Source organism: Pseudomonas sp. SH10-3B, from assembly GCF_019891415.1.
Taxonomy (GTDB): domain Bacteria; phylum Pseudomonadota; class Gammaproteobacteria; order Pseudomonadales; family Pseudomonadaceae; genus Aquipseudomonas.
The window spans coordinates 1-56,511 of sequence record NZ_JAFLXD010000039.1 but is presented as its reverse complement, the minus strand read 5'-3'; the positions used below and the strand labels follow the sequence as shown (position 1 = coordinate 56,511).

Here is a 56,511-nt window from a genome sequence, read left to right as displayed (position 1 = left end):
GGGTTATGACGCTGAAGCTTTGCGCCGCTATTGTGATCGCTATCGGATGCAGCCAGTGATCCCGCTGCGCGACATGAAACGCAACCCCAAGCCGGGCTTGGCCAGACTGTTTGATCGTTCCAAATACCTACAGCGCAACATCATCGAGCGCATGTTCGGCTGACTGAAGGAAAATCGCCGCATCGTTACCCGCTTCGACATGTTCGTAACAAGTTTTGCGGCAATGGTCTCATTGGCCTGTGCCATGCGGTGTTTGCGACAATACTTTTCGTACAGAACCTAGGTCGAAATTGCGGGGGGCTTTTTTCCGTTGTGTGTCCCGTTTGCTACAAATACCATCGAAATCTTTGGAGCTCTTAAGTTGATATTTATATGGATATTGAGCGTTATATATAGCAAAAAAAGATAAAAACCTGTCAGAACTCACAGGTGATAAAGCATCCTCCACGCACTAGTATAAATTGTGTTGGCGGTAGGTGTGAGACGTTAAGTCTGGCGCACCTGCTTTGGAGAGTGCAAAGAGAATGAGGATTGCATAATGGGTACATTAGTGCTCGGAACTGTATCGGGGACCTATAGTCCTGAAGAAAAATCTGGCGCCTACATGCTATCTTCTTCGGGCAAGCAGAGAATAAATATAGTTCCTGAATATACTGTGTTTTCAGACAGCGCAACGAATGGCGCGGTGTATGATAGTTCAGAAATATATGATCGTTCCGGATCGAGGTGTTTGAGGCCTGAGTCCATATGGATTCCTCCGTGTCAGATTAATACTCAAGTCGCTTCTAGTGATCTTGAAGAATATAAAATATACAGTGTGATGATCGTTATCGATAGAGATAAGGCAGGAGGGATTCTAGGTGTGAATAACGCCTTGACAGCAATCCACACATGCAAGATATTTCGATACTTGGCCTCTCCAGCAATAAAGTTCGAAGAGCTGAGGCGGCTGATTGCTAAATCCTGTGGAGTCAGCACATCAGTGATACAAACTATGCCAGACTTGCAAAAGTCAGTTAATGGATCAGTCCCGGAAGCACCTCCTGCACGATACTATGACAATAACTTTCTGACAATTACGTCGGTCGCCCCAGGGACTGCCTTTAAGCTTACAGGTCAAGAGTTAGTAGATAAAAAGCTACCTTCAGCTCAAACTTCAAACGCACAATACGCAAAAAATCTCTGGAACAGTGAAACTTTAGAAGGTAGCGGTGTAAGTGAAACGGGGCTGATCTGTTGTCAAACATTTAAATATGCTTATTAAACCTGAGGCAACCAAAAATCAAAGCTGAAAAATGCAATTGGCCGCACGCATAGTGGGGCGTTGTGGCGAGTTTTCAGAGCGGTGGAGCACCCGGAAACAGGTATACATTTACGCCTGAGTTTCAGCGGCATAGTACGAACAGCAGATAGATCGCAGCCTTATCCCTGGGCCTTTCGATAAGCGCCGGGTTGTAGGCCCATGACCGTGTGGAAGGCCCGAGCACGTAGGGAAACAATAGATGGCAGAAGCGCTCCAACAGTGCCGAGGACATTGCGTGCTTTTCCGGGCGGACTCAGCGACGGCTTCGCTTGACAGGCGAAAACCCGACGTTGCGGTTTGTGAAGCCTGCCAAATAGACGAGTCGAACACCTGACCAATGCGGGAGCGGGCTTGCTCGCTCCCGCATTTGGATCTCGTTGGGCCTGGAGGCTATTCGTCCGCTGTGGGATCCATGTCGGGAAACATCACTTCAATAAACCCGAACTTGCTGAAATCGGTAATCCGCGATGGGTATAGCCGGCCGATCAGGTGATCGCACTCATGCTGCACCACCCGCGCATGGAAGCCATCGGCGAAACGTACGATCGGCTCGCCCTTGGGATCAAACCCTTCGTAGCGAATCTGCTGGTAGCGGTCCACCGCGCCACGTAGGCCAGGCACGGACAGGCAACCTTCAAAGCCCTCTTCCAGCACCGGGCTCAGGGGGGTGATCAACGGGTTGATGAGGATGGTCTGCGGCACCGGCGGCGCATCCGGGTAGCGTTCGCTGGCTTCGAAACCAAAGATCACCAATTGCAGGTCGACGCCAATCTGCGGCGCGGCCAGGCCGACGCCGCCCACGTGTTCCATGGTCTGGAACATGTCATCGATCAATTGCCACAGCTCGGGGCTGTCGAACATTTCCGGCGGCACCGGCGGGGCGATACGCAGCAGGCGTTCATCGCCCATTTTCAGGATTTCACGGATCATCGATCAGGCTTCGTCGGTAGTGGGTTTGGAATGGTCGCGGCCTAGGCCTGAGACATGTTGTTTTTCCTGCGCGGGCTCGTCGAAATCCTTCGCGCCCGGTGCCTTTCCTTCGGCCGACATATGCTCGATCACGGCATTCATCTCCGCACCCAGCAATAGCACGGCAGCGGAAATATAGAAGTACAGGAGCAGCACGATGATCGCACCGATGCTGCCATACATGGCGTTGTAGTCGGCGAAGGTTTTGACGTAGTAGCCAAAACCGAGGGAGGCGACAATCCACACCACCACGGCAAGCACGGAGCCTGGGGTGATAAAGCGAAACTTCTGCTCAACATCGGGCATCACGTAGTACATGAGGGCCACGGCGAACATCAGCAGGATCACGATCAGCGGCCAGCGCACGATGGTCCACAGGGTGACCACGAACTCCTGCATGCCAATCTGCCCCGCCAGCCATTCCATCACCTGCGGGCCGAGTACCATCAGCGCGGCGGCAGCCAGCAACATGCCGGCGATGCCGACGGTATAGAAAATCGACAGCGGGAAACGTTTCCAGATCGGCCGGCCTTCGACCACGTCGTACGCGGCGTTCATGGCGCTCATCATCAGGCGCACGCCAGCGGAGGCGGTCCACAGGGCAATCACGATACCCACCGAGAGCAAGCCGCCCTTGGATTGCTGCAACTGGTCGATTACCGGGTTGACCTGCTCCAGCGCCTGGGGCGGCAACACCAGTTCCGACTGCAGGCGCAACCAGGTGAAAAAGTCCGGCAGGTGCAGGAAACCGATCAGGGCAATCAGGAACAGCAGGAAGGGAAACAGCGAGAACAGCATCTGGTAGGCCAATGCCGACGCGTAGGTGGGCATCTCGTCATCGACGAACTCCTTGACGGTGCGCACCAGCACCTTGTGCAGCTTGAGACCATCGAGAACCGGAAAAATCATAGCGTCTCCTTTCGCCGCAAAGAGGTTGGGTTCATGGGCGACTCAGGGGCCGTTTTCTACATCAAAGTAGCCCATTTGGCGACTTTGAAACAATTTCCAAACTTTAGTTGCAGCAAAGCACATAAAAACGGCCATCCGTGGATGGCCGCAGGGCTGCGTCGTTACCGTCAGCCAGATCGGGACTATTTGGTCGCTTTCTTGACCGCGTCCTTGGTGTCGCCAACCGCTTTCTGCACTTCACCTTTCTTTTCTTGAATCACGCCTTCAGCGCGCAGTTTGTCGTTGCCAGTCACTTTGCCAACGCCCTGCTTGATATTGCCGACGGCTTCATTCGCCAAGCCTTTTGCCTTATCCGATGTGCTACTCATGGTATCTCTCCTGGGAACAATCAAGGATTTTGGTCACTACGTAGAGATTGACCCGGGGCCGTTCAGCAGAGTTTCAATTATTTTTCGGTGAGCATTTCATCGCCAGCCGCAGGTTTGGCTTTATGTTTTGCAGCCAACCCACGAGAATGCCCGGCAGATTCAGGCTCTAACGCTGAATAACAGATCCCGTAGGAAGGTTATGAAACTCAATAAAGCACAGGCCATCGCCCGCAGAAACCAGGAACTGGGAGGTGCCGTACTCGGCGTCAACAATTGCCACTTCACCGACCTGGACCGCAAACGCAACATCTGGTGGTTCGACCTGCCGGTGGGGCGTATTGCCGTGGGCCAGTACGAGTGGATTCACTTATTGATGCACAACGCCGAGACCGACCAGTTGCTGCACCTGAAGGTGCCGACCGTGTTCCTGCGTGAAAAACTCGAAGGCCTGGTGGTGCGAAATGCGGGCAAGCGCAAGCCGGAGATCACCCTGGAGCTGAGTGCGGATAAGGATTCGTTCTTGAAGGATGTGCGCCCGGCGGGTGCGGGTGTGAGCTTCGCGCAGTTCGCCCTGTAAGCACCGCCCCTCCCACATAGGATTGCATTCCAATCCAGTCATTAAAAAACCCGCATCGGCGGGTTTTTTTATGGGTTCACTTTTTCAGGCCCAGCTTCTTCAACTCTTCATCGCGCAATTCGCGGCGCAGGATCTTGCCCACGTTGGTGGTCGGCAGCGCATCGCGGAACTCCACGGCCTTGGGCACTTTGTAACCGGTGACATTGGCGCGCATATGCTCCATCACCTGCTCCTTCGTCAGGGTGGCACCCGGCTTGACCACGATAAAGAGCTTGATGTGTTCCCCGGACTTTTCATCCGGCACACCGATGGCCGCGCACTGCAGTACGCCCGGCAAGCCTGCCAGCACGTCTTCAAGCTCGTTGGGGTACACGTTGAAGCCGGAGACCAGGATCATGTCCTTCTTGCGGTCGACAATGCGCATGTAACCATCCGGCTGGATGATCGCGATGTCGCCGGTCTTCAGCCAGCCCTCGCTGTCGAGCATCTCGGCGGTGGCGTCTTCACGCTGCCAGTAGCCCTTCATCACCTGCGGACCCTTGACGCACAACTCGCCGACTTCACCCAGGGCCAACTCGACGCCGTCATCGGTGATGACCTTGCACAGGGTCGACGGCACCGGAATGCCGATGGTACCGATCTGGATATGCTGGATCGGGTTCACCGTGGCCACCGGACTGGTTTCGGTCATACCGTAGCCTTCGCAGATGCCACAACCGGTCACGGCTTTCCAACGCTCGGCCGCCGCCAGTTGCAGGGCCATGCCGCCCGACAGGGTGACTTTCAGCGCGGAGAAATCCAGCTTGCGGAAGGCTTCGTTGTTGCACAGCGCGACGAACAGGGTGTTCAGGCCGACAAAGCCGCTGAACTTCCACTTCGACAACTCCTTGACCATCGCCGGCAGGTCGCGCGGGTTGCTGATCAGGATGTTGTGGTTGCCGATGAGCATCATCGCCATGCAATGAAAGGTGAACGCGTAGATGTGGTACAGCGGCAGGGGCGTGATCAGGATCTCGCAACCTTCATTGAGGTTGGAGCCCATCAGCGCCTTGCACTGCAGCATGTTGGCCACCAGGTTGCGGTGGGTCAGCATCGCGCCCTTGGCCACGCCGGTGGTGCCGCCGGTGTATTGCAGCACGGCCACATCGCTGCTGGCCGGGCTGACTTCATTGACCGCCTGACCGTGGCCCTTGGCAAGGACGTCGTTGAACTTGATCGCCTTGGGCAAGTGATAGGCCGGGACCATCTTCTTCACGTACTTGATGACGCTGTTGATCAGCAGACGCTTGAGCGGCGGCAACAGGTCGGCGACTTCGGTGACGATCACATGCTTGACGGCGGTCTTGGGCACGACCTTTTCCGCCAGGTGGGCCATGTTGGCCAGGCAGACCAACGCCTTGGCGCCGGAGTCATTGAATTGATGTTCCATTTCCCGCGCGGTGTACAGCGGGTTGGTGTTGACCACGATCAGGCCGGCACGGATGGCGCCGAACACGGCGACCGGGTATTGCAGGACATTGGGCAGTTGCACGGCGATTCGATCGCCGGGCTTGAGGTCGGTATGCTGTTGCAGGTACGCGGCGAAGGCACCGGACAATTCATACAATTCACCGTAGGTGATTGTCTTGCCCAGGTTGCTGAAAGCCGGTTTGTTGGCGAAGCGCTGGCAGGACTGCTTCAATACCGCCTGAATATTCGGATACTCGTCTGGATTGATTTCTGCAGCAATCCCGGCGGGGTACTTATCCTTCCAAAAGTCTTCGTGCATGGAAGCCCACTCCTCAGCGACGCGAATTCATCATCGCATTTGATGCGATTATTATTGGTGTATGTTTTTTTAAGGTGAATCTGGCGCTTTCAAGCAGGCCGAGACGTCACAAAGCGCGCCGAGAGTAGCAGCTTTGCCAAGGGCCGACTAGAGCCTAAAGGGGGCCCCACAGTCATAATCACGACTGTCCTACAATATTTAGTCACACTTTAAACGAAAGTGAAATTTCTTGATGAAAGGCTCTGGAATAGGCCTTCAGGACGATACACGACAAATGTGGGAGGGGGCTTGCCCCCGATGCAGTGGAACAGTCACCGGACGTATCGACTGGTCCACCGCATCGGGGGCAAGCCCCCTCCCACATTTTGATTGCATTTCAATTCATGGTCAGGCGATGTCGCGTAGCTCCCTGCGCAGGATCTTCCCTACCGGCGTCATCGGCAACGAGTCACGCAACACAATGTGCTTGGGTACCTTGTACCCGGTGAAGTTGGTCTTGCAGTACACCTTCAACTCTTCAAGGCTTACCCCTTCGGCACGCGCTACCACAAACAGCTTCACCGCCTCCCCGGTGCGCTCATCCGGCACGCCGATCACCGCGCAATTGGCCACCGCCGGGTGAGCCATGACGACATCTTCGATTTCGTTGGGGTACACATTGAAGCCCGAAACGATGATCAGGTCTTTCTTGCGATCGACGATGCGCACAAAGCCGTCGTCGTCTATCACTGCAATGTCACCGGTCTTGAGCCAGCCTTCGGCATCCAGGGCCTCGGCGCTGGCGGCCGGTTGCTGCCAGTAGCCCTTCATCACCTGCGGGCCCTTGATGCACAACTCGCCGCGCTCGCCCAAGGGCAGCTCGGCGCCTTCGTCGTCAATCACCTTCATCGCGGTAGCGGGCACCGGGATGCCCACGGTACCCAGGCGTGACTTATTGCCGTAGGGGTTGGTGCTGGCGACCGGCGAGGTTTCTGTCAGGCCGTAGCCCTCACCAATCGCGCAGCCGGTGATTTGCTCCCAGCGCTCGGCCGTGGCCTTGATCAGTGCCGTGCCGCCGGAGTTGGTGAGCTTGAGATGGGAAAAATCCAGGCTCTTGAAATCCGGGTGATCCATCAACGCCACAAACAACGTGTTAAGCCCCAGCAGCCCGGTAAAACGCCACTTTTTCAGCTCTTTGATAAACCCACCGATGTCCCGTGGGTTGGTGATCAGCACGTTGTGATTACCCGAGACCATCATGCACATGCAGTTCGCGGTGAAGGCATAGATGTGGTACAGCGGCAGCGGCGCGATCATCACCTCCTGCCCTTCTTTGATCAGCGGGTGGCCGTCGTCGCCGGTCTGGGACATGCAGGCGCGCACCTGCTGCATGTTCGCCACCAGGTTGCCATGGGTCAGCATCGCGCCCTTGGCCAGGCCGGTGGTGCCGCCGGTGTATTGCAGCACCGCGATGTCGTCCAAGCTCACCGGGTGGCGCGTCACGCCGAGGCCTGCGCCCATGCGCAAGGTGCGCTTGAACGACACCGCACGCGGCAGGTGGTAGGCCGGGACCATCTTTTTCACCTTGTCGACCACGGTATTGACCAGCCAGCCTTTGGCAGCGGGCAGGAAGTCGCCCATCTTGGCTTCGATCAGGTAGTCGATCTCGGTGTCGGTGCAGACCTCCTGCACCCGCGAACCAAACAGGTTGAGGTAGACCAAGGCCCGTACGCCGGCGTCCTTGAACTGGTGACGCATTTCGCGCGGGGTGTACAGCGGGTTGGTGTTGACCACAATCAGCCCGGCACGCAGTGCGCCGAACACGGCAATCGGGTAATGCAGCACGTTGGGCATCTGCACGGCGATGCGCTCGCCAGGCTTGAGGTCGGTGTGCTGTTGCAGGTAGCCGGCGAACGCCGCACTGTGGCGCTCAAGCTCGGCGTAGGTCAGGGTGACCCCCATGTTGCTGAATGCCGGACGGTCGGCAAAGGCCTTGCAGGAACGCTCGAAGACTTCGATCACCGATTTATAGGCCGAAAGGTCGATGTCATTGGGAACGCCCGCCGCGCGTTTGTCATTCCAGAAATCAGGTTGCATTATTCTTGTCCTCTTACCTGAATGTGTCCGGCCGCTTTTGTGCTGCTTATAAAAAGCGGAGCTTCGGGGACGTTAGCAGCTATGGCCAAACAGGCAAATACGGAAAAGAGCGTCATTTATTGCGTGAATCTTCCTACAAGGCCCTGCGCTGATCAGACGCTTCCCGCGGGATGAGCTATACACTGCAACGTCCCTGAGCTGACCTTGAGCAGCCCTTGAGAAAAGGAAACGTCATGAACCACAGCACTTTCTGGCTGACCGCGAATGACCGCAGCCGCCTGTACGTCAATCATTGGATGCCGGACGGCCCGGCCAGGGCCGTGATCATGCTGTCCCACGGCATGGCCGAGCACAGCGGGCGCTACGCGCGCCTGGCCGAAGCCTTGTGCCGCGCAGGCTACGGCGTGTATGCGCCGGACCAGCGAGGCCATGGCCGCACCGCCGACGAAGGCACCCTGGGGCTCTACGCCGAAAAAGATGGCTGGAACAAAGTGGTGGGCGACCTGGCCAGTCTCAACCAGCACATCGGCCAGCAACAACCGGGGCTGCCGATCATTTTGCTGGGGCACAGCATGGGCAGCTACATCGCCCAGGCCTACCTGCTGCACCACAGTGCCAGCCTGAATGGGGCGATTCTCAGCGGCTCGAATTTCCAGCCGGTGGCGCTGTATCGCGCCGCACGCCTGATTGCTCGCCTGGAGCGCACACGCCAGGGCCTGCGTGGGCGCAGTGCACTGATCGAGTTCTTGTCGTTCGGCTCATTCAACAAGGCGTTCAAACCCAATCGCACGGCGTTCGATTGGCTCAGCCGCGACCCGGTTGAAGTCGACAAGTACATCAATGACCCACTCTGTGGTTTCCGCTGTACCAACCAGCTGTGGATCGATCTGCTCGGCGGCTTGCAGCAAATCAGCAAAGCGTCCAATCTCGTGCAGATTGATCCGGGCCTGCCGATTCTGGTGATGGGCGGCGAATGTGATCCGGTGAGTGAAGGCAAGCGTCTCAAAAGCTTGGCCCATGCCCTGCGCGAAGCCGGCTGCCAGAACCTGCAACTGAATATCTACCCGCAGGCGCGTCACGAAGTGTTCAACGAAACCAACCGCGATGAAGTCACGGCAGATGTGCTGACGTGGCTCGACCAGGTCATGACCTTGCACAGGCCGGCCCACTGCGAATAACTTTTCGTTTAAAATCAGACAGTTAAATTACCGATTAGCCACAGGATGCACCCTTAGATGACCCAGGTAACCAACACCCCGTACGAAGCCCTTGAAGTCGGCCAGACCGCCAGCTACAGCAAGACCGTCGAAGAGCGTGATATCCAGCTGTTTGCCGCCATGTCCGGCGACCACAACCCGGTGCACCTGGATGCCGAATACGCCAAGGCGACGATGTTCAAGGAGCGTATCGCCCACGGTATGTTCAGCGGCGCCCTGATCAGCGCGGCCGTTGCCTGCGAACTGCCCGGGCCGGGCACCATCTACATCGGCCAGCAGATGACCTTCCAGAAGCCGGTAAAAATCGGCGATACCCTGACCGTGCGCCTGGAAATTCTCGAAAAGCTGCCGAAGTTTCGCGTGCGCATCGCCACCCGTGTGTTCAACCAGCGCGATGAGCTGGTGGTGGATGGCGAGGCGGAGATCCTCGCGCCACGCAAACAGCAGGTCGTGACGTTGACCGAACTGCCGCCGATCAGCATCGGCTGAGTACGGTTTCAACGCCAACACCATACAAATGTGGGAGGGGGCTTGCTCCCGATTGCGGTGGGTCAGTCATTGAAGTATCGACTGACCCACCGCAATCGGGAGCAAGCCCCCTCCCATATTTGCTACACGACAGGACTTACGACTGAGCGCGAGCCTGGTTACGCAGGGCTTTTACCTGGTCGTGATTGCGTTGTACGCCGTGGTACTGACGCTCAACCAGATCACGAATGCCCAGCAGGTTGTGCTTGTTGATCTTCTCGATGGCTTCTTTGTAAGCCTTCAGTGCGTGGTCTTCACCGCGCTCGGCTTCGTTCAGAACAGCCTCTTCGTCCTTACCGGTCAGCATCGATTTTACGTCGACCCAGCCACGGTGCAGGGCGCCGGCTACGCTGCCGGAATCTTCCGGATCACCGCCCAGGGCACGTACGGCGGTTTTCAGTTCGGCGGCGGCAGTGGCGCAATCGGCCGAACGCTTGGCGAACAGAGCCTTGAGTTCAGGGTGCTTGATGTCTTCAGCGCACTCTTTGAAGCCCTTCTGGCCGTCGATGCTGGTCTCGATCAGGTCGTTCAGTACGGAGATCGATTCTTTATTGATATCAGTCATTTTTCAATTCCTTGTACGGGTTAAGAAGGTTGTCTTAGTTATTGCAGTGCCCGTGCCAAGCTTTCAAAAAGAATATTATTGTTTAAATTCAATAACTTATAAATTATTGAACCATCTGTATCGACGTTATTTGCATGATCTGTCATTTGGCCTTCATGCAGAATGCCTGTATTTTCGAAAATCTCGCCTTACTCCCACGAAGCTCATGAATCCTGAAAAACTTGAACTGCTGATCACCCGCGAAATGCCCTTCGGCAAGTACAAGGGCCGGATCATCGCCGACCTGCCTGGCCCTTACCTGAACTGGTTCGCCCGTGAAGGCTTTCCTCACGGCGAATTGGGCGGCTTGCTGGCATTGATGCAGGAAATCGACCACAACGGCCTGTCCGAACTGCTGGAACCGCTGCGCGTTAAACACGGTAAACCCGCCCCCCGCCATTAAGAGACGCGCCATGCCAAGGAATGCTGATAACGAACTACACTGGCAGGCCATCGCCCAGCGTTATGCGCTGGAGCCCGGCCCGATCAACCTGGAGAACGGCTACTTCGGGCGCATGAGCCGCGAGGTGCAGGCGCAGTACCTGGAGCACGTGGCGTTTATCAACCGCAGCAACTCGCTGTATGTGCGCCAACGCTTCGAGCAAGGTGAAAACGTCAAGATCCGTCGCCAACTGGCCGGGCTGATCGATGTCGACCCCGAGGCCGTCGCCTTCACCCGCAACGCCACCGAAGCCTTGCAATCGCTGATCCGCAACTACAACCGCCTGCAACCCGGCGATCAGGTGCTGATCAGCGACCTGGAGTACGACACCGTCAAAGGTGCGATGCGCTGGTTGGCAGGGGTTCGCGGGGTGGAGGTCGTGGAGTTGTCCCACAAGCACCCGGCCAGTTTCGACAGCCTGCTGCAGACCTATCGCGATGCGTTCGCCCGCTACCCGCGCCTCAAGCTGATGGCACTCACCCATGTAACCCATCGCACCGGCCTGGTGATGCCTGTTGAAGCCATCGCCCAGGCTGCGCGTGAACGTGCCATCGACGTGATCCTCGACGGCGCCCACGCGCTCGGCCAAATCGAGTTCAACCTGGCCGAACTGGGCATTGCCTTCGCCGGATTCAACCTGCACAAATGGATCGGCGCGCCGCTGACCCTGGGGTTTCTCTATATCGCCCCCGAGCGCCTGGCTGACATTGACCCGGACATGGGCGAGTTCCACTACCCCGCCACCGACGTGCGTGCGCGTACGTCGTACAGCACACCCAACTTTCCGGCACTGATGACCTTGCCACTGGTACTGCAGGAACATCGCGCTATGGGCGGCGCGGCGGCCAAGGGCGCGCGGGTGAACCACTTGCGCGACGTGTGGGTAAAACAGGTGCGGGCATTACCGGGGATCGAGGTGCTGACACCGGATGATCCACGGCTGTATTGCGGGATTACGGCGTTCAAGTTCAGCGGGCGGGACCAGCAGGTGATGGTGGATCGCATGCTCAGGGACTACAGCCTATTTACCACCACGCGCACAGGTGCTGCGTTTGGTACCTGTATCCGCGTGACGCCGGGGTTGGTGACGTCAGCGGCGGACATCAATGTCCTGGTCAACGCCATTACCGAACTGGCGCTCAGCGGCCCGGGGGGCGGGGAAGTTTTTTAGGCAAAAAAAAGCGGTACACCGACCAAGTGCACCGCAAAAATGCCGTTAAGCACAGCAACAACGATTCGATAAATCAGATCAATCCAGCAGCGCCAACGCCTGCGCGGTCACTTCCTGGATGCGGGCCCAGTCGCCGTTCTTGATCCACTCAGGGTCGAGCATCCAGCTGCCGCCCACGCACATCACGTTTTTCAACGCCATGTAGCTCTTGATGTTGGCCGGACCGACGCCGCCGGTCGGGCAGAACTTCACTTCGCCGAACGGGCCGCCCAGGGCCTTGATCGCAGCAACGCCACCGCTGACTTCGGCCGGGAACAGCTTGAAGCGGCGGTAGCCCAGGCCATAGCCTTCCATGATGCCGGAGGCGTTGCTGATGCCTGGCAGTAAAGGAATCGGGCTGTGCACCGAGGCTTCCAGCAGGTCGCGGGTAATGCCGGGAGTAACGATAAATTGCGAACCAGCCACTTCCGCCGCTTCAAGCATGTGGCGGTCGAGTACGGTACCGGCGCCGGTGCACAGTTCAGGACGCTGCTCGCGCAGGACCTGAATGGCCTTGAGGCCGAACTCGGAACGCAGGGTCACTTCCAATGCGGTCAGACCACCGGCTGCCAGGGCATCGGCCAGCGGCAGGATGTCCTGTTCGCGGGCGATGGTGATCACCGGCAGGATCCGCGCCTTGGCGCAGAGGCTGTCGATCAGGGCAACTTTATCCGCCATGGACACGGTCGGTTGAGGGCTTTTCATAGCGGCTGATCCTTGGCTCATGGGCACCAGTAAATCTCTAAAGTAGGTTGCAAAAACGCGCGAATCGGCATGGCAGCAACGTCGTCACTGGCCAGCGCGGCGCTCAAGGTAGTCAACTTCGAACTGCCGGAAATCGACAGCACGGTGTAGTGGGCCGTGGCCAGCAACGCGCGACTCATGGTCAGGCGCTGGTGCGGCACGGTCGGCGCCAGCATTGGCCAGCAACGGCGGGTACCGTCGGCCTGCAGGGCTTCGTTGAGGTTCGGGCTGTCGGGAAACAGCGATGCGGTGTGGCCGTCATCGCCCATGCCCAGCACCAGCACATCAATGGCTGGCAACTCCGCCAGCAGGCGATCAGCCTGCTCGGCAGCGTCATCAAGATTGGCCGCAGCGCTGTACAGGCTGAGAAACTTGGCCTTGGCCGCCGGGCCTTGCAACAAGTGCTGCTTTAGCAGGCCGGCATTGCTGTCGGCGTGTTCAACCGGCACCCAGCGCTCATCGGCGAGGGTGATGGTGACTTTTGACCAGTCCAGGCCTTGCTTGGCCAGGTTCTGGAAAAACGCCACGGGGCTGCGGCCACCGGACACCACCAGGGTTGCCTCGCCACGGGCACTGATGGCCGCGCGCAGTTGTTCAGCCACGTCATTGGCCAGGCCGTCCGCCAGCAGCACAGGCGTGCGGTACTCGTGGGCAGTCACGCCCCGAGGCAGTTTCAATTCAGATATCGCCATACCAAGACCTCCCATCCCGCGTGATCAGTGCAATCGAGCTCATCGGCCCCCAGGACCCCGCCGCATACGGCTTGGGCGCATCACCGGATTTTTTCCACCCGGCGATCAACTGGTCACACCACTTCCACGCGGCTTCGATTTCATCTTTGCGAACAAACAGGTTCTGATTGCCGCGCATCACTTCCAGCAACAACCGCTCGTAGGCATCGGGGATGCGTGCGCTGCGATAGGTGTCGGAAAAATTCAGTTGCAGAGGTCCGCTGCGCAGTTGCATGCCCTTGTCCAGGCCCTGCTCCTTGGTCATCACGCGCAAGGAAATACCTTCGTCCGGCTGCAGGCGGATGATCAACTTGTTGCTGATCTGCAAACGCTGCTCGGGGGCGAAGATGTAATGAGACGGTTCCTTGAAGTGGATGACGATCTGCGAAAGCTTCTGCGGCATACGCTTGCCAGTGCGCAGGTAGAACGGCACCCCGGCCCAACGCCAGTTACGGATATCGGCCCGCAGCGCGACGAAGGTTTCGGTGTCGCTCTGGGTGTTGGAATTCTCTTCTTCCAGGTAACCCGGCACCGGCTTGCCAGCGCTGTAGCCGGCGATGTACTGGCCACGCACCACCTGAGTGGTAAGGCCATCCGGGCTGATCGGCGCCAGGGCCTTGAGCACCTTGACCTTCTCGTCACGGATGCTGTCGGCGGACAGGTCGGCCGGCGGGTCCATGGCGATCAGGCACAACAGCTGCAGCAAGTGGTTCTGGATCATGTCGCGCAGCTGGCCGGCCTTGTCGAAATAGCCCCAACGGCCTTCGATACCGACCTGCTCGGCCACGGTAATTTCCACGTGGGAGATGTAGTTCTGGTTCCACTGGGTTTCGAACAGGCTGTTGGCGAAACGCAGGGCGATCAGGTTTTGGACGGTCTCTTTGCCCAGGTAGTGGTCGATGCGGTAAGTGCGGTTTTCCGGGAAAAACTGCGCCACGGCGTCGTTGACCTTGCGCGAGGATTCCAGGTCCGAACCGATGGGTTTCTCCAGCACGACGCGGGTGTTTTCCGCCAGGCCGACCTTGGACAGGTTCTCGCAGATTGCGCCGTACACCGCCGCAGGCGTGGCGAAGTAGGCGATCAGGCGCTGTTCGGTGCCGGCCAGTTCAGCCAGGGCCACGTAGTCGTCGGCTTTCATGAAGTCGACATGGACATAGGTCAGGCGCGCCAGGAAACGCTGGGCGATGCTCTCGTCCAGTTCCTTGTCGACGTATTTACGCAATTCTTTTTCGATATGGGCCAGGTGTTGCTGCTCGGAACCGGCTTCACGGGCCAGGGCCAGGATGCGGGTGTCGTCGTGCAGGAGCCCGGCGCCATCGAGTTGATAGAGGGCAGGAAATAACTTGCGCAGCGCCAGATCACCCAAGGCGCCAAACAGGGCAAAGGTGCAGGGTTCTACGGTTATCGAAGGCATGATGTTTGTTCTTTTATCAAGTTAAGCTACAAATACCTTTTTTCAAGGCATCACTCAAGGAAAAATGTAGTAATAACCACAACATTTTCCCGAAATACGCATTCCGAGTGGTGGTGTTCAGCTACCCTCAGTAGGATAGGCCACCGCAAAGGGCCACTCGTCGATTGGTTGCCGCCCTTTATTTGCATCGTCGCCCGAAGGAAAGACTGAATGGACCGCGTGCGAAATCTTCTGGAACAGATCCGGAACCGCCTCGAAGAATTGAACAAGGCTGAGAAAAAAGTGGCCGAGGTCATCCTGCTCAACCCGCAGCAGGCGACCCGCTTCTCCATCGCAGCCCTCGCCCAAGCCGCCTCGGTCAGTGAACCGACGGTCAACCGTTTCTGCCGTTCGTTCGGCGTCAGCGGTTACCCTGAACTTAAATTGCAGTTGGCGCAAAGCCTGGCCAGTGGCGCAGCGTACGTCAGCCGCGCCGTGGAGGCCGATGATAACCCTGAGGCCTACACCCAGAAGATCTTTGGCAGCGCCATCGCCTCCCTGGACAGCGCCTGCCAGGCCCTGGACCCGGCCCTGATCAGCAAGGCCGTGGACCTGTTGATCCAGGCGCGGCAGATCCACTTCTTCGGCCTCGGTGCTTCGGCGCCGGTGGCCATGGACGCGCTGCACAAGTTTTTCCGCTTCAACCTGGCGGTCACCGCCCACGCCGACGTGCTGATGCAACGCATGATCGCCTCGGTGGCCCACACGGGCGAGCTGTTCGTGATCATTTCCTACACCGGTCGCACCCGCGAACTGGTGGAAGTGGCGCGTATCGCCCGGGAAAACGGTGCGTCAGTGCTGGGCGTAACCGCCGAGAACTCGCCGTTGGCCAAGGCCAGTACCGTAAGCCTGAATATTCCGCTGCCGGAAGACACCGACATCTATATGCCGATGACCTCGCGGATCATCCAATTGACGGTGCTGGATGTGTTGGCGACCGGCATGACTTTGCGCCGTGGGGTAGATTTCCAGCCGCATCTGCGCAAGATCAAAGAGAGTTTGAATGACAGCCGGTATCCGGTTGGGGATGAGTTTAACTAAGCCAGCCTGTGTGTTGGCTTCACTGGCCTCATCGGCGGCAAGCCCCCGATGAGGCCATCAACCACACCGCTAAACCCCAGCCCGCGCCTGCAAACTGAGATGCGCCCTCTCCCCCGGCGCCAGACTCGCCCCGGCCATCGCCGACTCGACACACACAAACCCCGACGCCTCGTTAAAGCTCACCCCCAGCAGCGGCCGGCTGCCGGGATGCCATACCACGGTGTCGGCGCTGTCGCCGGTGTCGATGCACAGTTCGCGCTGCCAGGCATGATCCTTAAGCTGTAGTTCGCCGTCGTGCTGGAACACCCGCTGGCACCCGCCGTCGACGCGCAACTCGCCTTCTTGCTGGCACGCCTGGCGATTGAGCTGGTCGTAACCGTGCGCGCCGTCGAGCCCAGACAGCGCTATCTCATCGACGTGACCAATACGCCAGTAGGCGTGCAAAGCGTGGCTCAATTGGCACGGCAACTCGTCCTGATGCTCGGTGCTCAGGCGCAGCTCCAGGGTATCGCCCAGGTGCGCGTGCAGGTCGACCTGCCAATCGCACAGCTGCAATTGCCAGTGCAGGCGCACGCCGTCGTCGTCGGTGCTGCTGTCGAGCAGTTTCCAGTCGATCAACCGCGCCCAACCATGGGACGGCCACGCGTTTTCGCTCGGATGGCGGCCATACCACGGCCAGCACACCGGCACGCCGCCACGGATGGCGCCGACTTGCGGCCACTTGGCCGCGCACCACAGCCAGGGTTTCTGGCCACGGGGTTGGAAATGCAACAGTTGCGCGCCCTGGCGACTGAACACCGCCTGGCACAGCGGATGGTCGATCACCAACACGTCGCGCATCTGAAAGCGCTCCCAGGCGAACACCGGACGCTCGCGCAGGGATTTGAAAAAGCGTTGCAGCGGTTGCTCATGCATGTGCCACGGTCCTGAATATCGTCACAGTGCCACCCAAAAAAAAGCGGATAGCCATGGCTATCCGCAAAATGCGCACAGAGAGAAGGAGCTTATCGCAACAGCGTTAGAACGTAGACTGAATTTTCAGGCCCGCCACCAGCGCGTTGTCGACTTTATCCACGCCGCCCGGTTGGACAACGTATTGCAGGTTGGGACGCACGGTCAGCCAGTTGGTGACGTGGAAGCCGTAGTTGATTTCGAAGTTGTACTCGGTTTCGCGGATCGGCGAGAACAGCGGGTTGTCGTAGTCGGCCACGCCATTCGCGACGTTAAGCAGTTCGGCGTTTTTCTTCACGTCATCGTTGACGTGCAGACGCGCAGCGCCAATGCCGACGTCATCTTTTGGACGCGCGTCGAATGGGCCCTTGTACACCAGCATGATCGACTGATAGTTGTCGACCAGGTTGGTTTCCTTATCGTGGAAGGTCGCGTTGGCAGCGATGTTCAAGCCACGGGAAGCGTCGCCGTTATGGCTGGTGAGTTGCTGTTGGGCAACGAACCAGTAGCCTTTTTTGCTGCTGTGGGTACGGTAGGCCGCGCCCGTGGTGGCAGCATCGTTGCCATTGACGTCTTCACGAACGTCAGCAGCGTCGGCGGCGCTCTTGTAGTAACCCACACGGTATTCGCCCGGCAGGTTATTAACCTTCGGCGACCAGACCAACTCAACCGGAATCACGGTGCCCTTGGTGCCGCTGCCGCTGAGTTTGAAGCCGTTGCCGTGCTCCAACTGCGATGGATTCTGGTTGTACGCACCGATCTGCGCATACAGCTCAGGCGTGATGTTGTACTTCACGCGGATCGCGGCCTGGCTGACCGGCCAGTTGTACCAGGTGTTTACATAGTTACCGACCTGGGAGCCACAGAACGACAGGTTCTGGAAGTCGCACGGGAAGGTGTTGAAGTCTTCGCCTTCACCGAAGTAGCCGAGCTTCACGTCCAGCTTGTTGTCGAACATCTGGTGCTGAATCCAGAACTGGGTCAGACGGACCATGTGGCCGCGACCGTAGACTTCCATGGACGAACTCAGCGTGCCGGCACGCGGGTCGCCAATGCGGTCGTTGGAGATGTTCTGGCCATTACGGTTAGTCAGTTGGATCTTGGCCTGGGTGTTATCCCAGCCCCACAGCTTTTGCAGGTCCAGCGCTACGCCCAACCCGAACTGGTCGGAGTAACGGCCGGTTCTGTCGTTGTTGTAGCCGCCGCGCAGGTTGGCGCCCATTTCCCCTACGTAGTCAGCCTTGATGTCGATACCTTGCTCGATCAGCTTGGTACGCTCACCGCCCCAATCGCCGGTCATCCACTTGGAATCGGCACTGAATGCATCGGCCGCCATCGCATTGGCGGACAGTACAAGGGCTGCTGCTGCTGACAGTTGGCAGATCAGCCGGGTGTTGTTGTGTTGCTTTTTCATCCCTACATCCTCGTCTTTATTGTTATTAAACTGTTTTTATCTAACGCGGGTTACATTTTTTAATTAAAACAACTACTTATCTCGTTCGCCCTACACCTGTAGGAGCGAGCTTGCTGGCGAAAAACTCAAGGTCAACGCGTTTATCCAGGATGCCCGCGTTATCGTTGACGACCTTCGCGAGCAAGCTCGCTCCTACAGTGTTCAGCGGCCCTTGAACTGAGCCACGTTATCGGCATGCCCTTGCGTTGGCACTGAAGCAGCAGTGCCCAGGCGCTCGCCCGTCTTGGCGTCGAACAGCAACACCTTGGCCGGATCGAATTGCAGCGTCAGGGTCTCGCCCACCTGCGGTGCCACATCGGGCGCCAGGCGGCAGCAGACCTTGGTGTCATTCAGTTGCACGAATACCAGGGTGTCCGGGCCGGTGGGTTCGGTGACCTGGACTTCGGCACGAATACTCGACGAACCATTGCCCTCACCCGCCGCCAGCATGATTTGCTCCGGGCGCAGGCCGAGGATTACATCGCGGTCTTCCAGGCCGGCGTCGTTCATCGCCAGCGGCAGTTCGCAACGGGCCTGACCGCTGTCGAGCAGGGCTACCAGGCGGCCGTCCTTGCGTTGCAGGCGCAGGGGCACGAAGTTCATCGGCGGCGAACCGATGAAGCTCGCCACGAACTGGTTGGCCGGGTTGTTGTAAATCTCTTTCGGCGTGCCGAACTGCTGGATGATGCCGTCCTTCATCACCGCCACCTTGTCGCCCAGGGTCATCGCTTCGATCTGGTCGTGGGTCACGTAGACGGTGGTGGTTTTCAGGCGCTGGTGCATCAGTTTCATTTCGGTACGCATCTCGACGCGCAGCTTGGCGTCGAGGTTAGACAGCGGTTCGTCGAACAGATAGATCTTCGGCCGACGCGCCAGGGCCCGGCCCATGGCCACACGCTGTTGCTGGCCACCGGAGAGCTGGCCTGGCTTGCGGTTGAGCAGGTGTTCGATCTGCAGCAGCTTGGCCACGCGCGCAACTTCGGCGTCGATGTCGGCCTGGGGCATCTTGCGGATCTTGAGGCCGAACTCGATGTTCTCGCGCACGCTCATGGTCGGGTACAGCGCATAGGACTGGAACACCATGGCGATGTCACGGTCCTTGGGGCTCATGCCGCTGACGTCCTGGTCGCCGATCATGATTGCGCCGCCGGTGATGGTCTCCAGGCCCGCGATGCAGTTCATCAGCGTGGACTTACCGCAACCCGAAGGGCCGACCAGGATCAGGAACTCACCTTCCTTGATCGACAGTTCGATGTTCTTCAAGGTGTCGGGCAGGCCGGCGCCATAGGTCTTGTTTACATTGCGAAGTTCAAGCGTAGCCATGATTACCCCTTGACCGCGCCGGCCGTCAGGCCGCGCACGAAATACTTGCCTGCGATCACATAGACCAGCAGGGTCGGCAGCCCGGCGATCATCGCCGCCGCCATATCCACGTTATATTCCTTGGCCCCGGTGCTGGTGTTGACCAGGTTGTTCAGCGCCACCGTGATGGGCTGGGAGTCGCCACTGGAGAACACCACACCGAACAGGAAGTCGTTCCAGATCTGGGTGAACTGCCAGATCAGGCAGACCATGATGATCGGGGTGGACATCGGCAGAATGATCTGACGGAAGATCGTGAAGAAACCGGCACCATCCAGGCGTGCCGCCTTGATCAGCGCATCCGGAATGCTCACGTAGTAGTTACGGAAGAACAGCGTGGTGAACGCCAGGCCGTACACAACGTGCACAAACACCAGGCCAGTGGTGGTGCTCGCCAGGCCCATCTTGCCGAGGGTGAACGACGCCGGCAGCAGCACGGTCTGGAACGGCAGGAAGCAGCCGAACAACAGCAGGCCGAAAAACAACTGCGAACCACGGAAGCGCCAGAACGACAGCACATAGCCGTTCAACGCGCCGATGGCGGTGGAAATCAGCACGGCCGGCACGGTGATCTTGATCGAGTTCCAGAAGTAGCCATCCACCGTGGCCCAGGCCTTGACCCAGCCGATGCCGCTGACCACGGTGGGCCAGCTCAGCAGGTTGCCGGTGCTGATGTCTTCCGGGGTCTTGAAGCTGGTGAGCAGCATCACCACCAGCGGTACCAGGTACAGCAACACAGCCAGGATCAACACCGCGTAGATCGCGATGCGGCTCAGGCTGATGGCAGGTTTGGCAGCGAGACTAGTCATTACGCTTGGTCCTCAGCTCGGAGTAGAGGTAAGGCACGATGATCGCGAGGATCGCACCGAGCATCAGGATTGCACTGGCCGAGCCCATGCCCATCTGGCCACGGCTGAAGGTGAACGAGTACATGAACATCGCGGGCAGGTCGGACGAGTAGCCCGGGCCACCAGCCGTCATGGCCGCCACCAGGTCGAAGCTCTTGATCGCAATGTGCGCCAGGATCATCACCGCACTGAAAAACACCGGACGCAGGCTGGGCAGCACCACGCTCCAGTAGATGCGCGGCAGGCTTGCGCCGTCGATCTGGGCGGCACGGATGATCGACTGATCAACGCCACGCAGGCCGGCGAGGAACATCGCCATGATGAAACCGGAGGCTTGCCACACAGCAGCAATCACCAGGCAATAGACCACGCGGTCCGGGTCGATCAGCCAGTCGAGACGGAAGCCTTCCCAGCCCCAGTCACGCAGGAGTTTGTCCAGGCCCATGCCCGGGTTGAGCAGCCATTTCCAGGCGGTACCGGTGACGATCATCGAGAGCGCCATCGGGTACAGGTAAATGGTGCGGATAAAACCTTCGCGGCGGATTTTCTGGTCGAGGAAAATCGCCAGGGTCACGCCGATCACCAAGGTGATGCCGATAAACATCCCGCCGAAAAGCGCCAGGTTCTTGCTCGCCACCCACCAGCGGTCGTTGTCGAACAACCGTTCGTATTGCGCAAGACCCGCCCATTTGTAGCTCGGCAGGAACGTAGACGTGGTGAACGAGAGCACAAACGTCCACAGGATGTAACCGTAGAAGCCCACCAACACGATGAACATGCTGGGCGCCAGCACCAGTTTGGGTAGCCAGCGCTGCAGTGCATCGAACGGCGAGGCTTTGCTGAACACAGCAACAGAACTCATGGGAAAATCCAATACAGGGAAAAAGGACTACAGAAGCACGCCTTGTGAGGGGTCAGGGGGCCCCCTCACAAGGTCAACCGTTACTTGGCAGACTTGATCGCAGCGCCGAGTTTCTTGGCGGTGTCGGCCGGGTCGGCTTTCGGGTCGTTGATGTAGTTGGTCACGACATCAAAGAACGCGCCTTGCACGGCCAGGGTAGTGGCCATGTTGTGTGCCATGCTTGGCTGCAGGCCGCCGCTCTTGGCGTCAGCCAGGAAGTCCTTGGCCGCAGTCTGGGCGCAGGAGTCGAAGCCGAGCTTGTCCATTTCATTGAGCATGTCGGTACGAACCGGGATCGAGCCCTTGTTGATGCTGAAGACTTTCTGGAAGTTTTCACCCAGCACGACTTTGGCGATGTCCTGCTGGCCAGCGGCAGTGCCTTTGTCTTTCTGCTTGAACACCGCCAGGGAGTCGATGTTGTAGGTGAAGGCTTTGTCGGTGCCCGGGAAGGCTACGCACTCGTAGTCTTTGCCGGCGACTTTCTTGGCGGCGGTCCATTCGGATTTGGCCCAGTCACCCATGATCTGCATGCCGGCCTTGCCGTTGATGACCTTGCCGGCTTCGAGGTTCCAGTCCTGGCCTTTGCCGTCGACGTCCATATAGGTCGCAACTTTCTTCAGCTCGGTCAGGGACTTGACCATTTCAGGGCCGGTCAGCGCAGCGTTATCCAGGTCGACCAGGGCTTTCTTGTAGCCATCGGCGCCCATTACCGACAGGACGACCGCTTCGAAGACGGTGCTGTCCTGCCAAGGCTGGCCACCGTGGGCGAGCGGAATGAAGCCCGCGGCCTTGAGCTTGTCGCCGGCTGCGTAGAATTCTTCGAGGGTGGTTGGGTTCTTGGTGATACCGGCTTTCTTGAAGACTTCCGGGTTGATCCACAGCCAGTTCACGCGGTGGATGTTGACCGGTACGGCGACGTAGTCACCGTCGAACTTCACGGTGTCGGAGACTTTCTTGTCGAGCAGGGAGTCCCATTTTTCTGCCTTGGCCACGTCTTTGAGGACGTCGGTGTCAAGCAGGCCGGTGGACGCCCATTCCTGGATGTCAGGGCCTTTGATCTGGGCAACGCCTGGCGGGTTGCCGGCAACCGCGCGGCTTTTCAGCACGGTCATGGCCGTGGCGCCACCACCACCTGCGACGGCACCGTCTTTCCAGGTAAAGCCGTCTTTCTCTACTTGGGCCTTCAGGACATCTACAGCCGCTTTTTCGCCACCCGAGGTCCACCAATGCACAACTTCAACCGTACCTTTGGAGTCGGCGGCAAATACACTGAGGGGAAACAACGAGGCAACGGAAATAGCTACGGCGAGGCGATTAATCGCGTTCATCTGAATACCTTTTCTTGTTGTTATGCATGCAAGTCTAGAGCTTGCGCTGCACGGAGTTTAAACATGGTTTTTTCGAGCGCAGGTAACAAAGGGATGCACAAATGTCACCACTTGGTGACATAACCCCCAGCACTTAAAGCGCTGGCCATGCTTGGCGCCAAAGGCAGTGCAGGCAGCACTACCGCTTGCCAGGCATGGTACAGGTCCGGTTTGCCGCCCCAGATGTTGCTGCTGGGCTGGTTGTGCGGGCTGAGTTCGTGGTGCCAGCTGCCGTGGATACGGTCGATGAAATGGGTGTCGCAAAACTCCCAGAAACGCCGGTACCAGGTTTCGTAATGCAACTCACCCGTGCGTTTAAGCAAGGCCTGGGCAGCAGCGCTGGCTTCAGCGTGGGTCCAGTGCAGACGCTCACGCACGACCGGGCGCTGGTTCCAGTCCAGGGTGTAGACGATGCCGGGAGCGCCATCCACGGCCCAGGCATATTCGCAGGCGCTGGCGAACAGGCCCTTGGCGTCGCTCACCAGCCAATCCGGCGTGGCCAGCCCGGCCTGCTGGCGTGCCGCTTCCAGGTGCAGCACCAGCCGCGCCCACTCAAAACCGTGGCCGGGGGTGATGCCATAGGGGCGGAAGCCGTCGGCGGGGTTGTCTTCGTTGTAATCGAGCAGGGATTTCCACTGAGCGTCGAAATGCTCGATCACCATGAACTGATTGGCGGCGGCGTGGGTATGAATCACCCGCTCGACGATGCGCAGGGCGCGGTCCAGCCAACGTGTGTCAGCGGTGACATCGGCCAGGGCCAGGAAGGCTTCGGTGGCGTGCATGTTGCTGTTGGCGCCGCGATAGGCTTCAACGCCGCTCCAGTCCCGGGCAAACGATTCGAGCATCACGCCTCCCTCTTCGCTCCAGAAGAACTGGTCGATGATATGGATAGCGTCGTTGAGCAGGTTTTGTGCCCCGGGCGCGCCCGCCACCACCGCTGAGCTGGCCGCCAGGGCGACAAAGGCGTGCAGGTAGGCAGCCTTGCCGGTGTTGCCATCCAGGGCCTGGGGCGTGGCAAACCAGCCGCCGTGTTCGCTGTCGCGCAAAGGCCCGCTCAGGGCCGCAACACCGTGCGCCACCAGGTCGGCATAACCCGGCAACCCCATGGCATGGGCCATGGCGAAGCTGTGGGTCATGCGTGCGGTATTCATGGTTTCGGCGTGGGCATCGGCCGGCAATTGGCCTTTGTCGTCGAGATTGCCAAAACCCTCAGGCAGACAAGAGGCCTTGGCGAATGCCAGCAGGCGCTGGCCTTCGGCGGCGAGCCAAGCGTGATGGGCAGGTGCATTCAGCCAACTGCTGGCAGGCAGTGGTTGCGTGGTCATGGGTGGCCCTTATTATTTTTTGTGGGATGACCCGGAGTCTAAACAAGGGTGAGGTGGGGGCAAGTAACGAAGGGGATGGGAAATGTCACCAGACGGTGACATTCAAGCCGCTTAGGCGGCCTGTGGCGAGCAAGCTTGCCACAAGCCCGATATTACTGGCCGAGCGGCGTGACGGCCGCAGGCGCATTCAGGCGCTGGTTCAGGTTCTGCACCTGGCTTTGCAAGGTGGTGATATTGCGGGTGGTCTGGATGCGAAACACGTCGAACTCTTTATTCGTCGGCGCATCGCTGTTGGCCGGCTGGCTGTCCTGGGCGCTTTTGAGTACCACCAGATCCTGCTCAAGACGGGCTATGGCCGCGCTCGGGTTACCTTGTTTTTTCAAGGCGGCAACATCTGCGACCAATTCCTTTATCTCGGCATCGTGCTTGCCGGCATCACCCTGCGCCGCCTTCAGGCTCGCCACGGCATCGGTCAAGGCTTGCACCTGGCCTTGCAGCTTGGCATTGGCGCTCGACAGCTCAGTGGTGCTGGCGGTCATTTTCGCCAGCCGCGTGTCCAGCTCGGTGGCCTGGCCAGCAACGCCGAGCTGCTGTTTACCCTGCTCCAGCAACTGACTTTCGAGCTGTTTGATCTGCAGTTTCAGCGCTTCGCTGCCGTTGTTCACGCTGGCTTCACTGGCGACGACCTTGCCGGAAATGTCCTGCAGGCGCCCCGCCGCTTCTTCGCTGATGCGCGCAAAACTTTCCTGGGTGGCGACCAACTGCTGGCCCATCAGCGAGATCTGCTGGAAGCTCCACCAGGCCAGGCCGGTAAACGCGATCAGCAGTGCGCCGATCAATGCCCACAGCGGGCCGGTGCTGGGCCCCTTGACCTTGACCACAGGCGTCGTGCGCGAACGTACGGAAGTGGCTGGGGAAGGCTCGAAATCATCGTCATCCCCGTGATCAGCCCGCAGGCTGGGAACGTTGTCGAAATCGTCTTTAGCATCGTTACGCATGAATCAACCCTGAATCGGTGAGTTAGCTGGCTGCAAAGCCGAGCGGCGGGAGTATAAACCGCAACCCCGCCGCACTGATCGACCCGGAACCTGGAATTCGGTTCCCGATGTGTTGCCTGTTGTGACCTTACTTGAGCCCGGGATCCTGGGCCTTCCACCAACTGCAAAACTCGTCGAGGGCGGTCCACAGGCTGACTTTAGGCTCGTAATCCAGATAATGCCTGGCTCGGCTGATGTCGAGGGTGAAATCTTTGTTCATAACCTGCATCCCCAGCCGCGACAACGACGGCTCCGGTCGTCCCGGCCACAGGGCACAGACTGCCTCGTTCAATGCCGCCACGCTGTAGGACAAGGCGTAGGACCGATACCGGGTGACCTGGGGCAGCTCCATCTGGCGCATCACGTAGTTCACCACATCCCACACCGGCACCGGCGCGCCGTTGCTGATGTTATAGGCCTTGCCCAGCGCAGACCCTGGGGCCAGCAAACTGCTGAGCAAGGCTTCGTTAAGGTTGTGAATGCTGGTGAAATCCACCTTGTTCAGGCCATCGCCGACGATGGCCAGACGGTTTTTGCGCTGCATTTTCAACAGGCGCGGGAAAATGCTCATGTCCCCGGCGCCGGTCACAAAACGCGGGCGCAGGGCCAGCACTTCCAGGCCGAACTCCTGGGCGCCGAACACCTTCTGCTCGGCCAGGTACTTCGTGGCGGCGTAAGGGTGTTTGAAACGCTTAGGGACTTGCTCTTCCGTCAGCCCGAAGTGATCGCGCCCGTCAAAGTAGATCGACGGCGACGACAGGTGGACCAGACGGCCAACGCGCTGCTTGAGGCAGGCTTCGACAACGTTTTCAGTCACCAGCACGTTGCCTTGATGGAAGTCCTGATACTTCCCCCACAGCCCAACAGCACCGGCGCAATGCACCACGGCTTCGACATCGCGGCACAGGTCGCGCACCAGGTTGGCATCATTCAGATCACCCTGGATAAACTCGGCACCGCGCCGGACCAAGTGCTCCACCCCTTCGGCGCGTCGCCCGTTGACCCGTACGTCGAGCCCCTGCTCCAGGGCGAAGCGCGCAAAGCGCCCGCCGATGAAGCCGCTTGCGCCGGTGACCAGAATCTTCATGTATTACCCCGTGTTCTTTCATTTTTCATCGCTGTTGCCTTGACGACCGCCGTCAGTCCAACGGCACCAACCATTGTCCACAGGCCTGGGCCAGATGGTTGGTCAACAGGCCCAACAGCTGCCCACCGCTGCGCCAATGATGCCAGTACAACGGCACATCGATGGGCTTATCTGGCAATAACTCGACCAGCACGCCCGTTTCCAACTGGTCGCGCACCTGCAATTCAGGCACCAGCCCCCACCCGAGCCCAGCCTCCGCCAGGCGGATAAAGCCTTCGGACGATGGGCATAAATGGTGTTCGAAACCTCCGTCCACGCCCAGGGACGCCAAGTAGCGATGCTGCAGGAAATCATCCGGGCCAAACACCAGTGCCGGTGTGCGCGCCAGTTGATCGGCGCGCACGCCTTGGGGGAAATGCCGGGCAATAAAGGCTGGGCTGGCCAGCGCCCGATAACGCATGGCCCCCAGCAACAGGCTGCGAGCGCCGGCCACCGGGCGTTCGCTGGCACAAATACAGGCGGCCACCTCACCGGCGCGCATGCGCTTGAGGCCCACCGTCTGGTCCTCTACGACAAGGTCCAGGAGCAGATGCTGCTCGGCACAAAAATCACTGACCGCCTCGGCCCACCAAGTGGCCAGGCTGTCGGCATTCAGGGCGATGCGCAGGCGCTCGGGCATGCCTTCGTCATCCAACGCCGGCACCTGGCTTTGCAGGTCGCGCTCCAGCAACCGCACCTGCTGCACATGGTTAAGCAGCCGCCGACCAATATCGGTGGGCGTCGGCGGTGTCACCCGCACCAGCACCGGCTGGCCGATGCGTGCTTCCAACAGTTTGATGCGCTGGGAAATCGCCGATTGCGACAAGCCCAATACCTGGGCACCGCGCTCGAAGCCGGCCTGTTCCACCACCGCCGCCAGGGCGGAAAGCAATTTATAGTCGAACATCAGTTTCTCTAATGAGCGATCAGCAATATTGGTTTTTCTTATACAGCCTGGCCCGTGAGAATAGCCAGCCTTGCTTCTCTCTTCTTATTAAGGATCCCTTGCATGGCTGGCGAAACCGCCCTGGCAACCCTGCTGCGCAGCATGAGCCCGCAGCTTAATGAAGGTGACTACGTGTTCTGCACCCTGCCTGACAATCGCATCCCGACCGATTGCGAGGTGATCGGCAGCTTTCGCGAACAGGAAGGGCTGACGCTGATCCTGGAGAGGCAGCAGGCGGAGAAGGCTGGCCTGGCGTTCGACTACATCGCGGCGTGGATCACCCTGAATGTGCATTCGGCACTGCAAGCCGTGGGCTTGACGGCGGCGTTCGCCAGCGCACTGAGCAAAGCCGGCATCAGTTGCAACGTGATTGCCGGCTATTACCACGACCACCTGTTCGTTGGCCGCGCGGACGCCCAGCGAGCCATGGACGTATTGCGTCAACTGGCAGCGACTTCGGAGTAATGGTTATGTGGCAAAGTTATCTGAACGGACTATTGGTGGCCCTGGGGTTGATCATGGCCATCGGCACGCAAAACGCCTTTGTATTGGCGCAAAGCCTGCGCCGTGAACATCACCTGCCGGTGGCGGCGTTGTGCGTGGTGTGTGACGCCTTGCTCGTGGCGGCCGGGGTATTCGGCCTGGCCACGGTGCTGGCGCAAAACCCGTTGCTGCTGGCAATTGCCCGCTGGGGCGGCGCGGCGTTCCTGTTGTGGTACGGCACCCTGGCGTTGCGCCGGGCGTTTTCGACACAGAGCCTGGAGCAAGGAGGCAACCTCAAGGTCCGTTCATTGCGCGCCGTGTTGCTCAGCGCATTGGCGGTAACGTTGCTCAATCCTCATGTGTACCTGGACACTGTTCTGCTGATCGGCTCACTGGGGGCGCAACAGACCGAACCCGGCGCCTACGTGGCCGGGGCCGCGAGTGCATCGTTCCTGTGGTTCGCCACCCTGGCACTCGGCGCAGCCTGGTTGGCGCCGTGGCTGGCACGCCCGACGACATGGCGCCTGTTGGACCTGTTGGTAGCGGTGATGATGTTCAGCGTGGCCTATCAATTAATAAGCGCGCCGTGAACTTATTCCAAAAGGCTCTGGAACCTCTATCCCACACAGTTGTTGCGTGGTTTTGCCGCACCCCCGGTGCTATGATCCTGCCCCTGCGCCGCAAAGAGTACAAACTCCCCGGCGCTTGTTTGGCCGCCCGTGATCGGCCTTGCGCTCACCGCAACTGACCTGATTAGGAGAATCATCATGGCTTTCGAATTGCCGCCGCTGCCCTACGCACACGATGCCCTGCAGCCGCATATCTCCAAGGAAACCTTGGAGTTCCACCACGACAAGCACCACAACACCTATGTCGTGAACCTGAACAACCTGGTGCCTGGCACCGAGTTCGAAGGCAAGACCCTGGAAGAGATCGTTAAATCCTCTTCGGGCGGCATCTTCAACAACGCCGCTCAGGTCTGGAACCACACCTTCTACTGGAACTGCCTGGCGCCAAACGCCGGCGGCCAACCGACCGGCGCGCTGGCTGAAGCCATCAACGCTGCGTTCGGTTCGTTCGACAAGTTCAAGGAAGAATTCACCAAGACGTCCGTCGGTACCTTCGGTTCCGGTTGGGGCTGGCTGGTGAAAAAGGCTGACGGTTCCCTGGCCCTGGCCAGCACCATCGGCGCCGGCAACCCGCTGACCAGCGGCGACACCCCGCTGCTGACCTGCGACGTGTGGGAACACGCCTACTACATCGACTACCGCAACGTGCGTCCAAAGTATGTGGAAGCGTTCTGGAACCTGGTCAACTGGAAGTTCGTGGCTGAGCAGTTCGAAGGCAAGACCTTCACTGCCTAAGCCCCCCTTGCAGTAGAAAGAGCCCGGCGATTGCCGGGCTTTTTTTGGGTACTGTCCCCAAGGCAGTCGGACTATTGGAACTCAACGGTAATAATTCCCCACTCAAATTGCCGGAGGGATAAACCTCTCAACTAAAGGTGGAGAATTACGATGGTTCCGTTATTGAGTGCAATTCCAATGGCAGCGAAGCTTTTTGGTACCGGTATGGATATAGCAAAAGGTGCAGCGGATCTGGCAAGCAAAGTCATGGATACAACAGATGCCGTCAAAAAGGTCGCAGGAGAAGTGCCAAAACCGCTGGGTCCGTTTAATTTTTAATATCGCCTCCTGACAGAAGGCGGGGCCTGCTCCGCCTTCGCTCCCGTCAATATTTGCGCAGTACGCCCACTCTTTATTCGCACCTGCCAGGTACCGACCTGCGTTGGCGCGACTCAATGCCGGTCAAGCCAAAGCGTCAATTGAGCTTTTGCCCCAATGTCCCTTTGACTGCCATCACTAGATTGCCAATACTCATGGCATATTGAAGGCCACCCGCATGAGACAAGGAATGCCCCTTTGAAGCTGGAACTCAAGAACAGCTTGTCGGTGAAGTTGCTACGGGTTGTGCTCCTGTCGGCGTTGATCGTGGGCGTGGCGCTGAGCGTGGCGCAGATCGTTTTCGATGCCTACAAGACACGCCAGGCCGTGGCTGGCGATGCCCAGCGCATTCTGGACATGTTTCGCGACCCCTCGACCCAGGCCGTCTACAGCCTGGACCGTGAAATGGGCATGCAGGTGATCGAAGGGCTGTTTCAGGACGATGCGGTGCGCATGGCATCCATCGGGCATCCCAACGAAACCATGCTGGCGGAGAAAAGCCGCACCTTGCAGCAATCCCCCAGCCGCTGGCTGACCGACCTGATTCTTGGCCAGGAACGCACGTTTACCACCGCATTGGTCGGCAAAGGCCCCTACAGCGAGTATTACGGCGACCTGAGTATCACCCTCGACACCGCCACCTACGGTCAGGGATTTATCGTCAATTCGGTGATCATCTTCATTTCCGGCGTACTGCGCGCCCTCGCCATGGGCCTGGTGCTGTACCTGGTCTACCACTGGCTGCTGACCAAGCCGCTGTCACGGATTATCGAGCATCTGACCTCGATCAACCCGGACCGCCCCAGCGAACACAAGATCCCGCAGCTCAAGGGCCACGAGCGCAACGAACTGGGGTTGTGGATCAATACCGCCAACCAGTTGCTGGAGTCCATCGAGCGCAATACGCACCTGCGCCATGAGGCGGAATCCAGCCTGCTGCGCATGGCCCAATACGATTTCCTCACCGGCCTGCCAAACCGGCAGAAACTGCAGGAGCAACTGGACAAGATCCTCATCGACGCTGGCCGCCGCCAGCGCCGCGTAGCGGTGTTATGCGTAGGGCTGGATGACTTCAAAAGCGTCAACGAACAGTTCACCTACCAGGCCGGCGACAAATTGTTGCTGGCCCTGGCCGACCGCCTGCGCGCCCACAGCGGCCGCCTCGGCGCCCTCGCCCGCCTGGGTGGCGACCAATTCGCGCTGGTACAGGCCGATATCGACCAGCCCTACGAAGCGGCCGAACTGGCGCAAAGTATCCTCGACGACCTGGAGGCAGAGTTCGCCCTCGACCACGAGGAAATTCGCCTGCGCGCCACCATCGGCATCACCTTGTTTCCTGAAGACGGCGACAGCACCGAGAAGCTGCTGCAAAAAGCCGAACAGACTATGACCCTGGCCAAAAGCCGCTCACGCAACCGCTATCAGTTCTATATCGCCAGCGTCGACAGCGAAATGCGCCGCCGCCGTGAACTGGAAAAAGACCTGCGCGACGCCCTGGGCCGCAGCCAGTTTCACCTGGTCTATCAGCCGCAGATCAGCTATCGCGACCAACGCGTGGTGGGCGTGGAAGCCCTGATCCGCTGGCAGCACCCGGAACACGGCCTGGTGCCGCCGGACCTGTTTATCCCGCTGGCCGAACAGAACGGCACCATTATCCCGATTGGCGAGTGGGTACTGGACCAGGCCTGCCGACAACTGCGTGAATGGCATGACCAGGGCTTCACCGAACTGCGCATGGCGGTCAACCTGTCCACCGTACAGTTGCACCACACCGAGTTGCCACGGGTGGTCAACAACCTGATGCAGATCTACCGCCTGCCGCCGCGCAGCCTGGAACTGGAAGTCACCGAGACCGGCCTGATGGAAGACATCAGCACCGCCGCCCAACACCTGTTGAGCCTGCGCCGCTCCGGGGCGTTGATCGCCATCGATGACTTCGGCACCGGTTACTCATCCTTGAGTTATTTGAAAAGCCTGCCGCTGGATAAGATCAAGATCGACAAGAGCTTCGTCCAGGACCTGCTGGACGACGATGACGACGCCACCATCGTTCGCGCGATTATCCAACTGGGCAAAAGCCTGGGCATGCAGGTCATCGCAGAAGGCGTGGAAACCGCAGAGCAGGAGGCTTACATCATCTCCGAGGGCTGCCATGAAGGTCAGGGCTACTATTACAGCAAACCCTTGCCGGCGCGGGAGCTGGCGGCATTTTTGAAGCAGGCCGAGCGCAATAGCGCGGCGATTCTCTGATCGGGCAAAACGAAACTGAATATTTCCCGCGCATAACCCTTTACACAAAATGCAAATCTTTCGCATTATGTCGCAGTTTTGCGCGACCCCCGCGCGCCCATCAACAACCGAAGCAGGATGTTCGCCATGATTCGTATGCCCCTGGCCACCGCCAGTCTGCTGGCCATTGCCATTTCTCTCGCCGGTTGCGGCGAAGGTAAAGACAAGGCCGCAGCCAACCAGGCGCCGACCCCGGCTGCCAGCACTACCGCTCCAGCGGCTGCCACCCCTGCCGGCCAGGTCGACGAAGCCGCTGCCAAGGCCGTGGTCGCGCATTACGCAGACATGGTCTTCGCGGTCTACAGCGATGCCGAGTCCACGGCGAAAACCCTGCAAACCGCGATCGACGCGTTCCTCGCCAAGCCGAACGACGAAACCCTGAAAGCCGCACGCACCGCCTGGATTGCCGCTCGTGTGCCGTACCTGCAGAGCGAAGTGTTTCGCTTCGGCAACACCATCATTGACGACTGGGAAGGTCAGGTTAACGCCTGGCCCTTGGACGAAGGCCTGATCGACTACGTCGACAAATCCTACGAGCACGCCTTGGGTAACCCAGGCGCTAACGCCAACATCATCGCCAACACCGAAGTTCAGATCGGCGAAGACAAGGTCGACGTCAAGGACATCACCCCGGAAAAACTCGCCAGCCTCAATGAGCTGGGCGGTTCCGAAGCCAACGTCGCCACCGGCTACCACGCCATCGAATTCCTGCTCTGGGGCCAGGACCTGAACGGCACCGGCCCAGGCGCCGGCAACCGTCCTGCGTCGGACTACCTGACCGGCGACGGCGCAACCGGCGGCCACAACGAGCGCCGCCGTGCCTACCTGAGCGCCGTGACCCAACTGCTGGTCAGCGACCTGCAGGAAATGGTCGGCAACTGGAAACCCAACGTCGAAGACAACTACCGCGCCACCCTGGAGGCAGAACCTGCCACCGACGGCCTGCGCAAAATGTTGTTCGGCATGGGCAGCCTGTCCCTGGGCGAACTGGCCGGTGAGCGCATGAAGGTTTCCCTGGAAGCCAACTCGCCGGAAGACGAACAGGACTGCTTCAGTGACAACACCCACTACTCGCACTTCTACGACGCCAAGGGTATCCGCAACGTCTACCTGGGCGAGTACACCCGCGTCGACGGCACCAAAATGACCGGCGCCAGCCTGTCCTCCCTGGTGGCCAAGGCCGATCCGGCTGCCGATACCGCACTGAAAGCGGACCTGGCAGCGACCGAAGCGAAGATCCAGGTCATGGTTGATCACGCCGCGAAGGGTGAACACTACGACCAACTGATCGCGGCCGGTAACGAGGCGGGCAACCAGATTGTGCGTGACGCGATTGCCTCGCTGGTCAAGCAGACCGGTTCGATCGAAGCCGCTGCTGGCAAGCTGGGCATCAGCGACCTGAACCCGGATAACGCTGATCACGAGTTCTGATCCGTGCCGCGTTGAATGAGGCGACCTTCGGGTCGCCTTTTTTTTACCCCCCCTCCCACATTTGATTTGCGTCGCTTTCAAGGCCCGGTTTACATGCCCTGCACCCCAGGTAGAATGGCGCCTCTGCCCTATCCCGAGCGAACTTCATGGCGTTGCCGACTCTCCGCATCATCGGTTTCATCATCGGCATCTTCCTGATCACCCTCGCGATCGCCATGGTCGTGCCCATGGCCACGCTGGTGATTTTCGAACGCACCCGCGATCTGCCCTCATTCCTGTGGGCCAGCTTGATCACCTTTGTCGCCGGCCTGGCCCTGGTCATCCCCGGTCGCCCCGAGCATGTGCACCTGCGCCCGCGGGACATGTACCTGCTTACCGTAACGAGTTGGGTAGTGGTGTGCGTGTTCGCTGCGCTGCCGTTCTTGCTGACCCAGCACATCAGCTACACCGACTCGTTTTTCGAAAGCATGTCCGGCATCACCGCCACCGGATCCACGGTGCTGAGCGGGTTGGACAACATGTCGCCAGGCATTTTGATATGGCGCTCGCTGCTGCACTGGCTCGGCGGCATCGGCTTTATCGGCATGGCGGTGGCGATCCTGCCGCTGCTGCGCATTGGTGGCATGCGCCTGTTCCAGACCGAATCCTCGGACCGCTCGGAAAAAGTCATGCCCCGCTCGCACATGGTGGCGCGGCTGATCGTGGCGGCCTACGTCGGCATCACCATCCTCGGCAGCCTGGCCTTCTGGTGGGCCGGCATGGGCTTGTTCGATGCGATCAACCACGCGATGTCGGCGATTTCCACCGGCGGATTCTCCACCTCCGACGAGTCCCTGGCGCACTGGAAACAACCGGCAGTGCACTGGGTTGCAGTGGTGGTGATGATCCTCGGCAGCTTGCCGTTCACCCTGTATGTGGCCACGCTGCGTGGCAACCGCCGGGCGCTGATCAAAGACCAGCAGGTGCAGGGTCTGCTCGGATTGCTGGTCGTGACCTGGCTGGTGCTCGGCACCTGGTACTGGTGGACCACCAACCTGCACTGGCTGGATGCGTTGCGCCATGTAGCGTTGAACGTCACCTCGGTGGTGACGACGACTGGTTTTGCACTCGGGGACTACAGCCTGTGGGGCAATTTCTCACTGATGCTGTTCTTCTACCTGGGCTTTATCGGTGGCTGTTCGGGCTCCACGGCGGGCGGTATCAAGATCTTCCGCTTCCAGGTCGCCTATATCCTGCTCAAGGCCAACTTGAACCAACTGATTCACCCGCGTGCGGTGATCAAGCAGAAGTACAACGGCCATCGTCTCGACGAAGAGATTGTGCGGTCGATCCTGACCTTTTCGTTTTTCTTCGCTATCACCATCTGCGCTATTGCACTGGCGCTGTCACTGCTGGGCCTGGACTGGATGACCGCACTTACCGGCGCCGCCAGTACCGTGTCGGGTGTCGGCCCGGGGCTTGGGGAAACCATCGGTCCGGCCGGCAACTTCGCCAGCCTGCCGGATGCAGCCAAGTGGATCCTGTCGCTGGGCATGCTGCTGGGCCGACTGGAAATCATCACAGTCTTTGTTCTGTGCATTCCTGCGTTCTGGCGTCACTGACCGTCGACGCTTCCTGCAGCCGCGCCCGGTACTCGCCGGGCGTGGCATCGAACCAGCGGCGAAACGCGCGAAAGAAGTTGCTCGGGTCGGCAAAGCCCAGCAGGTAGGCAATTTCCAGCAGGGTCATGCTCGGCTGCGCCAGGTACTGTTCGGCCAATTCGCGGCGGGTGTCGTCGAGCAGAGTCTGGAAACTGGTGCCCTCTTCCTGCAAGCGCCGCTGCAACGTGCGCTGTGACAGGTGCAGGGTCTGGGCCACCACTTCGCGCTTGGGTTCGCCCTGGGGCAGCAACCGGCACAGCACCTGCCGGGCCTTGTGGGTCACGCGGCTTTCCGAGAAGCGCGCCAGGTACTCACCGGCAAATCGATCGTGCAACAGCGCCATGGCTTCGTTGGCCGTGGGCAGCGGCGCGTCCATGTCGGCGCGCTCGAAGATCAGCGCGTCATACGCCGCATTGAACTCCAGCGGGGCATGGAACGCCTGTTTGTAAGGGGCCAGGTCCGCCGGTTGCTCGCCTTGCAACAGCACTTTGCGCGGTTGCAGGGTGCGTCCGGTCAACCAGCCGCACAGCGCCAACGCACTGGCCAGGGAGGCTTCGGCGCTTTGTCGGGTCGGCGGAAGATGATCGCCATGCACCGTCAGAATCAGCGCATAACCTTCGGCTAATAGTCGAAAACTCAAGTCGGCGCTTTCAGCGATGATCCGTTGGTAACGCACCAGGCGCATAAAACCTTCGGCCAGGGTGTTACTGGACATCAGCGCATACCCAGCCACATGAAACGACGCCGGGCGCACCACCTTGCCCATGTTCAGGCCAATCGCCGGGTTGCCCGACAGCTCGACCGCACGCGTCCACAGGCGGGTCATAGCGTCTTGGGGGAACCGTGCATCGGGGTCACTCAGCGCGGAGTAGTCCAGGCCCAGTTGCTTGAACAAGGCGCGGCAATCCAGGCCGTCCATTTCCAGTGCCTTGACTATCCCCATCGCCCAGCTTGCAGAAGTTGTTCGTTCGCTCATGGCGTCTTCTTAATAAAGCAGGCTTAAAACGGCAGCCAGGAAAGCCAAGGATACTAAAGTGGCATCTATTGTCACTGGCTGTTACCACTGATCACTCTAGACTCAAATAAGCTCCCCGCCGAACATCTGTTGGGCGGCACAACAATCAAAGGGCCGGCCGCAGTGGAAAACCTCAAGCGATTCAATAGCTTTGCCGAGTTTTACCCCTATTACCTGACTGAACACGGCAACAGCACCTGCCGACGCCTGCACTTTATCGGTACCACCATGGTGATCGGCATTCTGGCCTATGCCATCGGCAGGGGTTCCCTGGGGCTGTTGCTGGCCGTGCCGATTGCCGGTTACAGCTTTGCCTGGATCGGCCACTTCTTCTTCGAAAAAAACCGTCCGGCGACCTTTCAGCACCCGTTCTATAGCCTGCTGGGGGATTTTGTGATGTACCGCGACATGATCCTGGGCAAGGTGCCCTTCTGAACGGTGTGACCTCTTGTCACTTGCGTAAAAACGATAAAAGGTTCGTACACCCGGCCATATAAAAGTCTTTTTGTCATTTACAGTGCTGTATCCTGCCAAGGCTTTTTGAGAGCGCGGAATCACCTGCGATTGAAAAAACAGACTTTGCAAGGAGCGACGACGATGCACGAGATACCTAATCTCCCCTTCCCAAGCCTGCACGAAACTGAGCAGCCAACACCGCAGCAGGCCAGCGCACAGCAGCCTGAGGCCAAAGAAGCAAAACCAGTCGACAGCAAGAGCCAGGACTGACGCCGTACCAGACCGTGTGGAAAGCGTACCTTTGAACGCTTTCCACACTGCCTGAATCACCCCGAGGTACCCGCCATGACAGACACCCTCCCGGACACCGCTGTACTCGACACCGCCCTGCAGATGGTCGAAGTGTGGAACCGCCTCAGCGCGGACAAACAAGCCTTGCTGCTCAAGCGCTTCGGCACCCAGGAAAACGCCCTGGCCGCCCTGGTCACCACCCAGTTACTCGCTCCCCTTCAAGCCTGACGTCTTTTTGATCTGACGTTTTTGCGTTTTACCGCCCTGCGCAAGCCCAAGCCCCGGTATCATTAGCAGCCTATCTTTACCTGCTGCGACAGTGGACCTCTCCCATGCCAGATACTCAGCGCCCCCTGGCGGTAACGCTGCAAGTTGTTTCCATCGTGTTGTTCACCTTTATCGGCTACCTGAATATCGGCATTCCCCTGGCCGTGTTGCCGGGCTATGTCCACAGCGAACTGGGCTACGGTGCGGTGATCGCCGGGCTGGTGATCAGCGTGCAATACCTGGCCACGCTGTTGAGCCGTCCTTATGCCGGCAAAATCATCGATAACCTGGGCAGCAAGCGGGCGGTATTGATCGGCCTGGTGGGCTGCGGCTTGAGCGGCGTGTTCATGTTGCTGGCCGCGTGGTTTTCAAGCGTGCCGGCCGTCAGTCTGGCAAGCCTGCTTATCGGGCGACTGGTGTTGGGCAGTGCGGAAAGCCTCGTGGGCTCAGGCGCCATCGGCTGGGGCATCGGTCGGGTGGGCGCGGCCAATACCGCCAAGGTCATTTCGTGGAACGGCATCGCCAGTTACGGCGCGCTGGCCATCGGCGCACCGTTGGGGGTGCTGCTGGTGAGGAATTTCGGGCTGTGGAGCATGGGTGTGAGCATTATCCTGCTGGCGGTAGTCGGCGTGTTGCTGGCCTGGAACAAAGTGGCCGCGCCGATTGTGGCCGGTGTGCGCCTGCCGTTCATGAATGTACTGGGCCGGGTGCTGCCCCACGGATGCGCGCTGGCCCTGGGCTCCATCGGCTTTGGCACCATCGCCACCTTTATCACCCTGTATTACACCACCCAACACTGGGATAACGCGGTGTGGGCCTTGAGCCTGTTCGGCGCCAGCTTTATCGGTGCGCGCCTGCTGTTTGGCAACTTGATCAACCGCATCGGCGGCTTTCGCGTGGCGATTGCCTGCCTGTCGGTGGAGATCCTCGGCCTTCTGCTGTTGTGGCTGGCGCCGGATGCCAACCTGGCCCTGGCCGGCGCGGCGTTGAGCGGTTTCGGCTTCTCCCTGGTGTTTCCGGCGCTGGGGGTGGAGGCGGTCAACCTGGTGCCCGCGTCCAGTCGAGGTTCGGCGGTCGGGGCTTACTCGCTGTTTATCGACTTATCGCTGGGCATTACCGGGCCACTGGCGGGGGCCGTGGCGGCAGGCTTCGGCTTTGCGTCGATCTTCCTGTTCGCCGCCCTCGCCGCGCTTGGCGGGTTGCTGCTGAGTGTGTACCTGTACCGGCAAGCGCCCCGGGCCCGCGCAGCGCGCGACGCCTAGAAGTCGACTTTGCCACGCCCGGCCTTGATGCTGCCGCGCTTGGTCTTGGATTCCAGACGGCGCTTTTTCGAACCCAGGGTGGGTTTGGTCGGGCGGCGTTTCTTCTCGACCTTGGTGGCGCTGAGGATCAACTCCACCAAGCGCTCCAGCGCATCAGCGCGGTTTTGTTCCTGGGTCCGATACTGCTGGGCCTTGAGCACCAGCACGCCTTCGCTGGTGATGCGGCTGTCCCGCAGCGCCAGCAGCCGCTCCTTATAGAACTCCGGCAACGACGACGCCGGAATATCAAACCGCAGGTGCACCGCGCTCGACACCTTATTGACGTTCTGCCCACCGGCGCCCTGGGCGCGGATCGCGGTCAGCTCGATCTCGGCATCGGGCAGGTGCACGTTGTTGGAAATTACCAGCATTGGGACGGATCCGTGGTTCAGAGTCGCCAGCATACTCGAACGCAACCCGCTCCTCGCTGCAAACCACTACCCATAGGGCCTGCGATCAAATTACTCGCCCATCCGCCGTGACCCTCGCTCGATTGCCGCCCTGCAGGTCATGGCGAAATTTCTCATAATGGGTTTTCACCGGCGGCTGCGTATTCAGGGCATCCATAACGTGTGAATTGGAAACAGTGAAGTCATTGGCCCTGATCGGCGCGCTGAAAGGCTCGCGATAAAGTGACGCGCCCCATTGCACCGCAAGGCCATGGTTGGCCGCTCCCAGGTTGACCTCAATCATCGAGTGGTGGTTGTCATCCACCAGGTAACCGGTGGCCATCCAGCGCACTAATTCCTTCATTTCCCGCTGCCCCCTCAGCGCAGTCTGTTCACTCGACTCACCCGCCTTGGGCTGGCCAAGCCCCAGTTCATTGACCAGTCCATTGCCCAGTAACCGGGCGGCCGTCATAAAGCGGTCGGTGGTCCCAGACGGTCCTGCTACCACCGGCTTTTGTTGCAAGGCAGCATCTTTGGCGAAGCCGGTGTTTTGTTTGACTTGCCAGACCGCAAAGCCATTACCCCGGGGAATCACGGTTTGCTCAAGCGGCAGGGCCGCCCGGCTTTTAATCGGCCCTTGGTAGCCGAATTGGCCGTCATCCCGATCAAAGCGGTTGCGCGGGTTAAGGCGTGCAAAATCAAGTTCACGCGAACTCAGGCGCTGATCGGCTTTCAGGTCAGCAGCCGACACCCAGACGTTGTTTGCCAGCGGCGCTGCTTCACGGAAGTCGCTCTGCACTTTGGTCAGGCTGGCGCCGGCTTTTGCCGGATTGCTCACTACAGGTCGACCGCCTAGCTCCTTGGTGGATTCGTACAAGTGCGCATTCTGCGAGGCATCCTGAGTGTTTTCATTACTGAAGGTATAAAGCATCAGTTGCTCGGGTAACGGACGCTCTTCGGTGCTGCCGCGGGCAGGTCCGAAACGCTTGGACTCCAGATACGGAACATCAACAATTTCTGCGACATGTTTTTTCAATTCGCTGGAGCCGTGAATGCGCTCCAAAGTCTCGCGAAAATACGCGGAGTTACTCAAATTGAAGAATGCGGTGCCCTTTTCTCTCAGTGTCAGGGGTTCGTCACCGCCACGGTGCGCGCGCGGTCCACCTTGGCGTGCTTCATCCAGGATCCGGTTTAACCCACCCGCCCCCAACTGGCCGATCACGCCGAAGTTAGGAACATCGGACGAGTAACTGCTGAACATTTTGGCGGTGGCCTTCAGCTCGCTTCCTTCAACCAACGTGAACAGCCGAGTCAAGCTGACAAGTAAGGCGTCAATCGTTTTATGAGCGGCAGGGCTTTCACTGGCGAGCCGACCCAAGTTGGCTTCTATCTGAACGTTACTGCTCTGAAAGGCGGCGGGGTGAGCCAGTGGCAGCCTCGACGTCTGTAGCGCAGGGTAATGCACTCCGATCATGATGACCCCTCATTGAAAACAGTTGAATTCTCAACGTTGAGTGAATCCCCGCTAAACAATCGTTCCTATCATCTTTTTCTGATTCGCAATGATGGGCGCCAAACACGCAAGACCAGACATCCTGCTACCACAAACCTGAAAGCCTTCAGGCAACGGACAAGCCCAACTCTGACAACAACATCGACGCCTGGGCTTTGGAAATCACGGCGCCTTTGAAAAGTTTGGCATCATTGAGGCGAAACCCGCTCAAATCCGCACCGCGCAGATCCGCCCCAGCGAAATTGGCACCGTTGATGCGGGCGTGGGCGAGGCTGCAATCGGCAGGCGATCTTGTCGGAGCAGATCTGCGAACCATTCCTGGAAAAACAAACCCGACTCAAGGTCGGGTTTGTTTTTCCAGGTAGGCTATCTCACTCGGCGACTGAAGCCACCGCGCCCAACTGCTCACCCGCTCTGCGCTTGTTCTTGATCCAGTAACACACCGCCATAAACGCCACCCACACCGGGATCGCGTACACCGATACCTGAATCCCCGGAATCATCAGCATGATCACCAGGATAAACACCACGAACGCCAGGCACACGTAGTTGCCGTATGGATACCACAGCGCCTTGAACAACGGCACCTGGCCGGTGCGGTTCATGTGCTGGCGGAACTTGAGGTGGGAAAAGCTGATCATCGCCCAGTTGATCACCAACGTGGCCACGACCAGGGACATCAGCAGTTCCAGCGCATGTTGCGGGATGAAGTAGTTCATCAGCACTGCTACCAGCGTGACCGCCGCCGAGGCGAGGATCGAACGCACTGGCACGCCGCGCTTGTCGATCTTGGCCAGCGCCTTGGGCGCATCACCCTGCTCGGCCATGCCCAGCAGCATGCGGCTGTTGCAGTAGGTGCCGCTGTTGTACACCGACAACGCGGCCGTCAACACTACGAAGTTGAGGATATGTGCAGCGGTGTTGCTGCCCAGCATCGAAAACACCTGCACGAACGGGCTGCCGCTGTAGGCATCGCCGGAGGCGTTAAGGGTGGCCAGCAAGCTGTCCCATGGCGTCAGCGACAACAGCACGACCAGGGCGCCGATGTAGAAGATCAGGATGCGGTAGATCACCTGGTTGATCGCCTTGGGGATCACGGTGCGCGGCTGATCGGCTTCGGCGGCGGTGAAACCGAGCATTTCCAGGCCACCGAAGGAGAACATGATGATCGCCATGGCCATCACCAAGCCGCCTACGCCGTGGGGGAAGAAGCCGCCGTGTTCCCACAGGTTGCTCACCGAGGCTTGCGGACCGCCGCTTCCGCTGACCAGCAGGTAGCTGCCCAGGGCGATCATGCCGACGATGGCCACCACCTTGATGATGGCGAACCAGAATTCGGCCTCACCGAAGACTTTGACGTTGGCCAGGTTGATCAGGTTGATCAGCACGAAGAATGCCGCCGCCGAGACCCAGGTCGGGATCTCCGGCCACCAGTAGTGCACGTATTTGCCAACGGCGGTCAGCTCGGACATGCCCACCAGGATGTACAGGATCCAGCAGTTCCAGCCCGACAGGAAGCCGGCGAAACCGCCCCAGTACTTGTGGGCAAAGTGGCTGAAGGATCCGGCGACCGGCTCTTCGACGATCATTTCGCCGAGCTGGCGCATGATCATGAAGGCAATGAAGCCGCAGATGGCATAACCCAGGATCATCGACGGGCCGGCGGATTTGAGCACACCGGCCGAGCCGAGGAACAGGCCGGTACCGATAGCGCCACCGAGGGCAATCAACTGGATATGCCGATTTTTCAGGCCACGTTTCAGCTCGCCTGAAGAGGAATGGGGTCCACTCATGAAAAGGTCTCACGCAAGGTTTGAGAAGATTGATTGCAGGTTGCTGCCTTGAATTACCGACTCAAGCAGCGCCGCTCAAACCCCAGCGCAGGCACCAGGAGTACAGCGTCTTTCTAGCGGTCATGCGTCACCTGTTTGTTTTTATCTGTGACGAAATCGAACCCGTCCGGCTCGTGGCCAGGCGGAATGATCAGGGCGGGTAAACCCTGAGGTCTTGGCCTTTTGCGTGGTTACGCAAGGGGGTCACAGTAAAACGCGGCGCATTGTACACCGCTCGACCGCATGAAGCCGCACTCGAACGGTGCGTGCGACGATCTGTCAGGTATTCCTTACAGCCTGGGTTAAAGCAGTAATGCCAGGGATCATGCGTAAACTAATCGTTACAGAGCGGAAATCAGGCGTTACAGCTGTGATCTGAAGAAGAATTGACGGTAAGAAAACTCCGACGCACTGGCGACGCCAGCGCCCTGTATTTCCTCAGGAAAAAATACGCCTGGAAAAACAGAACAAAAAATCCAAATGAGACGGTGTCAATAAATATTTTGCATTAAACAGCCGTGTCTCCTAGGTTCATTCCACTTGCGCAGCGAAGCTCGCTGGCAAGCCGTTCTCAAACAACGTCCTCTAGGAGATACACCATGCAAGCACTGGAAAACGACCTGGAAACCGAACTGCAACTCGACGATTGGTTTGAAGCGCCGACCCACGAGGCCGCCGTTGAAATGATGCAAGCCGATGCCGTTGTGCCCTTTGGCACGGCAATGTGGCCATTCTGATACCCGGCACGTATTCGGCAGGTGCTGTGCACGGCACCTGCCTCCTTACCCAAGGCACAGAAGGACATACGTCATGGACAAGGCCCGCGCCGTAGAACACTTTCTCTACTACCTCGCCCACCACCCGGCCCTCCAAGGCCTGAGCTGCCCCACCGTACTGCTGGGCCACACCGAGCGCTACGACGCCATCGCCCAGGCCATCACCCAAAGCAGCGCCGCCCGTTTCAACTTCCAGGTGCAGCGCCTCGACCTGGCCGACAGCGACCATCTGGCTTTGGCCATCGATGCCTGCGACCTGTACCTGTTTCTCTACGATTCCTCCACCCTGCCCAACCCGCGCGCCGAAGGCCCGGACTTTATCCGTGCCCTGCAAGGCGTGATGGCCGAACACTGGAAGAAATCCCTGCTGTTCAAGGATTACGGCGACTATTTCTACGACACCTTCAGCGTCGAGCCGCAGCGCATCGCCGACCTCAACGCCACCCTGATCCGGCGCATGTCCCAGGCCACGGTGCTGAGCTTTACCGACAAACACGGCTCACGCCTTCAGGCGCCCATGAGCAGCATCAAGAAGTGGACCAATATCAACGGTATCGGCAACCACGACCTGGCCCCCGGCGAAATCGCCACCCACAGCGAAGCCATCAATGGCCAGGTGCGGTTTGTCGGCACCTTTCTCAGCACCATCCCCTTCGCGCGCAAATACGGCGTGCTGCAGTCACCGCTGGAACTGTGGATCGAGAACTCGACCATCTGCAGCGTGGCCAGTGACGTGCCGGGGCTGGCGGAGGACTTCAACAAATACCTGAATGCCAATCCGTCCAACCGTCGCGTGGAAGAACTGGGGATTGGTACCAATGAGGGGGTGAAAGACCTGTATGCGCGTAATGCCGGGTTCGAGGAGCGCCATTGCGGCTTGCACCTGGGCTTGGGTGGCGGGCAGAAAGGCAGTCATCATCTGGACCTGATCTTTGCCAGCGGGGTGTTGGCGTTGGATGACAAACCGGTGTTTGACGGCACCTTTGCGTTCTGAACACCGAACTTGAAAGCAATGGGGATCCGAATGTGCAGTTTGCTCGCGATAACGGTGCCTCTATAAGCCGAGAATCCCCCTATCGCGAGCCGGCACTTTTTCGATGCCAAGCAGGTTGAAGAATGTTACGTGAGCGCATCACAGACGGGTGGCACCGGCGTGCAGGTGGTTATCGAGGTAAATAGACCGTAGGTATAGTCCAGCGCTTCAGAGCTGATCACTTGATCAACGGTCCAAGTACCCGGCCAAGGCGCGGGATCGCCCGGCGCGTGGAAAACCAGCGTGGCTTCACGATCCAACCCTGGTGCGCCGCTTACCGGATAGTAAGCCTCAGAGCTTGGATGCTGGCGCTTCCAGCGTTCCCACAACAGATCAATGTAACAGTGGTGCAGGAAAAACACCGGATCGTTGGGCGAGGTGGGCAGCGACATGTTACCGCCCACCCAACGGTGCACAGGATCATGCAGCATGCCTTCGCAATAATTGACCCAACTGTTCGGCCCTGGCCCATAAGGTGTCTTGGACAGCGCGCTTAGCACTTGCTCGGAGTTCGGCAGGTGCGCGCCGGGTTCTGTGCCCAGCTCGCGGCGCAAGCCCGCATCGCCCAACTCCATGTCCCATAGACGAACTTCGAAGCCACCTCCCCGTGAGGCAAATGGACCAGACGTAATACGCTGGTCTTGGGCACTGTCGCCATTGCCGCCCAAAAAGCCAGGAGTGAATGGATTACTCGGGCCCTCCAACGACCAGTCCCAAAACGGCAGGGTGAGAGAGGGGTCGCTGACGGCGCGTTGCAAATCCTGCTCGAACTGGCGCAGGAATACACGGTGCCAGGGGAAAAACAACGGTGAGCGGTGCGGCATCGGCATGAAAGCGCCCGGACCGCCCATGGCGCTGCGGTGAATCTGTACGTAATCGTCATAGCGCTTTTGACGGCCGGGACGCAGGACACTCTCGACGTCGTTTTTCAGCAGTAGGATAGCCTGGATAAGAACGTCTTTCTGGATGCGGGTCATGTGGCGATGATTGATACGAATATCCATGGAAATAGTCTCGTGGCAAAAGTGAGTACGAGGCCCAATCTAGTGCCCTCGCCACCAAAGCCGGTGGTAACTGTTTAGCCTGGGCGGCACAACAGTCACTCGGCGAATGAAGGTCCAACTGGGCACTCAGACGTAAATCCAACTCAAAAAAAAACGCCAACTTCGAGAGTTGGCGTTTTTTTATGCAGTGCTTAAAACATCACTGCGGCTTCTTACGACCAAAACCAGGACGCTGACCCGAACCGGCCGGTGCGCCACGGCGCTTGCCCGACGGCTCGTCCGCCACCAGTTTCAGGCCTGGGCGCTTTTTCGGCGCTGGCTTGGCTGGGCGCTTGGTGTTGGCGCTGTCGGCTGGGCGATCGGATGCCGGAGCACCGCGACCGGCTTCACCGCGATTACCGCGACCACCGCTTGGCGCGTCGCCACGACCGGCTGGGCGTGGGGTGCGTGGAGCACGCTCGCCTTCCTGACGCGAGGGCGCGGTTGGGCGACGCTCGCCTTCGATATGCGGTTGACGCGAGATACGCCCGCCAGTAGCCGGTGCATCCAGCGCCGGGCGCAGGGTGCGGGCAACGCGTTCGGTGCGGGCCACAGGGCGCGACGATTTACGCTGCATGCGATCGAGCTTGTCTTTGCTCTTGGCGTTCATCTGCGGCATGGCGACCGGCGTCAGGCCGACTTCGGCGCTGAGGATGTCGACTTCGTACTGGCTCATTTCGCGCCAGCGGCCCATCGGCAGGTCGGAGTTGAGGAACACCGGGCCAAAACGCACGCGCTTCAGGCGGCTGACCACCAGGCCCTGGGATTCCCACAGGCGACGTACTTCACGGTTACGCCCTTCCATCACCACGCAGTGGTACCAGTGGTTGAAACCTTCACCGCCCGGTGCTTGCTTGATGTCGGTGAACTTGGCCGGGCCGTCTTCCAGCACGACACCGGCCTTGAGGCGTTCGATCATCTCGTCATCGACTTCACCACGTACACGCACGGCGTATTCGCGGTCCATCTCGTAGGACGGGTGCATCAGGCGGTTGGCCAGTTCACCGTCGGTGGTGAACATCAGCAAGCCGGTGGTGTTGATGTCGAGACGACCGATGTTGATCCAGCGGCCTTCTTTGGGCTTGGGCATCTTGTCGAACACGGTCGGACGGCCTTCCGGGTCGTCACGGGTGCAGATCTCGCCATCGGGCTTGTTGTACATGATCACGCGGCGCACCGATTCGGCGGCCTCTTCACGCTTGATGACCTTGCCATCAATGGTGATTGCATCGTGCAGGTCGACGCGCTGGCCAAGGGTGGCCTCGACGCCGTTGACCTTGATGCGCTTCTGGGTGATCCAGGCTTCGACGTCGCGGCGCGAGCCCACGCCGATACGCGCCAGCACCTTTTGCAGCTTTTCGCCTGCAGGGCCGATTTCCTGGCTGTCGTTCTGGTCTTTGTCGTTCATCTTAAGCACCTCCCGGTGGGTCGATTCAGGCGTGGCCTGAAGAGTGTTGAAAGCGGGGCTTTGGCCGAATAGGTCGGCAAAGGGTCGCGAATCATACGCGCATGGCGCGCGTTGCGCATCAGAGACTAGTCGATAAGCGCCAGGTCATGGTTTTTTCCGCCGACCGGTGGTACCCAGCGCACCGCCCCTCCCACATTGGACTGCATCAGTCTTCGAACTGGCGGCGTTCGGCCTCGATGGCTTCGGCCAGGGCCCGGGCTTCGTCTTCCTCGTCGCTCAGGGGCGGTTGTTCGAGGGCGGCGACGGCGGCCAGGAGTTTTTCGCGGGCTTCGGCCACGCCGAGGATATCTTCCTCAGGTTCAGGTTCAGGTTCGACCTCCACGCTCACCTGGGCTTCCGGCTCGGCTGCACCATCGCGCAGCAAGTCGTCAAAGTCGGTCTTGATGCCCTGCTCCATGTCGTCCAGTTCCAGCAACAACGTGTGGAAACTGGTTTCGTCCTTCGGCTCCTCCGGCTCGGCCGTGGCGTCGGCCAGTTCCTGCAAGCTCGCCGGGACCGGGGCGTCGTCGAAGTCGAGGACCGGCTCGGCCTCCATCTCGCGCAATTCGGCCAGGGGCGGCAGGTCGTCGAGGTTTTTCAGGTTGAAATGGTCGAGGAACACCTTGGTGGTGGCGAACATTGCCGGTTTGCCGGGCACGTCGCGGTAACCGACGATGCGGATCCACTCGCGCTCCAGCAGCGTCTTGACGATATGGCTGTTGACCGCCACGCCCCGCACGTCCTCGATTTCGCCGCGAGTGATGGGCTGTCGATAGGCAATCAGCGCCATGGTTTCCAGCATTGCCCGCGAATAGCGCTGCGGGCGCTCTTCCCAGAGGCGGCCGACCCACGGGGAAAACTTCTCACGGATCTGCAGGCGATAACCCGACGCGACCTCGCGCAGTTCAAAGGCACGGCCGTCGCAGGATTTGCGCAGAATTTCCAGCGCCTTCTTGAACACCGGCGGTTCAGGGCGTTCGGCTTCTTCAAACAGTTCGAACAGACGCTCAAGGGATTGCGGTTTACCCGAGGCCAGGAGAAAAGCCTCCAGCAACGGGGCCAGTTCGCGGGGTTCAGTCAGATTCATCGATTCAGCTCTTTATTCGGCTCGCGCCCGCACGTGGATAGCCGCAAAAGGCTCATTCTGGACCAGCTCGACCAAGGACTCCTTGACCAGTTCGAGGACCGCCATAAAGGTCACCACCACCCCCAGGCGCCCCTCTTCTGCCGTGAACAGCTCGACAAACGGCACAAATCCGCCACCCTTGAGGCGTTCGAGTACATCGCTCATGCGCTCGCGGGTGGACAGGGCCTCGCGGCTGACCTGGTGGTGTTCGAACATATCGCCCCGGCGCAGCACCTCGGCCATGGACATCAGCAACTCTTCCAGGCTCACGTCCGGCAGCAGCTTGCGCGCGCGGGCCTCGGGAGCGTCGAGCTTGGGTACCACCACGTCGCGGCCCACGCGGCTCAGGCCGTCGATGCCTTCGGCGGCGGCCTTAAAGCGTTCGTACTCTTGCAGGCGGCGGATCAGTTCGGCGCGCGGATCGTCCTCTTCGGCCTCGACCGTCTCCGCGCGCGGCAACAGCATGCGCGACTTGATCTCGGCGAGCATGGCAGCCATCACCAGGTACTCGGCAGCCAGTTCCAGGCGTACCGACTGCATCAACTCGACATAGCCCATGTACTGGCGGGTGATTTCCGCCACCGGGATGTCGAGGATGTTGATGTTCTGTTTGCGGATCAGGTACAGCAGCAAGTCCAACGGCCCCTCGAAAGCCTCAAGGAAGACTTCCAGGGCGTCCGGCGGAATGTACAGGTCCAGCGGCATTTCCAGCACCGCCTGGCCGTAGACCATGGCAAACGGCAGCTCCTGCTGGGCGCCCGCCTGGCTGTCGACGGTTTCCACAGCTGACATTCAGGCCTCGGCCATAAAGGGCGCAGGATCGCCGCAACCGACACGGATCACTTCAGGTTCGCCGTCGGCCAGGTTGATCACGGTGGAGGCCTTGTTGCCGCCGAAACCGCCGTCGATGATCAGGTCGACCTGCTTTTCCAGCAATTGGCGCATTTCGTAGGGGTCTTCCAGGGGCTCGGTGTCGCCAGGCATGATCAACGACACACTCATCAACGGCTCACCCAGCTCGGCGAGCAATGCCAGGGCGATGGGATGCTCCGGCACGCGCAGGCCGATGGTGCGTTTTTTCGGGTGCAGCAACAGGCGCGGCACTTCGCGCGTGGCGTTGAGGATAAAGGTGTAGGGCCCGGGTGTATGGGCCTTGAGCAGGCGGAAGGTGCCGGTGTCGACCTTGGCAAACAGGCCCAACTGGGACAAGTCGCTGCAGATCAGCGCGAAGTTGTGCTTGTCATCCAGCTGGCGCAGGCGCCTGACACGCTCGACGGCGCCCTTGTCGCCGATCTGGCAACCGATGGCGTAGGACGAATCGGTTGGGTAGATCACCACGCCGCCGGCGCGAATGATCTCTACGGCCTGCTTAATCAAGCGCGCCTGGGGGTTTTCCGGATGAATCTGGAAGAATTGACTCACGGGTTCTACCTGTTCAGACGGTGGCAATAATGGGGTCATGCTTGAATCTCCCCCACAACAGCGGCAAATCTTCCGGGACCGCGCGGTACTCGCCGATCTCGGACCAGCCGCCTGGGCCATGAAAGTCACTGCCGGCGCTGACCAGCAGACCAAATTCGCGGGCAAGGATCGACAGGCTGCCCACCTGTTCGGCGGGTTGAAAGCCGTTGACCACTTCAATCGCGTGACCGCCCGCTCCAATATAGTCGCCAATCAGCTTGCGACGCTTGCTGCGGGTGAAATCGTAATGCCAGGGATGCGCCAGGCTGACCCAGGCCCCGGAGGCCCGCAGGGTCTCGACGGTGTCTTCAAGGGTCGGCCAATGTTGCTTCACATCCCCCAACTTGCCGGCGCCCAGCCATTTGCGAAAGGCTTCGGCGCGGTCTTTGACAAACCCTTCTCGCACCATCCAGTCGGCAAAGTGCGGACGCGCCGGCGCGTTGCCGCTGTCACCCAGTTCCTGCTGGATGGCGCGGGCGCCGTCGAGGGCGTTGGGCATGCCTTTGAGGCTGAGCTTTCGGCTTATTTCTTCGGACCGCAGCCAGCGGCCATCGTGCAATTGCGCGATAGCCTCCACCAATGGCGGCGCTTTTTGATCGAAACCGTAGCCGAGCACATGAATGGTGGCGCCGCCCCAGGTGCAGGACAATTCCACCCCGTTGACCAGTTGCATGCCCAGGGCATGGGCGGTCGTACGGGCTTCGTCGAGGCCTTCGAGGGTGTCGTGGTCGGTCAACGAGAGGACTCGCACGCCTTTTTCAAACGCACGCGCAACCAGTACCGCAGGCGCCAGGGCGCCATCGGAGGCCGTGCTGTGGCAGTGCAAATCAACATTCACGGGGGTGTGTAACCTCAAGTCAGCTGGCGCTATCGCAACCAAGGATGTTTGTTATTATGCCGCCACATCCAGCTTCTGGCTCTTACTGTGAAACAATTCATCGACTTCATCCCGCTGTTGCTGTTTTTCATCGTTTACAAACTCGACCCCAGGGTCATCGACCTGGCCGGCCATGAGCTGACCTTCGGCGGCATCTACAGCGCCACGGCGGTGCTCATCATCAGCTCTGTCGTGGTCTACGGCGCCATCTTCATTTCCCAGCGCAAACTGGAAAAAAGCCAGTGGCTGACCCTCGTCGCCTGCCTGGTCTTCGGCAGCCTGACCCTGGCCTTCCACAGCGAAACCTTCCTTAAATGGAAAGCACCGGTGGTGAACTGGTTGTTCGCCCTGGCGTTTATCGGCAGCCACTTCATCGGTGATCGCCTGCTGATCAAGCGGATCATGGGCCATGCGCTGACCCTGCCGGAACCGGTATGGACACGCCTGAACGTGGCCTGGATCGTGTTTTTCATCTTCTGCGGCGCCGCCAACCTGTTCGTGGCGTTTACCTTCCAGGACTACTGGGTCGACTTCAAAGTGTTCGGCAGCCTGGGCATGACTGTGCTGTTCCTGGTCGCCCAGGGCATCTACCTGTCGCGCCACCTGCATGACACCGAGCCTACTACGCCGAAAACCGAGGACTGACATGCTCTACGCCATCATTGCCACCGATGTTGCCAACTCGTTGGAAAAACGCCTGTCCGTACGCCCGGCTCACGTCGAGCGCCTCAAGGTGCTGCAAGCCGAAGGCCGCATCGTGCTGGCCGGCCCGCACCCGGCCGTGGACAGCAACGACCCGGGCGACGCCGGTTTTACCGGTAGCCTGATCGTCGCCGAGTTTGCGTCACTGGCCGATGCCCAGGCCTGGGCCAAGGCTGATCCCTATGTCGCAGCCGGTGTCTACGCCGACGTGGTGATCAAACCCTTCAAGCAAGTCCTGCCTTGATCCTGGTTGCGCCGAACCTATTGAGGCCGGCGCACTCCTAATTGCTCATTATTCTCGGTAACCTGCCGACAACGTTCTGAATATTCGTGTGGAATCAGGAGTTCCGATGCGCTTACGTCAGTTGTGTCTGTTGGCAGTGTTAATGATCGGGGCTACGGCCCACGCTGAAGAAACCTCGAACACCGGCAGTTCCACGCCCCTGTCCTTGAGTGTCGGCGCCCAGATCACCGAGTTGCAGCAACGTTTGAAAGAAAGCGAACGGCAGCGTCAAGAACTGAGCAAGCAACTGCAGAGCGCGGATGCTGCCCGCGAAAGCGCTCAATTGAGCCGCCTTCGCCAAGAGAACCAACGCCTGGCCCAGCAACTCAAAGATGCACAGGGCGGCGCCTTGACCCGATGGCTGACCGAGCAACAACAATGGTTCGTCACCGGTGGGGCCGTCGCACTGATCGCCTTGCTGTGCGGGATCTTCGCCAGCGGTGGGCACCGTCGCCGTCGACAATGGCTAAATTGAGTGAGTCATGAGCGAGCTGTTACTGATAGATGATGACCAGGAGCTCTGCGAGCTGCTGACCAGTTGGCTGAGCCAGGAAGGCTTCCAGGTGCGCGCCTGCCACGATGGCTTGAGCGCGCGCAAGGCCTTGGCCGACAGCGCCCCGGCGGCGGTAGTGCTCGACGTGATGCTGCCCGACGGCAGCGGCCTGGAGCTGCTCAAGCAATTGCGCAACGACCACCCGGAGCTGCCGGTGCTGATGCTCTCGGCGCGAGGCGAACCCCTGGACCGCATCCTCGGCCTGGAACTGGGCGCCGACGACTACCTGGCCAAACCCTGCGACCCTCGCGAACTCACCGCGCGCCTGCGCGCAGTATTGCGCCGCAGCCACCCGGCCGCCGTGTCCAGCCAACTGGAACTGGGCGACCTGTGCTTCAGCCCAGTGCGCGGCGTGGTCAGCATCGACGAACAGGAATTCACCCTCACTGTCTCCGAAAGCCGCCTGCTGGAAGCGTTATTGCGCCAGCCCGGCGAGCCACTGGACAAGCAGGAACTGGCGCAGATCGCCCTGGGCCGCAAGCTGACCCTTTACGATCGCAGCCTGGACATGCACGTCAGCAACCTGCGCAAGAAGATCGGCCCGCACCCGGATGGCCGGCCACGGATCGTGGCGTTGCGCAGCCGCGGCTACTACTACAGCCTCTAGCCCCCCTCGCTCCTACAGGGTTTTGTCAGTTCGCGACAAAACCCTCTTTACCCAAGCTTTACCCACACCTGACCGCCGCTGACCTTGATCTCCGTAATCTACTCACATCCGGACTCACCGGAATAGAGACAGGAGAATCACCATGCGCAAGACCCTTATCGCTTTGATGTTCGCCGCTGCCCTGCCGACCGTTGCCATGGCCGCAATGCCTGAAGGCCCAGGCCCGATGGGCGGCCCTGAAGGCCACATGATGGGTGGCCCGGGCCACGGCGGTGAACACGGTCCGCGTGGCAAAGGCGGCCCCTTCAGCCAACTGGACCTGAGCCGCGAACAGCGCGAGCAGATCGGCAAGCTGATGGGCGACCAATGGCACGCTCGCAAAGACCTGGTCAAAAAGTACCTGGACAAACTCCCGGCCGCCGACCAGAAAGCCATGCAGGATGAAATCGCCGCCGGCAAGCAGAAAACCCAGGCCGACATCCGTGCCGTGCTCAAGCCTGACCAGCAGAAGAAGTTCGACGAGATCGTCAAGAAGCAAGAACAGCGTCGTGCCGAATGGAAGGAATTCCAAGCCTGGAAAGCGCAGCAGCCGCAAAAAGCGCAATAATGTCCCCGCGTTAACACTCCCAGCCCAGTGGCCCCCGCCACTGGGCTTTTCCTGTTTGAGGGTTTCCTGTGCGTTCATTGTTCTGGCGCATCCTGGCCAGTTTCTGGCTGGCCATCGCCTTGGTTGCCGGGTTGTCGATCCTGCTTGGGCACATGCTTAACCAGGATGCCTGGATTCTCAGCCGTCACCCCGGCCTCAATAACCTGGCGCAAGAGTGGACCCAGCTCTACGAAGCCCAGGGCGAGGACGCCGCCCAAGAGCTGCTGCAACAGCGCAAGCGCCAGTACCACATCGACGTGCAAGTGCTGAACGAAAGCGGCGAGCCGGTGGTACGCGGCACCTTCCCGCGCCGCGCCGCCGCCTTCGAAGCCCGGCAGAACGACAGCAAGGAAGGCCATCTGCCCTGGCGGCGCCTGACCGCCGAGTACACCAGCGAGAAGACCGGCGACACCTACCTGTTGATCTACCGCATCCCGCACCCGGAACTGGACGAATGGCATCGCAGCAGCCTGGCATGGCCGTTGAGCGCGCTGGTGATTGCACTGGTGGTGCTGACCTTGTTCAGCCTGTTCGTCACCCTGTCCATCACCCGCCCACTAAGCCGCCTGCGCGGCGCCGTGCATGACCTCGGCCAGGCCACCTACCAACAGAACAGCCTGGCGCAACTGGCCAACCGCCGCGATGAATTCGGCGTACTCGCCACCGACTTCAACCGCATGGGCGCACGCCTGCAAAGCCTGATCGGCAGCCAGCGCCAGTTGCTGCGCGATGTGTCCCATGAACTGCGCTCGCCCCTCGCCCGCCTGCGCATCGCCCTGGCCCTGGCCGAACGCGCCAGCGCCGAAGAACGGGAAAAACTCTGGCCCCGCCTGACCCGCGAATGCGACCGCCTGGAAGCCCTGATCAGCGAAATTCTGGTCCTGGCCCGCGTCGACGCCGACAATGCCAGCGCCGAAGACGTCGACCTCATCCCACTGCTCAAAACCCTGCAAAAGGATGCCCAGCTCAGCGCGCCGGACCAGGTGGTGCAACTGAGCAGCGACCCGGACCTGCAACTGAAGGGCTGGCCGACCATGATCGAACGAGCGGTGGATAACCTGCTGCGCAATGCCCAGCGCTTCAACCCGCCGGGGCAACCGATCGATTTGCACGCCCAGCGCCACGGCGACCGCATCCTGATCAGCGTGCGCGACCATGGCCCGGGTGTGGACGCCGAACACCTGAGTCAACTCGGCGAGCCGTTCTACCGCGCTCCCGGCCAGACGGCCCAAGGGCACGGCTTGGGCCTGGCAATTGCCCGACGCGCAGCCGAACGCCACGGTGGCAGCCTGATCCTGGCCAATCACCCCGACGGTGGTTTTATCGCCAGCATCGACTTGCCGTTGACGCCCGGGGTTGTCACACCGGTGTGATGATCTTCTATAGTGGCCCTTCTCTTACGGAGGGCCTTTGATGACTGACCTGCTGACCCCCATCCAAGCCGCACTCGACCTACCCCACACCCCGCTGACCTTCACCGAGGCCGGCGCCCTGCCCTCAACCTACGCCGTCACCGAACTGGCCAGTGCCAGCATCGGCGCCGCCGGGCAGGCCGTCGCCCAACTGATCCAACAACAGACCGGGCGCTTACCCAGCGTGAGTGTGGACCGACGCCTCGCCTCTTTCTGGTTCTCTTCCTCGATCCGCCCGCTGGGCTGGCAAGTGCCGCCCCTGTGGGACCCGGTGGCCGGCGACTACGCCAGCGCCGATGGCTGGATTCGCCTGCACACCAACGCGCCCCATCACCGTGCCGCCGCCGAACGGGTGCTGGGCAAGGTCGCCGACCGCGCCGAGATGGCCAGCAAGGTCGCGGCGTGGAACGCCGCAGAACTGGAACAGGCGATTGTCGACCACGGTGGCTGCGCGGCGCAGATGCGTACATGGCAGGCCTGGCAGCAACATCCGCAAGGGTTGGCGGTGAACGCCGAGGCGCTGGTCCAACGCCAGACCTTCGAAACCACCACCGATAAACCCTGGCGCGGCTCGGTGGCACGCCCGCTGGCCGGCCTCAAGGTGCTGGACCTGACCCGCGTATTGGCCGGCCCGGTGGCCAGTCGTTTTCTGGCTGGTCTCGGCGCGGATGTAATGCGCATCGACTCACCCACCTGGAACGAACCCGGCGTAGTCCCGGAAATGACCCTGGGCAAACGCTGCGCGCGGCTGGACCTTAAGCAAGCCGAAGACCGCCAGGTTTTTGAAGGCCTGCTCAAAGCGGCCGACATTCTATTCCACGGGTATCGCGCCGATGCCTTGGAGCAACTGGGCTACACCGCCGACAACCTGCAAGCCCTCGCCCCCGGCCTGATCGACGTCAGCCTCAACGCCTACGGCTGGAGCGGCCCGTGGCGTAACCGCCGGGGCTTCGACAGCCTGGTGCAGATGAGCAGCGGGATCGCCGCGGCAGGCATGGCCTGGAAGCAGGCAGACAAACCCGTGCCGCTGCCGGTGCAGGCGCTGGACCATGCCACTGGGTATTTGATGGCGGCCAGCGCGATTCGGGCATTGAGCGAACGGTTCACATCGGGTCGTGGCGGTTCGGCGCGGTTGTCGTTGGCGCGTACGGCGAGGCTACTGGTGGACGCCGGACAAGTGCCCGAGCAGCCGGCGTTGCGAGAGGAAGAACCAGAGGATCAAGGCCTGGTCGTCGAACAGACCGCCTGGGGCCAGGCCCACCGGCTGCTGCCCCCGCTGACCATCGGCGGAACGCCATTGCAATGGGATTTGCCGGCTGGAGAGTTGGGCTCGCACAGGCCGCAATGGTGACTTGACTGCCGCTATCGGGAGCAAGCCCCCTCCCACACTTTGATGAGTGAACATATTCAAAATGTGGGAGGGCGCTTGCTCCCGATGAGGCCAGTACCTTCACCCCATCACAACGACAATACCCCGCTGTACAACCCATACGCCGCCAGCCCTGCACCGGCGATCACACAGCTGAAAATGCCTTTCTCAACGTGGGTAAACAAAGGCTGGCCCTGTTCGCGCTTGGCGAGGGCGAACAGGATCACGCCCGGCGCATACAACAGCGCCGACAGCAGCAGGTATTTCAGCCCCCCGGCGTAGAGCAACCATACGGCGTAGCCCAGGGCGATCAACCCCACCAGCAGGTCCTTGATGCGATGGCGGTGGGCACCTTCATAGGTTTCACCCCGCCCGCTCAACAGCACCGCATACGCCGCCGACCACAGGTACGGCACCAGAATCATCGACGACGCCAGGTAAATCAGGGTGGTGTAGGTGCTGTGGGAAAACAGCGTGATCACCAGGAAGACCTGGATCATCACATTGGTCAGCCACAAGGCGTTCACCGGCACCTGGTTGGCATTTTCCTTCTTCAGGAAGGCCGGCATGGTCTTGTCATGGGCGGTGGCGTAGAGGATTTCGGCACAGAGCAGCGCCCAGGACAGCAAGGCGCCCAGCAATGAAACCGCCAGGCCGATACTGATCAGCAACGCCCCCCAGGGCCCGACGATATGCTCGAGCACACCGGCCAGGGACGGGTTTTGCAGTTGGGCCAGCTCCGGCTGGCTCATGATCCCCAGGGACAACAGGTTGACCAACACCAACAACGCCAGCACGCCAAGAAAGCCGATCACGGTGGCCCGCCCCACGTCCGCGCGCTTCTCGGCCCGCGCCGAATACACACTGGCACCCTCAATGCCGATAAACACAAACACCGTGACCAGCATCATATTGCGCACCTGGTCCACCACACTGCCGAATTGCGGCTTGCCCAGGCCCCAGATGTCAGCCGTGAAGATATCGGCCTTGAACGCCACGGCGGCGATGACCACGAACATCAGCAGCGGCACCAGCTTGGCCACGGTGGTGATCTGGTTGATGAACGCGGCTTCCTTGATTCCGCGCATCACCAGGAAGTGCACGGCCCATAGCAGCAACGATGCGCAGCCGATGGCGACGGGCGTGTTGCCTTGGCCGAACACCGGGAAAAAATAGCCCAGGGTGCTGAACAGCAGCACGAAATAACCGACGTTGCCCATCCACGCGCTGATCCAGTAGCCCCAGGCAGACGAAAAGCCCATGTAGTCGCCGAAACCGGCCTTGGCGTAGGC

The 56,511-nt window shown here is 59.9% G+C and carries 57 protein-coding genes and 1 pseudogene (1 of these 58 only partly in view); 27 read left to right on the top strand and 31 right to left on the bottom strand.

The genetic code is table 11. The annotated features are described in order from the left end of the window. A pseudogene (locus tag J1G35_RS23835) lies at window positions 1-283 on the top strand (IS5 family transposase); its annotated part reaches 349 nt to the left of the window's first position; the annotation flags it as partial. 255 nt (window positions 284-538) lie between these two features. Then, entirely contained in the window at window positions 539-1,264 is a 726-nt protein-coding gene (locus J1G35_RS23830) for a hypothetical protein (RefSeq protein WP_223016171.1), read from the top strand. 429 nt (window positions 1,265-1,693) lie between these two features. On the opposite strand, the gene def is transcribed toward J1G35_RS23830, so the two are convergent. The 3 genes from def to J1G35_RS23815 form a co-directional block, all read right to left on the bottom strand. Beyond that, complete coding sequence (gene def / locus J1G35_RS23825; protein WP_223016170.1) at window positions 1,694-2,233, bottom strand: peptide deformylase; 540 nt, start codon at window positions 2,231-2,233, stop codon at window positions 1,694-1,696. 3 nt (window positions 2,234-2,236) lie between these two features. Further along, complete coding sequence (locus J1G35_RS23820; protein ID WP_053139957.1) at window positions 2,237-3,181, bottom strand: YihY/virulence factor BrkB family protein; 945 nt, start codon at window positions 3,179-3,181, stop codon at window positions 2,237-2,239. A gap of 182 nt (window positions 3,182-3,363) precedes the next feature. Next, window positions 3,364-3,549, bottom strand: coding sequence for a CsbD family protein (locus tag J1G35_RS23815; RefSeq protein WP_034115689.1), 186 nt, complete (start codon window positions 3,547-3,549; stop codon window positions 3,364-3,366). A 199-nt stretch (window positions 3,550-3,748) separates the two neighbouring features. On the opposite strand from J1G35_RS23815, the gene J1G35_RS23810 reads away from it, so the two are divergent. Next, window positions 3,749-4,126 (top strand): hypothetical protein, encoded by a 378-nt coding sequence (locus tag J1G35_RS23810; RefSeq protein ID WP_053139955.1) that lies wholly within the window; start codon window positions 3,749-3,751, stop codon window positions 4,124-4,126. A gap of 76 nt (window positions 4,127-4,202) precedes the next feature. Here J1G35_RS23810 and fadD1 read toward each other — a convergent pair whose 3' ends face one another. After that, window positions 4,203-5,894, bottom strand: a complete 1,692-nt coding sequence (gene fadD1 / locus J1G35_RS23805) for a long-chain-fatty-acid--CoA ligase FadD1 (protein WP_053139953.1) — start codon at window positions 5,892-5,894, stop codon at window positions 4,203-4,205. 387 nt (window positions 5,895-6,281) lie between these two features. Beyond that, window positions 6,282-7,970 (bottom strand): long-chain-fatty-acid--CoA ligase FadD2, encoded by a 1,689-nt coding sequence (gene fadD2 / locus J1G35_RS23800; RefSeq protein ID WP_053139951.1) that lies wholly within the window; start codon window positions 7,968-7,970, stop codon window positions 6,282-6,284. A 233-nt stretch (window positions 7,971-8,203) separates the two neighbouring features. On the opposite strand from fadD2, the gene J1G35_RS23795 reads away from it, so the two are divergent. Next, on the top strand, window positions 8,204-9,148 hold the full coding sequence (locus J1G35_RS23795; protein ID WP_223016169.1) for an alpha/beta hydrolase: 945 nt from the start codon (window positions 8,204-8,206) through the stop codon (window positions 9,146-9,148). Window positions 9,149-9,205: 57 nt separating this feature from the next. Then, window positions 9,206-9,676 carry a MaoC family dehydratase gene (locus J1G35_RS23790; protein WP_024077080.1) on the top strand — a complete coding sequence of 157 codons (471 nt, stop codon included), beginning with the start codon at window positions 9,206-9,208 and terminating at the stop codon, window positions 9,674-9,676. Between the two features lie 136 nt (window positions 9,677-9,812). Here the strand turns inward: J1G35_RS23790 and J1G35_RS23785 are convergent, their stop codons facing one another. Continuing rightward, entirely contained in the window at window positions 9,813-10,280 is a 468-nt protein-coding gene (locus J1G35_RS23785; protein WP_010208206.1) for a PA2169 family four-helix-bundle protein, read from the bottom strand. A gap of 205 nt (window positions 10,281-10,485) precedes the next feature. Here J1G35_RS23785 and J1G35_RS23780 point away from each other — a divergent pair, with 205 nt between their 5' ends. Further along, window positions 10,486-10,722, top strand: a complete 237-nt coding sequence (locus J1G35_RS23780; RefSeq protein WP_017139191.1) for a DUF3820 family protein — start codon at window positions 10,486-10,488, stop codon at window positions 10,720-10,722. 10 nt (window positions 10,723-10,732) lie between these two features. Further along, window positions 10,733-11,932 (top strand): aminotransferase class V-fold PLP-dependent enzyme, encoded by a 1,200-nt coding sequence (locus tag J1G35_RS23775; protein WP_223016168.1) that lies wholly within the window; start codon window positions 10,733-10,735, stop codon window positions 11,930-11,932. Window positions 11,933-12,010: 78 nt separating this feature from the next. Here the strand turns inward: J1G35_RS23775 and J1G35_RS23770 are convergent, their stop codons facing one another. Genes J1G35_RS23770 through zwf form a run of 3 tightly spaced genes read right to left on the bottom strand, consistent with a single transcriptional unit; the run spans window position 12,011 to window position 14,860 of the window. Next, window positions 12,011-12,676 (bottom strand): bifunctional 4-hydroxy-2-oxoglutarate aldolase/2-dehydro-3-deoxy-phosphogluconate aldolase, encoded by a 666-nt coding sequence (locus J1G35_RS23770; protein WP_034139098.1) that lies wholly within the window; start codon window positions 12,674-12,676, stop codon window positions 12,011-12,013. Window positions 12,677-12,693: 17 nt separating this feature from the next. Then, the gene (pgl, locus tag J1G35_RS23765; protein WP_053139942.1) at window positions 12,694-13,407 is read right to left on the bottom strand and encodes a 6-phosphogluconolactonase; all 714 of its coding nucleotides are present in this window, start codon (window positions 13,405-13,407) and stop codon (window positions 12,694-12,696) included. After that, complete coding sequence (gene zwf / locus J1G35_RS23760; RefSeq protein ID WP_053139940.1) at window positions 13,394-14,860, bottom strand: glucose-6-phosphate dehydrogenase; 1,467 nt, start codon at window positions 14,858-14,860, stop codon at window positions 13,394-13,396. Before zwf ends, pgl begins: the two co-directional genes overlap by 14 nt. Before the next feature lie 219 nt (window positions 14,861-15,079). On the opposite strand from zwf, the gene J1G35_RS23755 reads away from it, so the two are divergent. Beyond that, window positions 15,080-15,940, top strand: a complete 861-nt coding sequence (locus tag J1G35_RS23755) for a MurR/RpiR family transcriptional regulator (protein ID WP_170039859.1) — start codon at window positions 15,080-15,082, stop codon at window positions 15,938-15,940. Between the two features lie 69 nt (window positions 15,941-16,009). Here the strand turns inward: J1G35_RS23755 and J1G35_RS23750 are convergent, their stop codons facing one another. The 10 genes from J1G35_RS23750 to J1G35_RS23705 all read right to left on the bottom strand — a co-directional run bounded on the left by J1G35_RS23750 (window position 16,010) and on the right by J1G35_RS23705 (window position 27,217). Further along, window positions 16,010-16,855: a D-hexose-6-phosphate mutarotase gene (locus J1G35_RS23750; protein ID WP_053139938.1), complete on the bottom strand. Its 846-nt coding sequence runs from the start codon at window positions 16,853-16,855 to the stop codon at window positions 16,010-16,012. Window positions 16,856-16,958: 103 nt separating this feature from the next. Then, a complete protein-coding gene (locus J1G35_RS23745) occupies window positions 16,959-18,305 on the bottom strand; it encodes a carbohydrate porin (RefSeq protein ID WP_053139936.1) in 1,347 nt (448 codons plus the stop codon). Between the two features lie 201 nt (window positions 18,306-18,506). Then, a complete protein-coding gene (gene ugpC / locus J1G35_RS23740) occupies window positions 18,507-19,667 on the bottom strand; it encodes a sn-glycerol-3-phosphate ABC transporter ATP-binding protein UgpC (protein ID WP_053139934.1) in 1,161 nt (386 codons plus the stop codon). 2 nt (window positions 19,668-19,669) lie between these two features. Further along, the gene (locus tag J1G35_RS23735) at window positions 19,670-20,515 is read right to left on the bottom strand and encodes a carbohydrate ABC transporter permease (protein ID WP_034115702.1); all 846 of its coding nucleotides are present in this window, start codon (window positions 20,513-20,515) and stop codon (window positions 19,670-19,672) included. After that, complete coding sequence (locus J1G35_RS23730; RefSeq protein WP_003175732.1) at window positions 20,508-21,416, bottom strand: sugar ABC transporter permease; 909 nt, start codon at window positions 21,414-21,416, stop codon at window positions 20,508-20,510. The genes J1G35_RS23735 and J1G35_RS23730 overlap by 8 nt, the downstream gene beginning before the upstream one ends. An 80-nt stretch (window positions 21,417-21,496) precedes the next feature. After that, complete coding sequence (locus tag J1G35_RS23725) at window positions 21,497-22,783, bottom strand: ABC transporter substrate-binding protein (protein WP_223016167.1); 1,287 nt, start codon at window positions 22,781-22,783, stop codon at window positions 21,497-21,499. 104 nt (window positions 22,784-22,887) lie between these two features. Beyond that, window positions 22,888-24,147: an AGE family epimerase/isomerase gene (locus tag J1G35_RS23720; protein ID WP_223016166.1), complete on the bottom strand. Its 1,260-nt coding sequence runs from the start codon at window positions 24,145-24,147 to the stop codon at window positions 22,888-22,890. Between the two features lie 152 nt (window positions 24,148-24,299). After that, complete coding sequence (locus J1G35_RS23715; protein WP_053139927.1) at window positions 24,300-25,145, bottom strand: ATPase; 846 nt, start codon at window positions 25,143-25,145, stop codon at window positions 24,300-24,302. 127 nt (window positions 25,146-25,272) lie between these two features. Beyond that, the gene (locus J1G35_RS23710; protein WP_223016165.1) at window positions 25,273-26,271 is read right to left on the bottom strand and encodes an NAD-dependent epimerase/dehydratase family protein; all 999 of its coding nucleotides are present in this window, start codon (window positions 26,269-26,271) and stop codon (window positions 25,273-25,275) included. 52 nt (window positions 26,272-26,323) lie between these two features. After that, entirely contained in the window at window positions 26,324-27,217 is an 894-nt protein-coding gene (locus J1G35_RS23705; protein ID WP_053139923.1) for a LysR family transcriptional regulator ArgP, read from the bottom strand. Window positions 27,218-27,319: 102 nt separating this feature from the next. Between J1G35_RS23705 and J1G35_RS23700 the strand changes: the two genes are divergently transcribed. The 7 genes from J1G35_RS23700 to J1G35_RS23670 all read left to right on the top strand — a co-directional run bounded on the left by J1G35_RS23700 (window position 27,320) and on the right by J1G35_RS23670 (window position 34,781). Next, window positions 27,320-27,721, top strand: coding sequence for an ACT domain-containing protein (locus J1G35_RS23700; protein ID WP_223016164.1), 402 nt, complete (start codon window positions 27,320-27,322; stop codon window positions 27,719-27,721). 5 nt (window positions 27,722-27,726) lie between these two features. Then, the gene (locus J1G35_RS23695; RefSeq protein WP_053139919.1) at window positions 27,727-28,329 is read left to right on the top strand and encodes a LysE/ArgO family amino acid transporter; all 603 of its coding nucleotides are present in this window, start codon (window positions 27,727-27,729) and stop codon (window positions 28,327-28,329) included. Between the two features lie 177 nt (window positions 28,330-28,506). After that, entirely contained in the window at window positions 28,507-29,103 is a 597-nt protein-coding gene (locus J1G35_RS23690) for a Fe-Mn family superoxide dismutase (RefSeq protein ID WP_017125974.1), read from the top strand. A 150-nt stretch (window positions 29,104-29,253) separates the two neighbouring features. Further along, entirely contained in the window at window positions 29,254-29,421 is a 168-nt protein-coding gene (locus tag J1G35_RS23685; protein WP_223016163.1) for a hypothetical protein, read from the top strand. 237 nt (window positions 29,422-29,658) lie between these two features. Continuing rightward, entirely contained in the window at window positions 29,659-31,710 is a 2,052-nt protein-coding gene (locus J1G35_RS23680; RefSeq protein WP_223016162.1) for a bifunctional diguanylate cyclase/phosphodiesterase, read from the top strand. 126 nt (window positions 31,711-31,836) lie between these two features. Further along, a complete protein-coding gene (locus tag J1G35_RS23675) occupies window positions 31,837-33,180 on the top strand; it encodes an imelysin family protein (protein WP_223016161.1) in 1,344 nt (447 codons plus the stop codon). A gap of 146 nt (window positions 33,181-33,326) precedes the next feature. After that, window positions 33,327-34,781: a TrkH family potassium uptake protein gene (locus J1G35_RS23670; protein WP_053139914.1), complete on the top strand. Its 1,455-nt coding sequence runs from the start codon at window positions 33,327-33,329 to the stop codon at window positions 34,779-34,781. On the opposite strand, the gene J1G35_RS23665 is transcribed toward J1G35_RS23670, so the two are convergent. Next, window positions 34,738-35,796, bottom strand: a complete 1,059-nt coding sequence (locus J1G35_RS23665) for an AraC family transcriptional regulator (RefSeq protein ID WP_053139912.1) — start codon at window positions 35,794-35,796, stop codon at window positions 34,738-34,740. The genes J1G35_RS23670 and J1G35_RS23665 overlap by 44 nt on opposite strands. Window positions 35,797-35,958: 162 nt before the next feature. Here J1G35_RS23665 and J1G35_RS23660 point away from each other — a divergent pair, with 162 nt between their 5' ends. From J1G35_RS23660 to J1G35_RS23650, 3 genes are all read left to right on the top strand, one after another. Next, window positions 35,959-36,270 (top strand): DUF962 domain-containing protein, encoded by a 312-nt coding sequence (locus tag J1G35_RS23660; RefSeq protein ID WP_223016160.1) that lies wholly within the window; start codon window positions 35,959-35,961, stop codon window positions 36,268-36,270. 366 nt (window positions 36,271-36,636) lie between these two features. After that, complete coding sequence (locus J1G35_RS23655; RefSeq protein ID WP_172681534.1) at window positions 36,637-36,810, top strand: hypothetical protein; 174 nt, start codon at window positions 36,637-36,639, stop codon at window positions 36,808-36,810. Window positions 36,811-36,914: 104 nt separating this feature from the next. Further along, window positions 36,915-38,111 carry an MFS transporter gene (locus tag J1G35_RS23650; protein ID WP_053139910.1) on the top strand — a complete coding sequence of 399 codons (1,197 nt, stop codon included), beginning with the start codon at window positions 36,915-36,917 and terminating at the stop codon, window positions 38,109-38,111. Here the strand turns inward: J1G35_RS23650 and arfB are convergent. The 4 genes from arfB to J1G35_RS23630 form a co-directional block, all read right to left on the bottom strand. After that, a complete protein-coding gene (arfB, locus tag J1G35_RS23645; protein ID WP_016975416.1) occupies window positions 38,108-38,521 on the bottom strand; it encodes an alternative ribosome rescue aminoacyl-tRNA hydrolase ArfB in 414 nt (137 codons plus the stop codon). The genes J1G35_RS23650 and arfB overlap by 4 nt on opposite strands. 85 nt (window positions 38,522-38,606) lie before the next feature. Then, on the bottom strand, window positions 38,607-40,013 hold the full coding sequence (locus tag J1G35_RS23640; RefSeq protein ID WP_223016159.1) for a hypothetical protein: 1,407 nt from the start codon (window positions 40,011-40,013) through the stop codon (window positions 38,607-38,609). Window positions 40,014-40,158: 145 nt separating this feature from the next. Beyond that, window positions 40,159-40,368 carry a pentapeptide repeat-containing protein gene (locus J1G35_RS23635; protein WP_262417390.1) on the bottom strand — a complete coding sequence of 70 codons (210 nt, stop codon included), beginning with the start codon at window positions 40,366-40,368 and terminating at the stop codon, window positions 40,159-40,161. Window positions 40,369-40,423: 55 nt separating this feature from the next. Next, the gene (locus J1G35_RS23630) at window positions 40,424-41,845 is read right to left on the bottom strand and encodes an amino acid permease (RefSeq protein WP_223016158.1); all 1,422 of its coding nucleotides are present in this window, start codon (window positions 41,843-41,845) and stop codon (window positions 40,424-40,426) included. 638 nt (window positions 41,846-42,483) lie between these two features. Here J1G35_RS23630 and J1G35_RS23625 point away from each other — a divergent pair. Both J1G35_RS23625 and J1G35_RS23620 read left to right on the top strand, forming a co-directional pair. After that, window positions 42,484-42,621 carry a hypothetical protein gene (locus tag J1G35_RS23625; RefSeq protein WP_003175756.1) on the top strand — a complete coding sequence of 46 codons (138 nt, stop codon included), beginning with the start codon at window positions 42,484-42,486 and terminating at the stop codon, window positions 42,619-42,621. A 73-nt stretch (window positions 42,622-42,694) separates the two neighbouring features. Further along, the gene (locus tag J1G35_RS23620) at window positions 42,695-43,654 is read left to right on the top strand and encodes a leucyl aminopeptidase (RefSeq protein WP_223016157.1); all 960 of its coding nucleotides are present in this window, start codon (window positions 42,695-42,697) and stop codon (window positions 43,652-43,654) included. Between the two features lie 125 nt (window positions 43,655-43,779). Here the strand turns inward: J1G35_RS23620 and J1G35_RS23615 are convergent, their stop codons facing one another. From J1G35_RS23615 to J1G35_RS23590, 6 genes are all read right to left on the bottom strand, one after another. Then, a complete protein-coding gene (locus J1G35_RS23615; RefSeq protein ID WP_223016156.1) occupies window positions 43,780-44,697 on the bottom strand; it encodes a tyrosinase family protein in 918 nt (305 codons plus the stop codon). 199 nt (window positions 44,698-44,896) lie between these two features. Next, complete coding sequence (rluB, locus tag J1G35_RS23610; RefSeq protein WP_053135949.1) at window positions 44,897-46,144, bottom strand: 23S rRNA pseudouridine(2605) synthase RluB; 1,248 nt, start codon at window positions 46,142-46,144, stop codon at window positions 44,897-44,899. Between the two features lie 205 nt (window positions 46,145-46,349). Beyond that, a complete protein-coding gene (gene scpB, locus J1G35_RS23605; RefSeq protein WP_223016155.1) occupies window positions 46,350-47,270 on the bottom strand; it encodes an SMC-Scp complex subunit ScpB in 921 nt (306 codons plus the stop codon). A 12-nt stretch (window positions 47,271-47,282) separates the two neighbouring features. Further along, window positions 47,283-47,981, bottom strand: a complete 699-nt coding sequence (locus J1G35_RS23600; protein ID WP_169898658.1) for a ScpA family protein — start codon at window positions 47,979-47,981, stop codon at window positions 47,283-47,285. 120 nt (window positions 47,982-48,101) lie between these two features. Beyond that, window positions 48,102-48,731 carry an L-threonylcarbamoyladenylate synthase gene (locus J1G35_RS23595; protein ID WP_027605571.1) on the bottom strand — a complete coding sequence of 210 codons (630 nt, stop codon included), beginning with the start codon at window positions 48,729-48,731 and terminating at the stop codon, window positions 48,102-48,104. A 13-nt stretch (window positions 48,732-48,744) separates the two neighbouring features. Beyond that, the gene (locus tag J1G35_RS23590) at window positions 48,745-49,608 is read right to left on the bottom strand and encodes a PHP domain-containing protein (RefSeq protein WP_027605570.1); all 864 of its coding nucleotides are present in this window, start codon (window positions 49,606-49,608) and stop codon (window positions 48,745-48,747) included. Between the two features lie 87 nt (window positions 49,609-49,695). Here J1G35_RS23590 and J1G35_RS23585 point away from each other — a divergent pair, with 87 nt between their 5' ends. The 7 genes from J1G35_RS23585 (at window position 49,696) to J1G35_RS23555 (ending at window position 55,201) form a co-directional block, all read left to right on the top strand. Next, a complete protein-coding gene (locus tag J1G35_RS23585) occupies window positions 49,696-50,292 on the top strand; it encodes a septation protein A (RefSeq protein ID WP_053135941.1) in 597 nt (198 codons plus the stop codon). A gap of 1 nt (window position 50,293) precedes the next feature. Further along, window positions 50,294-50,593 carry a YciI family protein gene (locus J1G35_RS23580; RefSeq protein WP_027605568.1) on the top strand — a complete coding sequence of 100 codons (300 nt, stop codon included), beginning with the start codon at window positions 50,294-50,296 and terminating at the stop codon, window positions 50,591-50,593. A 106-nt stretch (window positions 50,594-50,699) separates the two neighbouring features. Beyond that, entirely contained in the window at window positions 50,700-51,107 is a 408-nt protein-coding gene (locus J1G35_RS23575; protein ID WP_053135938.1) for a translation initiation factor 2, read from the top strand. Window positions 51,108-51,114: 7 nt separating this feature from the next. Continuing rightward, window positions 51,115-51,792, top strand: a complete 678-nt coding sequence (locus tag J1G35_RS23570) for a response regulator transcription factor (RefSeq protein WP_049711772.1) — start codon at window positions 51,115-51,117, stop codon at window positions 51,790-51,792. Window positions 51,793-51,934: 142 nt separating this feature from the next. Then, window positions 51,935-52,399 (top strand): LTXXQ domain protein, encoded by a 465-nt coding sequence (locus J1G35_RS23565; RefSeq protein WP_053135934.1) that lies wholly within the window; start codon window positions 51,935-51,937, stop codon window positions 52,397-52,399. A 68-nt stretch (window positions 52,400-52,467) separates the two neighbouring features. Beyond that, the gene (locus J1G35_RS23560) at window positions 52,468-53,811 is read left to right on the top strand and encodes a HAMP domain-containing sensor histidine kinase (RefSeq protein WP_223016154.1); all 1,344 of its coding nucleotides are present in this window, start codon (window positions 52,468-52,470) and stop codon (window positions 53,809-53,811) included. A 40-nt stretch (window positions 53,812-53,851) separates the two neighbouring features. Then, complete coding sequence (locus J1G35_RS23555; RefSeq protein WP_223016153.1) at window positions 53,852-55,201, top strand: CoA transferase; 1,350 nt, start codon at window positions 53,852-53,854, stop codon at window positions 55,199-55,201. 107 nt (window positions 55,202-55,308) lie between these two features. Here J1G35_RS23555 and arcD read toward each other — a convergent pair. Continuing rightward, window positions 55,309-56,511 (bottom strand): arginine-ornithine antiporter (gene arcD, locus J1G35_RS23550; RefSeq protein WP_223016152.1); only part of this gene is annotated, 1,203 nt, incomplete at its 5' end.

Bases quoted from the DNA above. Each gene is read 5' to 3' on its own strand.
- J1G35_RS23830 (WP_223016171.1), top strand. From the start codon at position 539: ATGGGTACATTAGTGCTCGGAACTGTATCGGGGACCTATAGTCCTGAA.
- def (WP_223016170.1), bottom strand. From the start codon at position 2,233: ATGATCCGTGAAATCCTGAAAATGGGCGATGAACGCCTGCTGCGTATC.
- J1G35_RS23820 (WP_053139957.1), bottom strand. From the start codon at position 3,181: ATGATTTTTCCGGTTCTCGATGGTCTCAAGCTGCACAAGGTGCTGGTG.
- J1G35_RS23815 (WP_034115689.1), bottom strand. From the start codon at position 3,549: ATGAGTAGCACATCGGATAAGGCAAAAGGCTTGGCGAATGAAGCCGTC.
- J1G35_RS23810 (WP_053139955.1), top strand. From the start codon at position 3,749: ATGAAACTCAATAAAGCACAGGCCATCGCCCGCAGAAACCAGGAACTG.
- fadD1 (WP_053139953.1), bottom strand. From the start codon at position 5,894: ATGCACGAAGACTTTTGGAAGGATAAGTACCCCGCCGGGATTGCTGCA.
- fadD2 (WP_053139951.1), bottom strand. From the start codon at position 7,970: ATGCAACCTGATTTCTGGAATGACAAACGCGCGGCGGGCGTTCCCAAT.
- J1G35_RS23795 (WP_223016169.1), top strand. From the start codon at position 8,204: ATGAACCACAGCACTTTCTGGCTGACCGCGAATGACCGCAGCCGCCTG.
- J1G35_RS23790 (WP_024077080.1), top strand. From the start codon at position 9,206: ATGACCCAGGTAACCAACACCCCGTACGAAGCCCTTGAAGTCGGCCAG.
- J1G35_RS23785 (WP_010208206.1), bottom strand. From the start codon at position 10,280: ATGACTGATATCAATAAAGAATCGATCTCCGTACTGAACGACCTGATC.
- J1G35_RS23780 (WP_017139191.1), top strand. From the start codon at position 10,486: ATGAATCCTGAAAAACTTGAACTGCTGATCACCCGCGAAATGCCCTTC.
- J1G35_RS23775 (WP_223016168.1), top strand. From the start codon at position 10,733: ATGCCAAGGAATGCTGATAACGAACTACACTGGCAGGCCATCGCCCAG.
- J1G35_RS23770 (WP_034139098.1), bottom strand. From the start codon at position 12,676: ATGAAAAGCCCTCAACCGACCGTGTCCATGGCGGATAAAGTTGCCCTG.
- pgl (WP_053139942.1), bottom strand. From the start codon at position 13,407: ATGGCGATATCTGAATTGAAACTGCCTCGGGGCGTGACTGCCCACGAG.
- zwf (WP_053139940.1), bottom strand. From the start codon at position 14,860: ATGCCTTCGATAACCGTAGAACCCTGCACCTTTGCCCTGTTTGGCGCC.
- J1G35_RS23750 (WP_053139938.1), bottom strand. From the start codon at position 16,855: ATGCATGAGCAACCGCTGCAACGCTTTTTCAAATCCCTGCGCGAGCGT.
- J1G35_RS23745 (WP_053139936.1), bottom strand. From the start codon at position 18,305: ATGAAAAAGCAACACAACAACACCCGGCTGATCTGCCAACTGTCAGCA.
- ugpC (WP_053139934.1), bottom strand. From the start codon at position 19,667: ATGGCTACGCTTGAACTTCGCAATGTAAACAAGACCTATGGCGCCGGC.
- J1G35_RS23735 (WP_034115702.1), bottom strand. From the start codon at position 20,515: ATGACTAGTCTCGCTGCCAAACCTGCCATCAGCCTGAGCCGCATCGCG.
- J1G35_RS23730 (WP_003175732.1), bottom strand. From the start codon at position 21,416: ATGAGTTCTGTTGCTGTGTTCAGCAAAGCCTCGCCGTTCGATGCACTG.
- J1G35_RS23725 (WP_223016167.1), bottom strand. From the start codon at position 22,783: ATGAACGCGATTAATCGCCTCGCCGTAGCTATTTCCGTTGCCTCGTTG.
- J1G35_RS23720 (WP_223016166.1), bottom strand. From the start codon at position 24,147: ATGACCACGCAACCACTGCCTGCCAGCAGTTGGCTGAATGCACCTGCC.
- J1G35_RS23715 (WP_053139927.1), bottom strand. From the start codon at position 25,145: ATGCGTAACGATGCTAAAGACGATTTCGACAACGTTCCCAGCCTGCGG.
- J1G35_RS23710 (WP_223016165.1), bottom strand. From the start codon at position 26,271: ATGAAGATTCTGGTCACCGGCGCAAGCGGCTTCATCGGCGGGCGCTTT.
- J1G35_RS23705 (WP_053139923.1), bottom strand. From the start codon at position 27,217: ATGTTCGACTATAAATTGCTTTCCGCCCTGGCGGCGGTGGTGGAACAG.
- J1G35_RS23700 (WP_223016164.1), top strand. From the start codon at position 27,320: ATGGCTGGCGAAACCGCCCTGGCAACCCTGCTGCGCAGCATGAGCCCG.
- J1G35_RS23695 (WP_053139919.1), top strand. From the start codon at position 27,727: ATGTGGCAAAGTTATCTGAACGGACTATTGGTGGCCCTGGGGTTGATC.
- J1G35_RS23690 (WP_017125974.1), top strand. From the start codon at position 28,507: ATGGCTTTCGAATTGCCGCCGCTGCCCTACGCACACGATGCCCTGCAG.
- J1G35_RS23685 (WP_223016163.1), top strand. From the start codon at position 29,254: ATGGTTCCGTTATTGAGTGCAATTCCAATGGCAGCGAAGCTTTTTGGT.
- J1G35_RS23675 (WP_223016161.1), top strand. From the start codon at position 31,837: ATGATTCGTATGCCCCTGGCCACCGCCAGTCTGCTGGCCATTGCCATT.
- J1G35_RS23670 (WP_053139914.1), top strand. From the start codon at position 33,327: ATGGCGTTGCCGACTCTCCGCATCATCGGTTTCATCATCGGCATCTTC.
- J1G35_RS23665 (WP_053139912.1), bottom strand. From the start codon at position 35,796: ATGAGCGAACGAACAACTTCTGCAAGCTGGGCGATGGGGATAGTCAAG.
- J1G35_RS23655 (WP_172681534.1), top strand. From the start codon at position 36,637: ATGACAGACACCCTCCCGGACACCGCTGTACTCGACACCGCCCTGCAG.
- J1G35_RS23650 (WP_053139910.1), top strand. From the start codon at position 36,915: ATGCCAGATACTCAGCGCCCCCTGGCGGTAACGCTGCAAGTTGTTTCC.
- arfB (WP_016975416.1), bottom strand. From the start codon at position 38,521: ATGCTGGTAATTTCCAACAACGTGCACCTGCCCGATGCCGAGATCGAG.
- J1G35_RS23640 (WP_223016159.1), bottom strand. From the start codon at position 40,013: ATGATCGGAGTGCATTACCCTGCGCTACAGACGTCGAGGCTGCCACTG.
- J1G35_RS23635 (WP_262417390.1), bottom strand. From the start codon at position 40,368: ATGGTTCGCAGATCTGCTCCGACAAGATCGCCTGCCGATTGCAGCCTC.
- J1G35_RS23630 (WP_223016158.1), bottom strand. From the start codon at position 41,845: ATGAGTGGACCCCATTCCTCTTCAGGCGAGCTGAAACGTGGCCTGAAA.
- J1G35_RS23625 (WP_003175756.1), top strand. From the start codon at position 42,484: ATGCAAGCACTGGAAAACGACCTGGAAACCGAACTGCAACTCGACGAT.
- J1G35_RS23620 (WP_223016157.1), top strand. From the start codon at position 42,695: ATGGACAAGGCCCGCGCCGTAGAACACTTTCTCTACTACCTCGCCCAC.
- J1G35_RS23615 (WP_223016156.1), bottom strand. From the start codon at position 44,697: ATGGATATTCGTATCAATCATCGCCACATGACCCGCATCCAGAAAGAC.
- rluB (WP_053135949.1), bottom strand. From the start codon at position 46,144: ATGAACGACAAAGACCAGAACGACAGCCAGGAAATCGGCCCTGCAGGC.
- scpB (WP_223016155.1), bottom strand. From the start codon at position 47,270: ATGAATCTGACTGAACCCCGCGAACTGGCCCCGTTGCTGGAGGCTTTT.
- J1G35_RS23580 (WP_027605568.1), top strand. From the start codon at position 50,294: ATGCTCTACGCCATCATTGCCACCGATGTTGCCAACTCGTTGGAAAAA.
- J1G35_RS23575 (WP_053135938.1), top strand. From the start codon at position 50,700: ATGCGCTTACGTCAGTTGTGTCTGTTGGCAGTGTTAATGATCGGGGCT.
- J1G35_RS23570 (WP_049711772.1), top strand. From the start codon at position 51,115: ATGAGCGAGCTGTTACTGATAGATGATGACCAGGAGCTCTGCGAGCTG.
- J1G35_RS23565 (WP_053135934.1), top strand. From the start codon at position 51,935: ATGCGCAAGACCCTTATCGCTTTGATGTTCGCCGCTGCCCTGCCGACC.
- J1G35_RS23555 (WP_223016153.1), top strand. From the start codon at position 53,852: ATGACTGACCTGCTGACCCCCATCCAAGCCGCACTCGACCTACCCCAC.